This is a genomic window from Methylophaga sp. UBA3603 (genome assembly GCF_002375335.1).
In the GTDB taxonomy this organism is placed as follows: domain Bacteria; phylum Pseudomonadota; class Gammaproteobacteria; order Nitrosococcales; family Methylophagaceae; genus Methylophaga.
Genome location: NZ_DFMC01000010.1, coordinates 230,686 through 287,878, shown reverse-complemented (window position 1 = coordinate 287,878; position 57,193 = coordinate 230,686). Strand labels below are relative to the sequence as shown.

General features: G+C 46.6%; 61 protein-coding genes (2 of these 61 running past the window's edge). 14 read left to right on the top strand and 47 right to left on the bottom strand.

Annotation, left to right across the window (positions count from 1 at the left end; translation table 11 throughout):
* The 7 genes in view from kdsB to B4F66_RS12170 are tightly spaced (at most 51 nt apart) and all read right to left on the bottom strand, a layout consistent with a single transcriptional unit that may run on beyond the window.
* Positions 1-156, bottom strand: partial view of a 3-deoxy-manno-octulosonate cytidylyltransferase gene (gene kdsB / locus B4F66_RS12200; protein ID WP_292353631.1) — the 5' end (the start) only. 603 nt of this gene lie to the left of the window's left edge; the window shows 156 of its 759 coding nt (coding positions 1-156); it begins with the start codon at positions 154-156; its stop codon lies off the left edge, out of view.
* Positions 156-335 carry a Trm112 family protein gene (locus tag B4F66_RS12195; protein WP_292353632.1) on the bottom strand — a complete coding sequence of 60 codons (180 nt, stop codon included), beginning with the start codon at positions 333-335 and terminating at the stop codon, positions 156-158. Before B4F66_RS12195 ends, kdsB begins: the two co-directional genes overlap by 1 nt.
* On the bottom strand, positions 336-1,316 hold the full coding sequence (gene lpxK / locus B4F66_RS12190; protein WP_292353633.1) for a tetraacyldisaccharide 4'-kinase: 981 nt from the start codon (positions 1,314-1,316) through the stop codon (positions 336-338).
* Positions 1,316-3,070 (bottom strand): lipid A export permease/ATP-binding protein MsbA, encoded by a 1,755-nt coding sequence (gene msbA, locus B4F66_RS12185; RefSeq protein WP_292353634.1) that lies wholly within the window; start codon positions 3,068-3,070, stop codon positions 1,316-1,318. The genes lpxK and msbA overlap by 1 nt, the downstream gene beginning before the upstream one ends.
* Positions 3,067-3,492: an ExbD/TolR family protein gene (locus B4F66_RS12180; RefSeq protein WP_292353635.1), complete on the bottom strand. Its 426-nt coding sequence runs from the start codon at positions 3,490-3,492 to the stop codon at positions 3,067-3,069. The genes msbA and B4F66_RS12180 overlap by 4 nt, the downstream gene beginning before the upstream one ends.
* Complete coding sequence (locus tag B4F66_RS12175) at positions 3,489-4,124, bottom strand: MotA/TolQ/ExbB proton channel family protein (protein WP_014708108.1); 636 nt, start codon at positions 4,122-4,124, stop codon at positions 3,489-3,491. Before B4F66_RS12175 ends, B4F66_RS12180 begins: the two co-directional genes overlap by 4 nt.
* A gap of 51 nt (positions 4,125-4,175) precedes the next feature.
* Entirely contained in the window at positions 4,176-6,443 is a 2,268-nt protein-coding gene (locus B4F66_RS12170; RefSeq protein WP_292353636.1) for a DNA internalization-related competence protein ComEC/Rec2, read from the bottom strand.
* Positions 6,444-6,487: 44 nt separating this feature from the next.
* Here B4F66_RS12170 and B4F66_RS12165 point away from each other — a divergent pair, with 44 nt between their 5' ends.
* Positions 6,488-7,024: a DUF2062 domain-containing protein gene (locus tag B4F66_RS12165; RefSeq protein ID WP_292353637.1), complete on the top strand. Its 537-nt coding sequence runs from the start codon at positions 6,488-6,490 to the stop codon at positions 7,022-7,024.
* A 1-nt stretch (position 7,025) separates the two neighbouring features.
* On the opposite strand, the gene lolD is transcribed toward B4F66_RS12165, so the two are convergent.
* The 3 genes from lolD to rpiA are packed head-to-tail and all read right to left on the bottom strand — an operon-like array spanning position 7,026 to position 9,656.
* On the bottom strand, positions 7,026-7,706 hold the full coding sequence (gene lolD, locus B4F66_RS12160) for a lipoprotein-releasing ABC transporter ATP-binding protein LolD (RefSeq protein ID WP_292353638.1): 681 nt from the start codon (positions 7,704-7,706) through the stop codon (positions 7,026-7,028).
* Entirely contained in the window at positions 7,699-8,946 is a 1,248-nt protein-coding gene (locus tag B4F66_RS12155; protein ID WP_292353639.1) for a lipoprotein-releasing ABC transporter permease subunit, read from the bottom strand. Before B4F66_RS12155 ends, lolD begins: the two co-directional genes overlap by 8 nt.
* Positions 8,947-8,993: 47 nt before the next feature.
* Entirely contained in the window at positions 8,994-9,656 is a 663-nt protein-coding gene (rpiA, locus tag B4F66_RS12150) for a ribose-5-phosphate isomerase RpiA (protein WP_292353640.1), read from the bottom strand.
* Between the two features lie 116 nt (positions 9,657-9,772).
* Here rpiA and ilvA point away from each other — a divergent pair, with 116 nt between their 5' ends.
* Positions 9,773-11,287, top strand: coding sequence for a threonine ammonia-lyase, biosynthetic (gene ilvA / locus B4F66_RS12145; protein ID WP_292353641.1), 1,515 nt, complete (start codon positions 9,773-9,775; stop codon positions 11,285-11,287).
* Between the two features lie 84 nt (positions 11,288-11,371).
* On the opposite strand, the gene B4F66_RS12140 is transcribed toward ilvA, so the two are convergent.
* Entirely contained in the window at positions 11,372-12,082 is a 711-nt protein-coding gene (locus B4F66_RS12140) for an SIMPL domain-containing protein (RefSeq protein WP_292353642.1), read from the bottom strand.
* Positions 12,083-12,223: 141 nt separating this feature from the next.
* Between B4F66_RS12140 and pgl the strand changes: the two genes are divergently transcribed.
* Genes pgl through apaG form a run of 3 tightly spaced genes read left to right on the top strand, consistent with a single transcriptional unit; the run spans position 12,224 to position 14,286 of the window.
* Positions 12,224-12,934, top strand: coding sequence for a 6-phosphogluconolactonase (gene pgl / locus B4F66_RS12135; RefSeq protein WP_292353643.1), 711 nt, complete (start codon positions 12,224-12,226; stop codon positions 12,932-12,934).
* 1 nt (position 12,935) lies between these two features.
* The gene (glk, locus tag B4F66_RS12130; RefSeq protein WP_292353644.1) at positions 12,936-13,916 is read left to right on the top strand and encodes a glucokinase; all 981 of its coding nucleotides are present in this window, start codon (positions 12,936-12,938) and stop codon (positions 13,914-13,916) included.
* On the top strand, positions 13,906-14,286 hold the full coding sequence (gene apaG / locus B4F66_RS12125; RefSeq protein WP_014708098.1) for a Co2+/Mg2+ efflux facilitator ApaG/CorD: 381 nt from the start codon (positions 13,906-13,908) through the stop codon (positions 14,284-14,286). Before glk ends, apaG begins: the two co-directional genes overlap by 11 nt.
* A 9-nt stretch (positions 14,287-14,295) precedes the next feature.
* Here apaG and B4F66_RS12120 read toward each other — a convergent pair whose 3' ends face one another.
* The gene (locus B4F66_RS12120; RefSeq protein ID WP_292353645.1) at positions 14,296-15,156 is read right to left on the bottom strand and encodes a pentapeptide repeat-containing protein; all 861 of its coding nucleotides are present in this window, start codon (positions 15,154-15,156) and stop codon (positions 14,296-14,298) included.
* 63 nt (positions 15,157-15,219) lie between these two features.
* On the opposite strand from B4F66_RS12120, the gene B4F66_RS12115 reads away from it, so the two are divergent.
* The 3 genes from B4F66_RS12115 to B4F66_RS12105 all read left to right on the top strand — a co-directional run bounded on the left by B4F66_RS12115 (position 15,220) and on the right by B4F66_RS12105 (position 19,087).
* Complete coding sequence (locus B4F66_RS12115) at positions 15,220-16,788, top strand: flagellar hook-length control protein FliK (protein WP_292353646.1); 1,569 nt, start codon at positions 15,220-15,222, stop codon at positions 16,786-16,788.
* Entirely contained in the window at positions 16,785-17,063 is a 279-nt protein-coding gene (locus B4F66_RS12110; RefSeq protein ID WP_292353647.1) for an EscU/YscU/HrcU family type III secretion system export apparatus switch protein, read from the top strand. The genes B4F66_RS12115 and B4F66_RS12110 overlap by 4 nt, the downstream gene beginning before the upstream one ends.
* A gap of 212 nt (positions 17,064-17,275) precedes the next feature.
* Positions 17,276-19,087, top strand: coding sequence for a putative bifunctional diguanylate cyclase/phosphodiesterase (locus B4F66_RS12105; protein WP_414673322.1), 1,812 nt, complete (start codon positions 17,276-17,278; stop codon positions 19,085-19,087).
* Here B4F66_RS12105 and B4F66_RS12100 read toward each other — a convergent pair.
* The 24 genes from B4F66_RS12100 to B4F66_RS11985 all read right to left on the bottom strand — a co-directional run bounded on the left by B4F66_RS12100 (position 19,084) and on the right by B4F66_RS11985 (position 38,175).
* Positions 19,084-19,470 (bottom strand): DUF2802 domain-containing protein, encoded by a 387-nt coding sequence (locus B4F66_RS12100; protein ID WP_292353648.1) that lies wholly within the window; start codon positions 19,468-19,470, stop codon positions 19,084-19,086. The two genes, B4F66_RS12105 and B4F66_RS12100, sit on opposite strands and share 4 nt — an antisense overlap.
* Before the next feature lie 18 nt (positions 19,471-19,488).
* On the bottom strand, positions 19,489-19,671 hold the full coding sequence (locus tag B4F66_RS12095) for a hypothetical protein (protein WP_292353649.1): 183 nt from the start codon (positions 19,669-19,671) through the stop codon (positions 19,489-19,491).
* Between the two features lie 6 nt (positions 19,672-19,677).
* Positions 19,678-20,157, bottom strand: a complete 480-nt coding sequence (locus B4F66_RS12090) for a chemotaxis protein CheW (RefSeq protein ID WP_292353650.1) — start codon at positions 20,155-20,157, stop codon at positions 19,678-19,680.
* A gap of 101 nt (positions 20,158-20,258) precedes the next feature.
* On the bottom strand, positions 20,259-20,840 hold the full coding sequence (locus B4F66_RS12085) for a chemotaxis protein CheW (protein ID WP_292353651.1): 582 nt from the start codon (positions 20,838-20,840) through the stop codon (positions 20,259-20,261).
* Positions 20,833-21,630 (bottom strand): ParA family protein, encoded by a 798-nt coding sequence (locus B4F66_RS12080; RefSeq protein WP_292353652.1) that lies wholly within the window; start codon positions 21,628-21,630, stop codon positions 20,833-20,835. The genes B4F66_RS12085 and B4F66_RS12080 overlap by 8 nt, the downstream gene beginning before the upstream one ends.
* The gene (motD, locus tag B4F66_RS12075; RefSeq protein WP_292353653.1) at positions 21,627-22,538 is read right to left on the bottom strand and encodes a flagellar motor protein MotD; all 912 of its coding nucleotides are present in this window, start codon (positions 22,536-22,538) and stop codon (positions 21,627-21,629) included. The genes B4F66_RS12080 and motD overlap by 4 nt, the downstream gene beginning before the upstream one ends.
* Before the next feature lie 4 nt (positions 22,539-22,542).
* Positions 22,543-23,283, bottom strand: coding sequence for a flagellar motor protein (locus B4F66_RS12070; protein ID WP_292353654.1), 741 nt, complete (start codon positions 23,281-23,283; stop codon positions 22,543-22,545).
* A gap of 3 nt (positions 23,284-23,286) precedes the next feature.
* A complete protein-coding gene (gene cheB, locus B4F66_RS12065) occupies positions 23,287-24,324 on the bottom strand; it encodes a protein-glutamate methylesterase/protein-glutamine glutaminase (protein ID WP_292353655.1) in 1,038 nt (345 codons plus the stop codon).
* A gap of 8 nt (positions 24,325-24,332) precedes the next feature.
* Positions 24,333-26,321 carry a chemotaxis protein CheA gene (locus B4F66_RS12060; protein WP_292353656.1) on the bottom strand — a complete coding sequence of 663 codons (1,989 nt, stop codon included), beginning with the start codon at positions 26,319-26,321 and terminating at the stop codon, positions 24,333-24,335.
* A gap of 12 nt (positions 26,322-26,333) precedes the next feature.
* A complete protein-coding gene (locus B4F66_RS12055; protein WP_292353657.1) occupies positions 26,334-27,065 on the bottom strand; it encodes a protein phosphatase CheZ in 732 nt (243 codons plus the stop codon).
* Between the two features lie 18 nt (positions 27,066-27,083).
* Entirely contained in the window at positions 27,084-27,461 is a 378-nt protein-coding gene (gene cheY, locus B4F66_RS12050; protein WP_014708084.1) for a chemotaxis response regulator CheY, read from the bottom strand.
* A 28-nt stretch (positions 27,462-27,489) separates the two neighbouring features.
* On the bottom strand, positions 27,490-28,218 hold the full coding sequence (locus B4F66_RS12045) for an RNA polymerase sigma factor FliA (RefSeq protein ID WP_292353658.1): 729 nt from the start codon (positions 28,216-28,218) through the stop codon (positions 27,490-27,492).
* Position 28,219: 1 nt separating this feature from the next.
* Positions 28,220-29,092: a MinD/ParA family protein gene (locus tag B4F66_RS12040; protein ID WP_014708082.1), complete on the bottom strand. Its 873-nt coding sequence runs from the start codon at positions 29,090-29,092 to the stop codon at positions 28,220-28,222.
* Positions 29,085-30,287: a flagellar biosynthesis GTPase FlhF gene (flhF, locus tag B4F66_RS12035; RefSeq protein ID WP_292353659.1), complete on the bottom strand. Its 1,203-nt coding sequence runs from the start codon at positions 30,285-30,287 to the stop codon at positions 29,085-29,087. The genes B4F66_RS12040 and flhF overlap by 8 nt, the downstream gene beginning before the upstream one ends.
* A gap of 15 nt (positions 30,288-30,302) precedes the next feature.
* A complete protein-coding gene (flhA, locus tag B4F66_RS12030; protein ID WP_292353660.1) occupies positions 30,303-32,381 on the bottom strand; it encodes a flagellar biosynthesis protein FlhA in 2,079 nt (692 codons plus the stop codon).
* 3 nt (positions 32,382-32,384) lie between these two features.
* Positions 32,385-33,524 (bottom strand): flagellar biosynthesis protein FlhB, encoded by a 1,140-nt coding sequence (flhB, locus tag B4F66_RS12025; protein ID WP_292353661.1) that lies wholly within the window; start codon positions 33,522-33,524, stop codon positions 32,385-32,387.
* Positions 33,517-34,299 (bottom strand): flagellar biosynthetic protein FliR, encoded by a 783-nt coding sequence (gene fliR / locus B4F66_RS12020; protein ID WP_292353662.1) that lies wholly within the window; start codon positions 34,297-34,299, stop codon positions 33,517-33,519. Before fliR ends, flhB begins: the two co-directional genes overlap by 8 nt.
* 2 nt (positions 34,300-34,301) lie before the next feature.
* On the bottom strand, positions 34,302-34,571 hold the full coding sequence (gene fliQ / locus B4F66_RS12015) for a flagellar biosynthesis protein FliQ (RefSeq protein WP_014708077.1): 270 nt from the start codon (positions 34,569-34,571) through the stop codon (positions 34,302-34,304).
* A gap of 2 nt (positions 34,572-34,573) precedes the next feature.
* Positions 34,574-35,311, bottom strand: a complete 738-nt coding sequence (gene fliP / locus B4F66_RS12010; RefSeq protein WP_292353663.1) for a flagellar type III secretion system pore protein FliP — start codon at positions 35,309-35,311, stop codon at positions 34,574-34,576.
* Entirely contained in the window at positions 35,311-35,664 is a 354-nt protein-coding gene (gene fliO, locus B4F66_RS12005; protein ID WP_292400093.1) for a flagellar biosynthetic protein FliO, read from the bottom strand. Before fliO ends, fliP begins: the two co-directional genes overlap by 1 nt.
* Positions 35,665-35,729: 65 nt before the next feature.
* The gene (gene fliN, locus B4F66_RS12000; protein WP_292353665.1) at positions 35,730-36,188 is read right to left on the bottom strand and encodes a flagellar motor switch protein FliN; all 459 of its coding nucleotides are present in this window, start codon (positions 36,186-36,188) and stop codon (positions 35,730-35,732) included.
* Entirely contained in the window at positions 36,181-37,206 is a 1,026-nt protein-coding gene (gene fliM, locus B4F66_RS11995; protein ID WP_292353666.1) for a flagellar motor switch protein FliM, read from the bottom strand. The genes fliN and fliM overlap by 8 nt, the downstream gene beginning before the upstream one ends.
* 2 nt (positions 37,207-37,208) lie before the next feature.
* Positions 37,209-37,718: a flagellar basal body-associated FliL family protein gene (locus B4F66_RS11990; protein WP_292353667.1), complete on the bottom strand. Its 510-nt coding sequence runs from the start codon at positions 37,716-37,718 to the stop codon at positions 37,209-37,211.
* 49 nt (positions 37,719-37,767) lie between these two features.
* Positions 37,768-38,175 carry a flagellar basal body-associated FliL family protein gene (locus tag B4F66_RS11985; RefSeq protein ID WP_292353668.1) on the bottom strand — a complete coding sequence of 136 codons (408 nt, stop codon included), beginning with the start codon at positions 38,173-38,175 and terminating at the stop codon, positions 37,768-37,770.
* 85 nt (positions 38,176-38,260) lie between these two features.
* Between B4F66_RS11985 and asd the strand changes: the two genes are divergently transcribed.
* Positions 38,261-39,151, top strand: coding sequence for an archaetidylserine decarboxylase (asd, locus tag B4F66_RS11980; RefSeq protein ID WP_292353669.1), 891 nt, complete (start codon positions 38,261-38,263; stop codon positions 39,149-39,151).
* 61 nt (positions 39,152-39,212) lie between these two features.
* Here the strand turns inward: asd and zwf are convergent, their stop codons facing one another.
* Entirely contained in the window at positions 39,213-40,682 is a 1,470-nt protein-coding gene (gene zwf, locus B4F66_RS11975; RefSeq protein WP_292353670.1) for a glucose-6-phosphate dehydrogenase, read from the bottom strand.
* Positions 40,683-40,760: 78 nt separating this feature from the next.
* On the opposite strand from zwf, the gene glgA reads away from it, so the two are divergent.
* A complete protein-coding gene (gene glgA, locus B4F66_RS11970) occupies positions 40,761-42,227 on the top strand; it encodes a glycogen synthase GlgA (RefSeq protein ID WP_292353671.1) in 1,467 nt (488 codons plus the stop codon).
* Entirely contained in the window at positions 42,224-45,067 is a 2,844-nt protein-coding gene (gene ppc, locus B4F66_RS11965; protein ID WP_292353672.1) for a phosphoenolpyruvate carboxylase, read from the top strand. The genes glgA and ppc overlap by 4 nt, the downstream gene beginning before the upstream one ends.
* Here ppc and B4F66_RS11960 read toward each other — a convergent pair.
* The 7 genes from B4F66_RS11960 to trxA all read right to left on the bottom strand — a co-directional run bounded on the left by B4F66_RS11960 (position 45,064) and on the right by trxA (position 51,769).
* A complete protein-coding gene (locus B4F66_RS11960) occupies positions 45,064-46,284 on the bottom strand; it encodes a DEAD/DEAH box helicase (protein ID WP_292353673.1) in 1,221 nt (406 codons plus the stop codon). The two genes, ppc and B4F66_RS11960, sit on opposite strands and share 4 nt — an antisense overlap.
* 106 nt (positions 46,285-46,390) lie before the next feature.
* On the bottom strand, positions 46,391-47,263 hold the full coding sequence (locus B4F66_RS11955; protein ID WP_292353674.1) for an EamA family transporter: 873 nt from the start codon (positions 47,261-47,263) through the stop codon (positions 46,391-46,393).
* Positions 47,263-47,796 (bottom strand): DUF411 domain-containing protein, encoded by a 534-nt coding sequence (locus B4F66_RS11950; protein ID WP_292353675.1) that lies wholly within the window; start codon positions 47,794-47,796, stop codon positions 47,263-47,265. Before B4F66_RS11950 ends, B4F66_RS11955 begins: the two co-directional genes overlap by 1 nt.
* The gene (locus tag B4F66_RS11945) at positions 47,783-48,034 is read right to left on the bottom strand and encodes a hypothetical protein (RefSeq protein ID WP_292353676.1); all 252 of its coding nucleotides are present in this window, start codon (positions 48,032-48,034) and stop codon (positions 47,783-47,785) included. The genes B4F66_RS11950 and B4F66_RS11945 overlap by 14 nt, the downstream gene beginning before the upstream one ends.
* Positions 48,035-48,036: 2 nt before the next feature.
* Complete coding sequence (locus tag B4F66_RS11940; RefSeq protein WP_292353677.1) at positions 48,037-49,134, bottom strand: TRAP transporter substrate-binding protein; 1,098 nt, start codon at positions 49,132-49,134, stop codon at positions 48,037-48,039.
* Between the two features lie 15 nt (positions 49,135-49,149).
* The gene (uvrD, locus tag B4F66_RS11935) at positions 49,150-51,312 is read right to left on the bottom strand and encodes a DNA helicase II (protein WP_292353678.1); all 2,163 of its coding nucleotides are present in this window, start codon (positions 51,310-51,312) and stop codon (positions 49,150-49,152) included.
* A 130-nt stretch (positions 51,313-51,442) separates the two neighbouring features.
* A complete protein-coding gene (trxA, locus tag B4F66_RS11930; protein WP_014708059.1) occupies positions 51,443-51,769 on the bottom strand; it encodes a thioredoxin TrxA in 327 nt (108 codons plus the stop codon).
* A gap of 100 nt (positions 51,770-51,869) precedes the next feature.
* Here trxA and rhlB point away from each other — a divergent pair, with 100 nt between their 5' ends.
* Genes rhlB through B4F66_RS11915 form a run of 3 tightly spaced genes read left to right on the top strand, consistent with a single transcriptional unit; the run spans position 51,870 to position 54,181 of the window.
* Entirely contained in the window at positions 51,870-53,186 is a 1,317-nt protein-coding gene (rhlB, locus tag B4F66_RS11925) for an ATP-dependent RNA helicase RhlB (protein WP_292353679.1), read from the top strand.
* On the top strand, positions 53,173-53,502 hold the full coding sequence (locus tag B4F66_RS11920; RefSeq protein WP_292353680.1) for a hypothetical protein: 330 nt from the start codon (positions 53,173-53,175) through the stop codon (positions 53,500-53,502). Before rhlB ends, B4F66_RS11920 begins: the two co-directional genes overlap by 14 nt.
* Positions 53,489-54,181, top strand: coding sequence for a hypothetical protein (locus B4F66_RS11915; RefSeq protein ID WP_292353681.1), 693 nt, complete (start codon positions 53,489-53,491; stop codon positions 54,179-54,181). The genes B4F66_RS11920 and B4F66_RS11915 overlap by 14 nt, the downstream gene beginning before the upstream one ends.
* 4 nt (positions 54,182-54,185) lie before the next feature.
* Here B4F66_RS11915 and B4F66_RS11910 read toward each other — a convergent pair whose 3' ends face one another.
* The 3 genes in view from B4F66_RS11910 to pepP are tightly spaced (at most 4 nt apart) and all read right to left on the bottom strand, a layout consistent with a single transcriptional unit that may run on beyond the window.
* Positions 54,186-55,358, bottom strand: a complete 1,173-nt coding sequence (locus tag B4F66_RS11910) for a UbiH/UbiF/VisC/COQ6 family ubiquinone biosynthesis hydroxylase (protein ID WP_292353682.1) — start codon at positions 55,356-55,358, stop codon at positions 54,186-54,188.
* Entirely contained in the window at positions 55,355-56,557 is a 1,203-nt protein-coding gene (gene ubiH / locus B4F66_RS11905) for a 2-octaprenyl-6-methoxyphenyl hydroxylase (protein WP_292353683.1), read from the bottom strand. The genes B4F66_RS11910 and ubiH overlap by 4 nt, the downstream gene beginning before the upstream one ends.
* 4 nt (positions 56,558-56,561) lie before the next feature.
* Positions 56,562-57,193: the 3' end of a Xaa-Pro aminopeptidase gene (gene pepP, locus B4F66_RS11900; RefSeq protein ID WP_292353684.1), read on the bottom strand. Its footprint extends 679 nt past the window's final position; the window shows 632 of its 1,311 coding nt (coding positions 680-1,311); its start codon lies beyond the right edge, outside the window — the gene reads right to left on this strand; the stop codon is at positions 56,562-56,564.

Sequence of the window (57,193 nt, the reverse complement as noted above, 5' to 3'; positions counted from 1 at the left end):
CTGATCATCTGTTGCGATAATGACTTCACTGGCTTCACTTTCCAGGGCTCTTTCATAGACATGCTGAATCATCGGTTTTCCGACGATTTGACGTAAAGGCTTACCTGGCAGCCGGCTTGAAGCAAAGCGGGCCGGAATAATGATTTTAAATTGCATCAGTAGGTTTCTTCAGCCGTCAGTTCGCGTGCTTCATCAATTAACATTACCGGAATTTCATCACGAATGGGATACGCCACACGGCAGGCTTTACACACCAGTTCCTGAGATTGTTTCTGATATAAAACACTGCTCTTACAGACGGGGCAGGCGAGTATTTCCAATAAGGTTTTATCCATTTAAAGCTCTCTTAATTTTTTGTCGATTGCTGGACCAAGTGATGGGCTCAGTTTAGCCTCCGCTGGCACATACCACATGTTTTCTGTGGCAAATCCCTGACATTTTACCGCATCTTTTTCAGTCATCAGTATGGGATAGGCCTCTGCAAACCGAAAATCCGCTTCAGTATAGGCATGATGATCAGCAAATGCATGGGGAATGATGGTTAAACCGAGTTGTTGCAACTGGTCAAAAAAACGTTGCGGATGACCGATCCCGGCGACGGCATAAACAGGGGTTTCAGCAAATTCAGTTAATGCTGTGTGGCGGTTATTATTTTTTAACTGGATTGCCTGCTGGAGTTGTAGTTGCATGGTGAGCCGTTGTGAATCTGACTCACCATGAAAAATAGTAAAATCAACGGTTTCAAGGCGGGACAGTGGTTCACGCAATGGTCCCGCTGGTAAACATAATTGATTGCCCAGACCTCGTTTGGCATCAATAATAACGATTTCCATATCACGCTGAAGTCGGTAATGCTGCAGTCCATCGTCGGTGATAATCACATTACAGGAATTTTCCGCTAACAGTTGTTGCCCCGCGGCTACCCGATCCGGAGCCACCACCACTGGACAGTGAGTGCGCTGATAAATTAACAAGGGCTCATCACCGACTTCGGCAGCCGAACTGTTCAGCTGAACACTGCATGGATAATGATCTGCCTTGCCGCCATAACCACGACTGATAATGCCTGGTTGCCAGCCCTGATTCTGTAAGTATTGCGCCAGCCAGATCACAAAAGGGGTTTTACCACTGCCACCAACACTGATATTGCCCACTACAATGACGGGCACTGGAAGTGATAGTTGTTCGAACAGGCCTTTTCGGTATGACTGACATCTTAGACTGATAATGAGTCGATATAACCAGCTGACTGGACGTAACAGCAGTGAGACTAACGAGGGGCGATACCAGTTATTAGTTAGCCAATCCGTCTTCATTATTGTTGTTGAAACTGCAGTCGATGAAGTTCTGCGTAATGATCGCCTTTACTGATCAATTGTTGATGAGTACCGGTTTCAACAATGCGCCCATCATGCATCACCACAATAAGATCGGCTTTTTCGATAGTGGATAGTCGATGCGCTATAACCAATGTGGTTCGGCTTTGCATCAGATTTTCCAATGCTGACTGAATATGTCGTTCGGCTTCCGAGTCCAGTGAGGCGGTGGCTTCATCAAGAATCAGAATGGGCGTGTCACGTAATAACGCCCGGGCAATAGCCAGTCGTTGTCGCTGTCCACCAGACAATAAGACACCATTCTGGCCGACTTCAGTCTGCAAGCCTTCCGGTAGTTTCTGAATGAATTCCCAGGCATGAGCTGCTTTGGCTGCCGCAATAATACGTTCTTCAGCCACAACTTCTTTTTGACCATAGGTAATATTATTGGCAATCGTATCGTTAAACAGAATAACCTGCTGATTAACCAGGGAAATCTGTTGACGTAAATCCAGCAACTTGAGATCGCTGATATCCGTTTCATCAATGAATATCTGACCTTCTGTAGGTGAATAAAATCGAGGTAACAGACTAACCAATGTGGTTTTTCCACTTCCGGAATGTCCTACAAACGCAATGGTTTGACCGGCTTTTACCTCAAAGCTGATATTGTCCAGAACCTTTCGTGAGTTTGGATTGTATTGAAAGCCCACCTGTTGAAAGCGAATATCGCCTCTGGCACGTTCCAGTTGCTTTGTACCAGTGTCTGCTTCCGGTTGTTGGTCCAGCATTGTAAATACACTATCGGCGGCTGCGATACCGGCCTGAAGTTTGGAATTGAGTTTGGTAAGGCGTTTTAGCGGTGTCAGGATCATAAACATCGCCGTGATAAACGAGATAAAGGTGCCCACGGTGATCTGCTCAAGCATTTGCGGCAGGGTGGCCAGATAAATCACCACAGCCAGTCCTAGCACGGCAATTAATTCGATAATGGGCTGGCTGGTCGCTTCGGTAGCGATCTTTTTCATTCGTTGACGACGATTCAGCTGATTGACCTTATCAAAACGTTTGGCTTCATATTGTTGGCTGCCAAACGTTTTCACCTCACGGTGGCCTTCAATCACTTCACTGGAGGTATGGCTGACATCGCCCATTGAATCCTGAATGGTCTTACTGATGCGTCTGAAACGTGAACTGATTTTGTAGACCAGCAGGCCGATAAACGGCACCGTCAGTAAAATAATTAACGAAAGCAAGCCATTCAGATAAATCATCCATGCAAGCAGGCCAACAATCGTCAAGGTGTCCCGAACTAATACCAGAATGGCGTCCGTCGCAGCATCAGCTACCTGCTCAACGTCATACAGTAGTTTGGACATCAGCTGCCCGGAAGTGCTTTTATCATAAAAGCTGGCAGGTAATGTCAGCAAGCGATCAAACATTTCGGATCGCAGAGTCATGATCACATTACGGGCGATCCAGCCTAAACCATAGGTGGTTAGAAAGTTGGCGACACCACGAATCAGAAAAATAGCGATTAACGCAATGGGGATCCATTTAATAATAAACGGATCTTTTTCGACAAAACTGCCGTCCATTAACGGTTTCATCAAAGCAGCCATCGCGGTTTCACTGCCGGCATAAACCAGCATGGACAAAATAACGGCGCCAAACACCAGCCAATAGGGTTTTACATAAGTCAGCAGGCGCTTATACAGTTGGACAGCGCTCATTTCATTGGCTATTTGTTTCATGGAGTCTCAGCAGTTTTTTGGCGTGTTGCCAGTGTCAAACGGGTAAAACCAAGTAATTGCGCGGCATCCATCGCCGTAACGATATGTTGATATTCGGCATTGGCATCAGCGCTGATAATGATATGTGGATCAGCATTATCGCCTGCAGTGGTTTTCAGTAAATCCCTTAAGGCATCGCGGGTGGCAACGGCTATTGGTGTTTCATTAACCAACACTTCTCCATTTGCCCGGATAATAATGTCAATCGGTGTTTCCTCTTCCGTCAGTGCCTGACCGCTGGCTTCAGGTAAATCCACTTTTAAAGAACTTTCCCGAATAAAGCTGGTGGAGACCATAAAAAACAGCAGCAACAGAAACACCACATCAATCATCGGCGTCAGATTGACATCAGGCTCTTCAGAGTTCCGTGGCAATAGTTTCATTGTGAACGCGCCTCATCAGGATCAAACTCACGTTCGCCATGTAACATTTCAATTAATTGCATGGCTTGTTCTTCCATACTGACCACCAGTTGATTGATTTTCCCACGGAAATAACGATAGAAAATCACACTGGGAATGGCCACGACCAAACCGGCTGCAGTGGTCAGTAATGCCTCAGAAATACCGCCGGCCAGTGTTTCCGGGTTTCCGACACCTTCCAGCGTAATGACGGCAAAAACTTTAATCATGCCAATAACGGTACCCAATAAACCGATTAGGGGGGAGATCGCGGCAATAGTGCCTAAGGTATTCAGGTTGCGTTCCAGTAGCTGAGTTACATGGCGACCCGTATCCTCAATACTTTCTTTGGTAATTTCTCGAGAACTGTTGCGATTGATAAGACCTGCAGCGAGAATTTGACCAAGCGGAGAGTTTTTTTGCAGTGAGTTAATGCGATATTGATCAATTTGTTTGAATTGTAACCACTGCCAGATCTGAGTGATTAATTCAGGTGGTGCAATACGACGTTGTTGTAGACTCCAAAACCGCTCTGCAATAATTGCAATGGCAATTATCGAACAGCCAAGTAGCGGTAACATCAGCCAGCCACCTGCTTTAAATAGTTCCAGCATGCTCCATCCGTCCCAGTTAATGAAATGTTGCCATGATACGTGAAAACGCATTTATTCAGTAGCGTTACGCATCCATATTCTACGGTGTTGCTCCCGCCATCCAATGGGCATTAAATCTATGTGTTGGTCGAGTTTGATAGATAATGCACCTTGTTTACCCGTTTGAAATGTTTTGCTGCCAATATTCTGGTAACGGGAAACTACCTCTTCAGAAGGAAAGTTGTAGCGGTTTTGATGACCACTGGCGAATAAAACATAGCGTGGAGAAACCTGCCTGATAAACGTCGTAGAGGATGAGCTGCGGCTGCCATGGTGAGGTGCAATCAGAATATCGGCTTTGAGCTGCTGCTCATATTGTCTTATAAGTTTTATCTCGGCTTTTCGCTCAATATCGCCCGTCAATAAAACCGTACCATATGGACCGCTGATTTTAAGTACGCAGGATAAATCATTACGGCTACCGGTTTGATCTTTATCAGGATGTAAAACGTCAAACCGGACCTGATTCCACTGCCATGACTGGCCATCTCTGCAGAATTCACTGCCAGCTAATTTATCAGGATCACTGCTTAGAATCTGTTTAGTGGGATAGCTTGATAAAACGGCACTTGCTCCGCCAATATGATCGTTATCTGCATGACTTATCATCAGCATATCGAGTTGCTTGATACCTTGATATCGAAGATAAGGCACTACCACTGCAGCACCGGTATCAAAATTACCAAAAGCCGGACCGGTGTCAAAAACCAATGTATGATTTTCAGTTTGCACTACGGCTGACAAGCCTTGTCCCACATCGAGTAACGTAAACCAGATTTCACCGCTTTCTGGTTTATTTGGCAGATAATAAAAAAGTGGCAATAACATAACAGCACCCAGCCAGCGTAAAGGCCAACCCCGTGGGGCAAGTATTATCAGCGTGCCAATGATTGATATGGCGAGCAGCTCAACGGGAAACACAGGTGTTTGCCAGACAGAAAAGGGTGATTGTGCCAGCCACTCCAGATACCACCACAATTTGGATAACAACCATTCTGTAAGTTGCAGCAGCCATTCAGCCAATCGCAGATCAAAGCTTAACAACAGCATGGAAATTAACAACAGCGGAACAACCAGGAAACTGATCACCGGCACCGCAAGCAGGTTAGCTAACGGTGCAATCAACGAGGTTTCCTGAAAAAACAGTAAAAGTAATGGCGTCAGACCTATTGCAATCCATAGATGAATATGCAGCCAGAGCCATTTTCTGGCCGGTTGTCGATATTGTGCTATATACAAAATGCAGGCAACAGCAGCAAATGAAAGCCAGAAACCTGCTGCCAGAACCGCAAATGGATCCAGCATCAGAATCAATATCAAGCTCAGACTCAGCACATGCAGCGGATCAGTACGACGTTTTATAAAGATACTGAGCATCACCACGCTGACCATTACTAATGCACGCTGAGTCGGGATGGATAATCCGGCCAGCAAGGCATAGAACAAAGCCAGTAAAAATCCGCCAACAGCACCGGCCTGCCTGTCGCTTAATGTTAATAAATGACGACTGCGTATTCGCCAGAGCAGTTTGGCAATAAAAAATCCCAGTGCTGCAGCGAGTCCTATATGCAATCCGGAGATTGCCAGTAAATGGCTGGTACCAGTTTGTCGTAAAGTATCCCATTGGCTTGTTTGCATATTGTCACGGTTACCAACAGCCAGTCCTTGAACTAACGCCAGCGAAGGACTTTGCTTTAAGACGTCGGACATTTTATCTATTAACTGCGCACGCCAATGATTAACCGATAGCAAATTTGCTGAATGTAATTTTTGATTATGATCAGATTCCCGTATATATCCGGTAGCCCCGATCTGTTGCTGAAACAACCATGCTTCGTAATCAAACCCACCCGGGTTGGACATACCATGTGGGGCTTTCAAGCGAACAGAGAACTGCCATTTTTCACCGGATTGGGGGAGGTTGGGAGGAGGGAAATACCAACTCAAGCGAATCTTATCGGGCAACTTTAAATCGTTATTTTCAGGTTTGAATTCAAAACGGATTCGTTGATCGTTATGATGTGGTAAGGAAGTAATGAAACCTGACACCACAATATCCTGTCTCTCAAGTGTAAGATCAAGCTGATCATCTATTCTGAGCTGAGCCTGGAAGCTTGCCCATACTACCGCCACAACAAACCACATAACGGTCCATTGAGACCGCCGCCAGACAATAATCATCAAGGGGATTAAAGTGAGCAGCCAATATGGAGAGAGCAGCTGGGGCAACCATGCCACCAGTAAACAGCCCGACAAAAATGCAATGGCAGGTTTAATCATATATCCCTATAATGACCGCCGTTTATCAGCAATACTGAGACGTAATGCCTCGTAAGTTCCTAAAACGAATCATGCCAGATCATGTCACCATGCGCGAGCATAAGCATATGCGGCGTTTTGGCGAAAAGATCATGGCGCCGGAATTGTGGCATCTTAACCGCAGATCAGTATCTGCGGCGGTGGCGATAGGGGTTTTCTTTGCCTTTATACCGATGCCCGGACAAATGCTGGTGGCGGGTCTGCTGGCTATCTGGTTACGGGTAAACCTGCCTATTGCCGTGATGTGTGTATGGATAACCAATCCATTGACCATGGCGCCAATTTACTTTTTCACTTATAAAGTCGGCGCTATCCTGCTGGATGTGCCACTGCGCACGCATGAATTTGCTTTCAGTCTGGAATGGTTGTGGCAGGAGATAGGATTTATCTGGCAACCATTATTACTCGGTTCGGTAATCTGCGGCGCGCTGGCTGCGTTAGCGGGTGTGATTATTGTTCGATTAATCTGGCGTCTGGTCGTGATCAACAGTTGGTTAAAACGCTACCAGCGCCAAAATTCAGCTAAACGAAAAGATAAATAAATCAGTTTTGTAATTTGCCATCAATCAACGTTAACTGCTGATCCATTCTGGCAGCAAGTTGTCTGTCATGCGTTACGATGACCAGTGCTGTACCCAGTTCCGTATTCAATTTCATAATCAAATCAAAAATACCTTCAGCAGTCTGGTGATCCAGATTTCCGGTAGGTTCATCAGCCAACAGGCAGGCAGGTTTTGTAATTAATGCGCGAGCCAGTGCCGCACGCTGACGTTCACCACCCGATAATTCGCTGGGTTTATGATGTGCCCGGTGACCCAGTCCTACCTGTTGTAACAGTTCATTGGCCTGTTGTTTGGCTGCCTTGGGATGCATGCCGCCAATAACCAGTGGCATAGCAACGTTTTCTTCTGCCGTGAACTCAGGTAGTAAATGATGAAACTGGTAAACAAAGCCTAATGATTGATTGCGTAATTTACTGAGATCATTGACTGAAAGTTTGCTGATATCCTGACCCAATACCTCAATTTTTCCGTCAGTTGGACCGTCCAGTCCGCCAAGCAGATGCAATAGCGTACTTTTACCGGAACCTGAACTGCCGACTATCGCAATACGGTCACCAGCAAGCACTTGCAGATTAATATCCTGTAATACCGGGGTTTCCAGATTACCGTCTTTATAGCGCTTTACCAGTTTTTCGCAGCGAATTACCGTGTTATCAGTCATAACGTAAAGCCTCAGCCGGTTTAACCTGAGCGGCACGCCAGGAAGGATAGATAGTCGAAAGAATGGATAAAACAAAGGCAGTAATACCAATCACCGTGACATCGTTCCAATGCAAATCGGAAGGCAGGTCACTGATGTAATACACTTCTGCTGGCAGGAACTGGTAACCTAAAATGGTTTCTATCCAGGCGATAATGTTAGACACATTCAACGCCAGAATGACCCCACCTATCACCCCCAGAATTGTGCCAATGAGACCAATAACAATACCCTGCACCATGAAAATCCCCATGATGCCGCGCGGTGACATGCCCAGCGTCCTCAAAATGGCAATATCTGCATATTTATCGGTTACCATCATTACCAGCGTTGAAACGATGTTAAATGCCGCAACGGCCACAATCAGCATCAGAATGACAAACATCACGGTTTTTTCGGTTTTTAAGGCACGGAAAAAGTTAGCATGCTGGTAAGTCCAGTCAGCTGCGCGATATTCTGCAGGCAGGGTTTGTAAAAGCTCTCGGGTAATTCTTGGAGCCTGATAGACATCGTCCAGTTGCAATCGCAGGCCCGTTACTTTGCCGGGTATGCGGAATAAATTAGCGGCATCCTCAATATTCATGATGGCTAACGCACTGTCATATTCATACATGCCGATTTCAAAAACACCTGATACGGTCAAACGTTTCAGTCTGGGAATAACCCCGGCAGGGGTTGGGGTAACGTGTGGTGTGATCACCGTGATTTTATCGCCGGTGCCCACGCCCATGGCAATGGCTAAATCCTTACCCAGAATAATGCCGTAACTGCCCGGTTGCAGTGAGTCAAAGCGACCCTGAATGATTTTGTCACCAATACTGGAAACCTTAGGCTCCAAAGCGGGATCAACCCCACGGATTTGGGTGCCTCGAACCCGGCTACCCTGATTCAGCATTGCCTGGCCTTCAACAAAAGGAGCAGTATTTATAACTCTTGGGAAGCCTTCGATAAGTACCTCGGCCTTTTCCCAGTCAGCCAGTGTGCCATCCGAGCCGGTGACAAAAGCATGTGATGTCATACCGAGAATGCGTTCGCGTAATTCCTTTTCAAAACCATTCATTACCGATAACACGGTAATCAATGCGGCCACACCGAGCGCGACGCCCAGCATAGAGGTCATCGAGATGAATGAAATAAAATGATTACGCCGTTTAGCCCGGGTATAACGGGCGCCGATATAGACACTTAGAGGTCTGAACATATATTCGCTCTGGCAAAAAGCCCGCTATTACAGCGGGCTAGTGCATATTATTTTGGGTTGACGGTTTGGGTACCGTTTTCGGTGCCTAGTAACAACACGTCCGCAGGACGCATTGCAAACAAGCCGTTAGTCACTACGCCAACGATATCGTTCAGTGTTTTTTCCAGTTTGATAGGTTCCATAATATCCAGACCATGCACATCCAGAATGACATTATGGTTATCGGTGATCACGCCTTCACGATAAACTGGCTGACCGCCCAGTTTAACGATTTCACGGGCGACATAGCTACGCGCCATCGGGATCACTTCAACCGGTAACGGGAATTTGCCCAGCACATCAACCAGTTTGGTTGCGTCAGCAATACAGACAAATTTATCAGCCACTGCTGCAATAATTTTTTCGCGGGTTAATGCACCGCCACCACCTTTAACCAGTTGCAGATTGTGGTTTGATTCATCTGCACCATCTACATATACCGCGACTTCTTTAACCTCGTTTAAATCAAAAACATGAATGCCGTAATCCTTGAGCCGTTGGGTGGAAGCATTTGAACTGGATACAGCACCTTCAATACGACCTTTAATGGTAGCTAACGCATCAATAAAGTGATTAACGGTAGAGCCGGTGCCAACACCTACGACACCATCAGTGGTAATGTATTCCAAAGCCGACCACGCAGCTTGTTTCTTCATTTCATCAGCAGTCATTGCGATTCCTTGTTAATTTGAATGGCTTGATTTTATCCGGCTAATTATAGAGATAAATGATGGTCAATGGTAACGTAGTCATCTTTGTTAACCTAACAGACTGAATCTGGAACACCATGCTCACAGGCTATGTAGAAAAAATCCTTAAAGCGCGCGTCTACGATGTCGCTATCGAAACCCCTTTGGATTTGATGCCAAGATTATCCAAGCGGCTGAATAATCAGATTCTGATTAAACGCGAAGACTTGCAGTCGGTTTTTTCCTTTAAATTGCGTGGTGCCTATAACAGGATGAGCCACTTAACCGATGCTGAGCGAAAGCAGGGGGTGGTCGCCGCTTCAGCAGGTAATCATGCGCAAGGTGTTGCGCTGGCCGCCAGCAAAATGGGTATTTCCGCCATCATTGTTATGCCGATAACTACGCCACCAATCAAAGTGGAAGCGGTACGTATGTTGGGTGCTGACATTACTTTGCATGGTAATAGTTACGATGAAGCGTTTGATTATGCCAAGCAAGTTTCTGCTGATGAGGGACGGGTGTTTATCCATCCTTATGATGATCCTCTGGTGATAGCCGGACAGGGCACCATTGCGATGGAAATCATGCGCCAGCATCCCGATCCAGTTTATGCAGTATTTATTCCGGTAGGTGGCGGCGGTTTGCTAGGCGGAATGGCGGCTTATATAAAAGCCATCTGGCCTGAAATCAAAATTATTGCAGTTGAACCTGCCGATGCTGCGAGTCTCAAAGCCGCTCTGGATGCCGGTGAAAGAGTCAAACTGGATCAGGTAGGGTTGTTTGCCGATGGAACTGCGGTCAGACAGGTTGGTGAAGAGCCATTCCGGATTGCACAAAAAACGGTTGATCATGTGGTGACGGTGGAGACCGATGAAATCTGTGCTGCGATAATGGATGTGTTTGATGATACCCGCTCAATTGCCGAGCCTTCAGGGGCGTTATCGATTGCCGGTGCCAAAAAATATATTCAGCAAAATGGTTTGTATGACAAAACCATGGTGGTTATCAACAGCGGCGCAAATATGAATTTTGATCGGCTCCGGCATGTGGCAGAACGGGCTGAAATTGGGGAACGCCGGGAAGTATTGTTTGCCGCAACCATTGACGAGCAGCCGGGTAGTTTCCAACGCTTCTGCAAGACTTTGGCGGAACGCGGAATAACCGAGTTTAATTATCGATATGCTGATAAACAGCAGGCACAGGTGTTTGTTGGGGTGCGGATGTCTGGTCGTGAAGAAGAACGACAGATTCTCTTTGAAAACCTGACTCAAGCGGGCTACCAGTGGATCGATTTTAGCGATAATGAAATGGCGAAATTACATGTTCGTTATATGGTTGGTGGCCATGCACCTCAAGCTGAAAATGAACGTCTGATTCGTTTTGAATTTCCGGAACGACCGGGGGCCTTGTTACGTTTTCTGACACATATCGGTCAGCGCTGGAATATCAGCCTGTTTCATTATCGTAATCATGGAGCAGCGTATGGCCGGGTGCTGGTTGGGATTCAAGTAGCACCTGAATTCAATGAAGAATTTCAGGCGTTCCTGGATAATCTTGGCTATGTCCACTGGTTGGAAACCGACAACCCGGCCTACGATTTGTTTTTAAAGTAAGCCTAGGGCTTGTTTATCTTTCAGAGCAACTACTGCTGGAGACGCATTTCGTCAAACGAAGCGGAAATGAAAGAACTATAAGTCTTAATCCGTTAGTGTGGTGGTATCACTGATCAATTGAATTTGGCCATGGACATCAACTGAGACTTTATTGCTGCCAGCTTCAAGTGCTACAGGTGCACTTTTGCTGCTCATATCGGCGGACATCATCATGCTGCTTTCCATGCGATGAACCGGCGCATAGCCGCTGGTATTGACTGACATATTAACCAGGCGATAACCCGGTTCATCAAATTGCTGCTGAATTAACGATGCTTTATTACGAAACTTGCTGATAGCCTGTTGCATCAGGTCGTTTTGAGTTGATTCGATTAATTCGTCGGATAATGAAAATTCCATGGATTGTACTGTGCCAAGAGATTGAATTTCACCCAATAATTCGCTCATCTGATTGAAATCGTGACTGTCTAAGCGAATTTGCTGGCTTACCTGCCAGGAGACGATTTGACTGTCTTTATACATCGGGCGGGTTTGGTAGCCGGTGGTTTGAGATTTGACCGCATCAAAATCTTTGATTTTCGCCAGTAACTGATTGCTGCGTTGATTGACCTGCTGACCCAATTTAGCCGGATCTGTGCCATTAAGCATTACCTGAATCACACTGCTTACCTTGTCATTTGCCACTTCGGTGGCGGCTGTTGCATTGAGATTGATTAGGTTAAAGTTTATTTCTGTTTCAGCTGCAGCAGACGCGGAATAAAACAACATGGCAACAATAAAAAAAGTGTTTTTCATAAAGTGATGGTTCCTGTGAGAAGTGGATTGAAGTGTTATTTGGCTTGCTGTCGGTGCAGCTTGATTGCTAAATTAGCAGGATTTGACTGACACTGTCAGCTGATTACCGCACAAAAATTATTTTTAATATTGAGGATAGACATGAAAGCTGAACAAAAAATTCTGCCTGATTCTGATACGTTGATCGAGGCTGCTGCCGAACATTTTGTGGTGACCGCCCGTTCAGCCATTGCCAAAAGAGGAGTATTTTATGTTGCGCTTGCCGGTGGTTCGACACCAAAAGGACTGTATCAGAAACTGGCGACTTCACCTTATATCGAACAGATAGATTGGGCAAGAGTGCAGATATTTTTTGGTGATGAGCGCTGTGTGCCGGCCACTCACGATGACAGCAACTTTAAAATGGCCAGACTGGCAATGCTGGATCATTTACCTATCCCGGCTGAGAATGTGCATCGCATGCCTACCGAAAGTGGCGATGCTGCTGAGGTTGCAACTCGTTATGCCAGTACCATCAAAATGGTGATGGAAGATAATCCTTTTGATCTGGTGCTCCTCGGGTTAGGGCCTGATGGTCATATTGCTTCACTGTTTCCAGATACTCCCGCACTGGACGTTACCGATACGCTGACAACCAGTCTGTTTGTGGAGAAATTTCAATCCTGGCGCGTAACATTGACCTATCCGGTAATCAACTCAGCCAGACAGGTGATTGTGTTTATCGCCGGTGAAGCGAAAGCAGATATTGTCAGAGATATTACCAGTGAGGCGGTATCCGGCTTACCGGTTCAGCGGCTCGCGCCGACAGGTGATTATTACTGGTTTATGGACCAGGCTGCTGCGGCACAATAATATGCAAACCCTGTTAGCTGCAGATATCGGCGGTACCAAAACCTTGTTGCAACTCAGTCACCTCGAAGGTGAAATTATTCTGCAACAACGTTTGGAAAATGATGATTATGCTGATTTTGAAAGTCTGCTGACAGCGTTTTTATCTACTGTAGCCGTCGATTTTCTGCCAGTCAGTAGCGCATGTTTTGCCGTGGCAGCACCGTTAAGTGGACGCCGAGTGCAACTGACGAATCGACCCTGGATCATCGATAGCGATAAGCTGAAGCAGCAATTTCCACTTGCTGAGCTTTGCCTGGTCAATGATTTTGCCGCGGTGGGTCATGGTATCGGTGAACTTGAAGAGAATGATCTCATTGTGCTGCAGCAAGGTAAGCCGGAAGCCAAATCATTACGAGCAGTCATTGGTGCAGGTACCGGGTTGGGGCAGGCTATTCTGTCACCTCTCCATAAAAGCTGGCGGGTATGGCCAACAGAAGGCGGCCATACCGACTTTGCTGCTCAGGACACCCAACAGCACGCTTTATTGAATAAACTGTTTGAACAATTTGAGCATGTCTCCTACGAGCGGGTATTATCAGGCTCCGGCCTGGTTATGCTGTACCATTTTATTGCCGAACAGCAAGGTGACAACACGACATTGAATTTAACGGCAGAACAGATAAGTCAGTCTGCTCTGCAAGAAACAGATCCTGCGGCAGTAAAAGCCATGCAGTTATTTATGCAGATTTACGGAGCTCAGGCGGGTAATCTGGCGCTAATGACCTTGCCCAGAGCCGGAATTTTTGTCGCTGGAGGTATTGCGGTAAAGAATCTGGCCTTATTTGAACAGGGCTTTTTCATGCAGTCGTTTCTGGCGAAAGGCAGGATGCGTGGGGTGCTGGAGCAGATACCGGTGTATTTGATCAACAATCCTGATGTGGGACTCCGTGGAGCACGTTTGTTGGCTCGAAAAGCGTTGTATAATGTTGACCATGACCGATAAAAAAAACCACATTATGGTGAACGTTGAAACCACTTACCTGGATCATGAATCTGATCCGGCCAGAGCAAGATATCTTTTTGCCTATACCATTACCATTACCAATGAGGGCGATACGCCAGCGCGGTTATTATCACGTTACTGGAAAATCACTGGTGGCGATGGTCATGAACAGGAAGTGGAAGGTGATGGCGTGGTTGGTCAGCATCCTTATCTGGCGCCAACAGAAACATTTACCTACACCAGTGCGGCGATGCTGGATACCCCAGTCGGTATGATGCAGGGCCATTACAATATGATGGATGACAGTGGCAGCCGCTTTGCGGTCGATATCCCGGCATTCACATTGGCTGCTCCGCAAAAGCTGCATTAATAACCCGGCTTATAAACAGTTTCCAATCGAACCTGCCGCACATATCCGGCCATCTATCCAGATAGCTTTGTCCAATTTTGCATTTTGCAAATCACTGCCCCCCAGTTTGGCATCACGTAAATTGGCAAAACTCAAATCACTGTCGGATAAATTACTGTAAGACAAATCAGCCTGCTGCAGGTTGGCTCCTTTCAAATTGGCCCCCTGTAAATTGGTATAACTCAGGTTACTAAGTGGTAAATCTGCATAGCTTAAGTCAGTCCCAACCAAATCAGCATTCATCATATTTGACATGGCGAGTCCGCTGTTGCGAAGGTTGGCTCCCGTTAACGTGGCTGAAGGGATGTCCAAGCCGGGTTTCAGACAGTTTTCCCAATTCACCAACGGGGCTGGAGCAGTGTCGCAATCTGCTTCAGAAATATTCGAAGGGGTTGGGAATAAAATCGCACCTACAAATACACTGGTTAAAATCACACTGATAGTAAATATCGGCCAAAAACGGGCAGGACGTTCAGGTTTGAGTCTTTTTAATAATTCACTGCGCTGTTGGCGCTGCTGAATTAAAAAGTCCGGTTCCTGTTTGCGTCGCTGTTGCCGACGCATTTCACGTTCGGCTTCGGTAAGAGGCTGTTCATTGCGCCTATCAAAACCATCACGTTCATCAATGGGTAAGGGAGGGGGGATGACCGGGTCAACAGTGTCCAGGGCGATGATATCGCCCAGCGGTTGCCAATATTTCTGATCAGTGCTGACTTCCGTTTGAGCATTAATTCTGCCCAATTGCAGGTTACTTTTCAGCAGGGCCTTTGTGAAAGGGCCACTGATGGTCTTATCCTGGCGTGTATACCATTTTGTACTGAATTTATTCATTGACCGGTCTTTGGCAACAAGTTGGTTGCTATACTAGCATTGTGTTTAATGCTGGGTGAATTCATGCAAATACCTCAGAGCTCACAGGCTGCTCAGGTCATTGTTACGGAAACTGCAAGTCGCACGCTGCCGCTTACTCCTGGTCAGGTTGCGCAGGCGGTGGTGGTCTCAGCAGGTAAAGCCGGTGAAAATGTTGATATTCAATTGGCGGGAAAAATCGTCACCATTCAGGCTGGTGTGGATTTGCAACGTGGTCAGACTATCGAACTACAGCGGTCCGATAGCGCTGATAAAGTGGCGTTTAAACTGATTTCAGTCGCAGCCGTTTCTTCCGTTTCGACCGATCTGCGTCCGGGGCAAACGCTATTGGCTGAGGTCATTAAGTTGCTGCCCCAGCAATCCATCTTGCTGGCGCTGCAGCAAACAGGAAAGGTATCTGTTCCCCTGGAATTGGATATCAGCAGACTAAGTTCCAGCTTTAGACCCGGTCAGCAACTTTTAGTGCAAATTCTCAGTAACTCACCGTTAAGTGTGGCTTTACAAACTCCCAATCAAACTTCCTCAGAAACCATGGTTTCCCACCAACGTCGTTTAATGCCAATGGTTTTAGCTCAGCCACCACAATTGCAAAATGTTATCAATGCATTACCTGAATTGAAAAACATGCTGCCGGTGCAAAATGCCGTGAGCCAACTTTGGCAAAATATTCGCGAATTACAGACTGTCCAGCAACCTACCAATTTACAGCAGGCCATTCAGCAGTCAGGCGTATTCCTGGAACGACAGTTACTGCAGCCCAATCCGAGTTTAACTGGAGACTTTAAAGCCAATTTGCTGAAACTGGCTGCTGCGTTGGAAGGGCAGATCCGACAGACAGCAAATGGACAAATCAATGCTCAGAATCTTCCGCCGGAGATTCGAACTGCACTGATAAATCTGCTCAATCAGCCAGCGGCTTTACAGCAATTGCCATCTCATATAACCAGTGCTTTACTGGCTGGCGGGCAGACGCCAGCGCAGTTGCTTACCACGCTTCTGGCAGGACAAGGTTCTGTTGGCGGGACTGTCACAACTAATCAACCGATGAGTTCTCCGAATGCACCTGTTCAACAAATTGCTCAGAATGCCCAATTTCAGGCTGGCGTTACCGAGTTGGCCAGATTGCAGGTGTTATTGCGTGAAGTGGAAACCGCGCTTGCCAGAGTGCAGATGAACCAACTGAACATGGTAAGGGAGGCGGATAGCCCCACCCAACAGCAGGTCTGGTTAATGGATGTGCCGCTAAGGGACAAACAACAGTTACAGTGGATGCAGCTACAGTTTCAGCAGGGGAACAAGCAGAACCAGCAAGATGAAGAGCAATGGCAGGTCACACTGAACCTGGAAACGCAAAACCTTGGCAAGCTGCGGGCTTCGATCGGCTTACAATCAAGTGTTGTCAGTGTGGCATTAACGGCAGAAGATCCCAAAGCGGTGGCATTGCTGGAGGAAAATATCGATTTATTACGCGAAAAATTAGCGGCACTTGATTTACAGGTGCAAAAATTAAGTTGTCACTGTGCCCCGGTGGAATGGTTAACGCCGCTGACGCAGACAGCTACCTCTGATGCATTACTGGATATTTCGGTATGAAACAGCAGTCACAGCCATTACGAGCAATTGCACTACATTATGATGGTGATAATGCACCGACAGTGACCGCCAGTGGTGAAGGTGATATTGCCGCTGAAATTATCCGCATTGCCAAACAGCACAATATTCCGCTTCGTGAAGATGCAGCGTTAGCGGACATGCTTAAAGATATGCAGCTGGGTGAAGCGATACCCGAAGCTTTATATCGGGTAATCGCTGAAGTGATAGCCTATGCCTATATTGTTTCAGGAAAGTTTCCCAAAGAAAAAGGTTAAATTCCTTTAGCAATTCATCTATATCGAACCATTATCATTGAGCTCATATAGGCTAAATTTCTTCAATACTTTATAAATCGCATTATAAAAATCACATTAAGTATTGATTTTAAAATATAAAACCGCTATTTTCATCTGCATGTATCTCTAAAACCGGTCAAAAGTAACCGCATACAGAACAGATGAATAAACTGCTAACAATTGAGTCACAGGTGTCAAAGACATCCGAGCAGAGCCTGACGGCGCCAGTATCTGCTGCGGAAGTTAATGATTTACTGGCGGCACGAATTCTGATTAGCGGGACACGCGTTTCTGATCTGGCTTTTCTGCAAACCATGTTGTCACTTAGTGGATTTACTAACATCACCAGTGCAAATGGCCAAGAAAAGCTGATGCAAGTACTGCGCAAGAATATTAATGATGATCAATGTGATATTGATTTAATTATTCTGGATTGTCGCCTGGGTGAATGTAATGCCCGTGAACTGCGACTGAAACTGGATCAGTTTGATGAATGGCGGCGCATTCCGGTTATTGCCCTGACCGAAAAATCCCAATGGAACCATAACCAGTTATTAACGGATTTGGGGCATGGGGTGACGTCGCTTTTATATCGGCCGCTTACTGCTGAATCATTGCCGCCTGCAGTTATGACCACGCTGGCTACCAAGCGCGAACGTGATCATTACTATCTCCGCCAACAACAGATTGAAGACGAAAATGCCCAGCTAAGGGTGATGGAAGCTCGACTGCAATTTTCAGTAAATCATGATGATTTGACTGGTCTGGCAAACCGGCGTCGGCTTGAACAGGCACTTGAAATTACTTTAACGCAGGTGCGGAATTTCCATACCAGTAGTGCGGTGTTTTATATTGATCTGGATAGCTTCAAAGTTCTTAACGACGCTGAGGGTCATGAGGCGGGTGATAGCTTACTGGTACAGGTTGCGAATTCGTTGCGGGGATTTTTTAAAGTCCGCGACACACTGGTTCGAATCGGTTCTGATGAGTTTGCGGTATTAGTCGATACCATCGATCCGGAAACCGCCGTAGCGCGGGCAGAAGGTTTGCGAGACCTGTTTGATGGCTACAGTTTTACTTTCCATGATCATCAATATCATTTATCTGCCAGTATCGGTGTTAAATGTATTTCCGAAGCGGATGCCTCGACAGTAGGTGAAATTCTGTCGCATGCCAATCAGGCCTGTTATACCGCCAAAAAACGTGGACGCAATCGTGTACATGTATACAGCCCGGCAGATCGTGAAATGTATGCATTAAGACACAGTGTCAAATGGGCGCCCAGAATTCGTGCGGCATTGAAACAAGAAAAATTTGTTCTGGAATTTCAGCCCATCTACTCGCTCAAAGAGAGGAAAATCAACCATTACGAATGTTTGATTCGAATGCGTGGACAGGGCGACAAACTCTATTACCCACAGGATTTTATTCCCGTTGCTGAGGCTATGGGGTTAATTCACCAGATTGATTTGTGGGTGGTTAATCATGCATTTGAATTGCTAACACACATACCGAGTGATACAGCACTGGCGGTTAATTTGTCGGGCAATATTTTCCTCGATCAGAACTTATATCCTCTGGTGGAACGCAAACTGCTGGAAACCGGTGCCGATCCTTCGCGTCTGGTATTTGAAATTACTGAGACGTCAGCCATATCCAATTTTGAACAAACCAAACAGATGGTGGATCGTCTGCGACATTTAGGGTGTCGCTTCGCACTGGATGACTTTGGTGCCGGTTTCAACTCTTACAGCTATTTAAAACATTTCCCGGTAGATATATTGAAAATTGATGGTGGGTTTATCACCAATTTACATAATGATCCGGTAGATCAATTATTGGTGAAATCAATGATTGATATCTCACACAGTCTCGGCAAAAAAACGGTAGCTGAGTTTGTTGAAGACAGGGAAACACTGAAGATGTTGCAGGAATTCGGTGTGGACTTTGTCCAAGGTTATTTAATTGGTAAGCCTCAACGCGCGTTGCCTAATAAATCCTAGTGTAAATCGGTTACGGACTGACGCTGCATCCCATGCAGACGGGTAATCAACAATGCTTCTTCCTCACTCAGGTTGCAATTATCAATAAGCTGATTGATATCAACACCTTTTCTTGCCAAGCGAATGGCATGCTCGTAACTTTGTTGTTGAGGCTGTCCCAAATCCATACTGTTTTGCTGCTCACGTATTTTCATCAGGGTTTGTTCAAAGCGAACAATTCGTTCATCCGAACCCACTGCAGCACTGCATAAAGCAGATAACTGTTGCTGCAGAGCACTGATTTGGGTGGCCTGAGAGCGGCTCAATCGAAAGAAACGGTAGCTGGTGACCAGTAGCACAATCCCCAGCAATCCCACCAAACTGTATAAGCCGTATAACATCATGATATATCTCCTGAGATATCACACATATTCATCAATAATGCCGGTTTTAGGTGGCCGCTTTGGCTGTTTATTTTCTTTTTCATTATCTTCGACATGATTATCGTCCTGCTCGTTCTGTTTATGGCGACGTTTTTCATCTGCAGGAACATCCACTCTTGTTGTAGGAACAAGTGGTTGAGCAGGATGAATTTCGTCAGCCATGTCACATCAGAAACTGGCGATATCAGCGATTTCATCATCATTCAGCAGTTTATTGACGTCAACCAGAATCAATAACGTTTTATCTCGGTTACATACGCCCTGAATAAAACGAGAACTGTCATCACTGCTGACATTAGGCGCAGTGTCAATTTCTGATTGATGTAAATAAACCACCTCAGCGACGCTGTCGACTAACATGCCAATAACGTTACCACTGACTTCGGCAATAATAATTCGCGAATCTTCGTCAGCTTCACGGGAGGGCAGACCAAACCGCTTGCGAGTATCAATGACGGTTACCACATTACCGCGTAGATTGATGATACCCAGCACATAATCAGGTGCTCCAGGTACTGGAGCTATTTCAGTTGGGCGTAATACTTCCTGCACCTGCATCACATTGATGCCATAGACTTCCTGTTCCAAATGGTAGGTAACCCATTGTAGAATCGGATCACTGCCGGCCTGATTATCTTGCTCGCTCATGGTTTTTTCCTTATTCAAAAAATTGACCAACCTTAATCTGCCAATTTTATGACGCTATTTATATATATTCATCAAAGCACAGTTTGTGCCAATTTTATTTGCTAACGTATTATTTTTAACAGCTCGGGTAACGAAATAATACTACTCAGAGGAGACATTAACATACCCGCCAGCCAGGGTCTCTGACCTGGTTCTCGCCGCCAACGCACATTATCACCCTCGAGCTTGACCACATGACGTATCGCTGAGACCGCCAATCCCAATTGTTTATTGTCTACTAATAATATGTATCGGTTGTTATCTGAATTACTTGATTGATTGGTGATCAATGTTGTCAAATCGATTACTTGGGTATGCTGTTGAGGCCGACTTAAGGTTCCAACAACATAGCTTGGATGCCCTGGAATTTGCGACAACCCATCGTCTGGCCAGTTTTCAATGCCATCCAGTTCATCCAGACTCAATGCAAGCTGCATTCCCGCCACCTCGAATAATAATGCCTGCGTATGTTTGTCAGGCGAATTTTCGATGTCGGCGAAGCTTTCGGGTTCGGCGACAGGAAGTGTCTGGTCTATCTCAGCAGCTACCTGTTCAAGCGTTTCCGGTTCACTGTCCAGCAATAACTCCTGCAGATAAGCTGCTAACGCCTGTTTTGGTTCTTTTATTTGTGTTGGCTTAGACATTCTTATCTGACTTTGCCACTGCTGCGGCTTTGGTGAGTTTCTTCATTAGACGTTCATACGCCATGCTGCCCCGACTTTCAGGATTGAGTGCTGGCAGGGGAATGCCTGATTTGCTGGCATCACGAAATTGCGTATCTATTGGAATCGCATCCTGCCAAAGGTTATCTTCATAGTCTTTTTGCATTTTTTGCAATGTCTGGGTGCCAGCCCGAGTACGACGATCATACATGGTCGGCACAATCAGATACGGCAGCTTGTGCTGACGGGAATGGTTGATCAAGTGTAGCGTGTGCAACATGCGTTCTAGCCCTTTTAAGGCCAGAAATTCAGTCTGGACCGGTATTAACAGCTCATCACATGCAGCCAGAGCATTCACCATCAACACTCCCAGCATTGGCGGGCAGTCAATCAGTACATATTCAAAACGGTCTTTGAGTTGCTGTAGGGTTTTTTGTATCACTAAACCTTTGCCACTTTGAATGCCCAGCTGGCGATCCAGTGTCGCCATCGCAGTTGCAGCCGGTAATATGTACATATTTTCCTGACTGGTTTTCTTCAATGTTTTGAATATGGCGTTCAGTGGTTGCTGTTCAGCATGTTGGAATAGGGTATAGATACTGTTTTCGATATTGTCCGGATCAAAACCAAAATAAGTGGTTAATGAACCATGTGGATCCATATCCAGCAACAGCGTTGAATGGCCCTTCAACGCCAGATGGCTGGCAAGACTCACCACCGTAGTGGTCTTGCCTACGCCACCTTTCTGATTGGCGATCGCCCAGACCGTCATGGAGATGCTTCACCATTATTGGCGGGCATCATCAACGGCGATGACAAGGTGTCAGTAATGGGAGTACTTGAGTTTTCTGGCTCTGTTGCAGAGCGATTAAATTGATCAAACACTTCAAGTGTCCTCCGGCTTTCCGAGCTGCCCAGAATAACCAGAACAACCCGACGGTTTTTTTGGCGGCCCAATTCCGTTTCATTATCAGCTATCGGTTTGAATTCTCCATACCCAATAGCTGACATTCGTCCCGGCTCAATGCCAAAACGATCCAGTAAATTTACAACACTGGCAGCTCTGGCTGCTGACAACTCCCAGTTTGACGGAAATCTTGGCGTATTGATCGGTTGATCATCGGTAAACCCTTCAACCTGCAGAGGATTGGCAACGGGTGCCAGTACATCCGCAATCTGACCAATCACTGGCACAGCCTCACGTGCTAAACGCGCATCGCCGCTGGCAAACAGAAAATTGGAATTGATTTCTACCTCCAGCCAGTCTTCAGTTTGTTTGATACTGACATCTTCATTAGTAATCAAATCGGCCAGTGCACTGCTGAGTTGCTGCGAAATATCATTAATCGTCCGTATGCTCTGCTCGGAAACGGGGGGGCGTTCTTTGGGAAGTTCGGGTAATTCAATTTCAAAATCCGGAAGTTCTGGTTTACCCGGTGAAGCTACTCGTTCGCCTTGTCCGCGGCTGACTTCGCCAATCTGAATGGGGTCCTCACTGCGGGTTGATTGTGAGAACACGCTTTCCAGTGTCTCTGATAGCACCCTATATTTACCTTCATTAACAGAAGAAATGGAATACATCACCACAAAAAACGCAAACAGCAGGGTGATAAAATCAGCATAGGAAACCAGCCAGCGTTCATGGTTTTCGTGTTCTTCATGACGCTTTCTCCGGGCCATAGGATTAACCCAGATATGCCTGCAGACGGCTTTCGATATTGCGTGGATTGTCACCATCAGCCACACTGATCAAGCCATCAATTAACATCATTTGTAATTGGGTGCGGCGCTGTACCAACGTCTTGAGTTTATTTCCGATTGGTAAAAACAATAGGTTAGCCAGCCCGACACCGTAAATGGTGGCAACAAAAGCCACGGCAATGCCTGATCCAAGTGAGGAAGGATCTGCCAGATTTCCCATGACGTGAATTAACCCTAATACCGCGCCAATGATACCGATGGTGGGTGAATAACCTCCCATGGCTTCATAGACTTTAGCGGCCTGCAGATCATTGTTTTCCATGATATCGAGATCGGCCTCCAGAATTTCACGAATGATTTCCGGCTCGGCACCATCAGCAATGAGTTGCAGACCTTTTTGGGTAAAGATATCGGTTTCTTCCATAGCCATAGCCTCAAGGCGAAGTAACCCCTCACGTCGGGCGATTTGATTCCAGTCAAGAATCTTTTCCAGTAAACGTTTGGCCGATTGCTGAGGGGGCTTGAATATCCATACGGTCATTTTCAATGCACGCAAAAATGTATTCATCGGCGTCTGTAGCATTACGGCACCCAGTGTACCGCCCAATACAATTAATAAGGCCACCGCATTAAGAATGGTATCGAGATGCCCACCTTCCAGATACTGACCGACAATAATGGCACCAAAACCAATCAGTAAGCCCAGGATGCTAAGGATATCCATAGCTTATTTAAGCGCCGTCAGTAGTTTACCGATTTCAGCCAGGCTGAGAATTTTATCAGCCACGCCTGCCTTGGCGACGGCCATTGGCATACCATAGATAGTACTGGACTGTTGATCCTGAGCCCACACGGTTGAGCCTTTCTGATGCATTTTTATCGCCCCATCACAACCATCAGCCCCCATACCGGTAAGGATTATCGTCAAGGTCTGTGCTGGACAAATCTGGGCAACAGATTCCAGTGTGACATCAATACAGGGGCGATATGTTGCATTTTCGGGGCCAGCATCGACCTGCAGATAAAGCTGTCCTCGACGGCCTTTCAACATCAATTGTTGTCCACCCGGAGCAAGGTAAGCCACTCCTGGTTTTAAGGAATCATTCTGCTGAGCTTCTTTGATTTTGATATGACACTGGGAATTCAGTCGTTCAGCAAAAGAGGGGGTAAACGTTGCAGGCATGTGCTGCAATAGAATAATCGGAAACGGAAATTCCGCTGGCAACTGGGACAATACACTTTGCAAAGCAACAGGCCCACCGGTTGAGGTGCCGATAACCACCAGTTCAATTTTTTTCTTTTCAAGTGGCGTTATGGTGGCCGGTGATTCTGACGTTTTGATGGCTGTGGTATGTTTTTCAGGCTTTGAGTGTGTTGCCAGAAAATTGATACGGTCACATAATTTTTGCCGGGCGCTGGCTTTGTCCTGCGCAAGATCTTCAAAACGTTTTGGCAGAAAGTCCATCGCCCCGGCATCTAATGCCTCTAGTGTTGCTTTGGCGCCATCCGTGGTCCAGGTGGAAAGCATAAGCACCGGGGTAGGGCGACGGCGCATGATTTTTTTTACTGCCCCAATGCCATCCAATACAGGCATTTCCAAATCCATGGTAATAACATCGGGTCTGTAGCGAGATACCAGTTCGACGGCTTCCATACCATCAGCGGCACTGGCGATAACTTCAAGCCGAGGATCGGCATTAATGATTTCAGTCAGTCGCCGGCGAAAAAAAGCTGAATCATCAACAATCAGTACCTTAACAGTCACAAATATCCTTAATAATTTCGATGTGCGTAGGTATTCATTAACTCTGGGAAATCAAGAATCAGAGCAATACGTCCATCGCCAGTAATGGTCGCTCCTGCAAAGCCTTTGGTGCCATGCAGCAGGGCTCCCAGAGGCTTGATAACCACTTCTTCTTGTCCAATCAACTGGTCAACAACAAAACCCACTTTTCGTGTGCCGACATTGACGATAACAACATGTTCGGTTGTTGCTTTACGCTCTGTGACATTGTTTTTATTCAGCCATTTACGCAAATAAAATAAGGGCAGAGCTTTGTTTCTAACAATAACAGTTTGCTGACCATCAACGGTATTGGTTTTATTCAAATCCAGATTAAAAATTTCATTCACACTGACCAATGGGAAGGCAAATATCTGATTACCCAACATCACCATTAATGTGGGCATGATCGCCAGAGTTAACGGGACTTTGATAGAAAGTGTAGTGCCTTTGCCTATTTCCGATTGAATATCAATGACACCATTGAGTTTGGAGATGCTGGTCTTGACCACGTCCATACCGACACCGCGACCGGAGATATCAGAAATATCCTGTTTCATCGAAAATCCTGGTGCAAATATCAATGCAAAACATTCCGATTCGGTCAGACGTGAGGCAGCTTCCTCATCCATCATGCCTTTTTCAACGGCTTTGCGGCGTAATACTTCAGGGTTCATTCCGGCGCCATCATCTGAAATAGTCAGCAGAATATGGTCACCTTCCTGAGCTGCAGCGAGCACGATTTGCCCTTGTTTCGGTTTGCCTGCCGCTTCACGGACATCGGGCATTTCAACGCCATGATCGACTGCATTACGAACCAGATGCACCAACGGATCTGCCAGGGCTTCTACCAGATTTTTATCCAAATCGGTTTCTTCGCCACGTAACTCAAGATTTATGTCTTTTTTCAGGCTGCGAGCCAAATCACGTACCACTCGAGGGAAGCGACCGAATACCTTTTTGATCGGTTGCATCCGCGTTTTCATGACGGCGGTTTGCAGGTCTCCAGTAACCACGGCAAGATTATTGACGGCTTTGGCCATTTCCTCGTTTTCAAAGGCCGCTTCCAGCGTGTTAATACGATTTCGCACCAGAACCAGTTCGCCTACCATATTCATGATGTCGTCCAGTCGGGACGTATCGACGCGTACACTGGTTTCTGCTGGCGCTTTCGCTGCTTGCGGTGCAGCTGCAGCAGCTGGTTTTACCGCTGTTACCACATCCTCATCGTCAGCCGTTTTCGGTGAAGATGCAGGTTCTGCTGGACTGACAGGTTTAGCTGCTTCGGCAGCAGGTTTAGCTGCGGGCGGAGGAGTGGTTTTAGCTGCTGGTTTCTTTCCCTGTAATTCATCCAGAAGCGCTTCAAATTCTTCTTCGGAGATTTCATCATCTCCAGTCGATTTGGCTGGTTCGGCTTTAGGAGGATCTGCAGGTGGAGTAATGCCAGGCGCAGCATTGCCATGCAACTGGTCCAGTAGCGCTTCAAATTCATCATCTGTTATGTCATCGCCAGCTACATTGTTTTCAGCTGCCGGTGGGCTCACTTCTGGTTCAGGCTCTGGTTCAGGTTCTGCAGCAGCGGGCGGCGCTTCACCAGATAAATAAGCCGCCAGTTGATCGATTATGACCGGATCAGCTGCCGTTGGATAAGAGCCGGCTTTGACCTCAGCAAACATACTGTTAAGAATATCCAGTACCTTGAGAAAGGTATCCATCATGTCTGCATCAACCAGGCGTTCACCCTGACGCAACAGGTTAAATACATCCTCGCCTTTATGACACAGGTTTACCATCGCTTCGAGACTTAAAAATCCAGCGCCACCTTTAATGGTGTGAAAGCCCCGAAAAATGGAGTTAAGTAAATCTTTATCCTGTGGCTGTGTTTCCAGAGCAACCAATTGCTCATTCAAGCCATCCAGTATTTCTTCTGCCTCAACCAGAAAATCCTGCAGAATTTCATCATCTGTATCTAAGGCCATGCTCCTGTCCTTCTAAAAACCAAGACTGGATAACAAATCATCCACATCGTCCTGGTTGTTGACCACATTCGGTTTATTTTTAGCATTTATCTGCGGTCCTTCTGCTTTTAATGGATCGACCTGTTTTGTCTCTCCACTTTGCTGAGATTGTCCTGCCACCTTAACCAGTTTTACCAGATTGTTTTCAACTTCTTCTACCAGTCCAATGACCTGGCGTAAAACTTGTCCGGTTAAGTCCTGAAAGCCCTGTGCCAGCGTCATTTCAGATAAGTTATTGTGGATCTCCCCAGCATGCGTATTCACCACAGGTAAGTAAGCTTCAATTTCCCGGCTCAAATCACGGAATTCTGTTGCTGACATCTCCCGATTTCGAAAGCGTTGCCAGCTTTCATTGAGCTTAGCGGCAGTTTGTTTCAATTCATTAGCCAAAGGCAGGGTTTTATCGATATAACCTAACGTTTTGTGTGCAGCTTCTTCAGTGGTTTGAATAACGTAGTTCAGACGATCCCGGGTATCCGGCATATCGTTGTGTGTCAGATCAACCAATCGGGCATCAACTTTGAAGTTATTTAATGCTTCGTGAAGTTCACGGGTCAATTTGCCTATTTGCTGAAATAATGCACTTTCGCGAGCATTGGTAAGCGCCATTAATTCAGTTTTAATACGATCTTCGTCATCCTGCTCAATCGCATTAATAAGGGCCTGGGCGGCTTCAAGTTGTTCTGCTTTATTCAGAGCTTCCATAAATTCCTTTCCAGCGGATTATTGTGCGTTGATACGTTCGAATATTTTTTCGATTTTTTCTTTTAATGTTGCGGCCGTAAATGGTTTGACAATATAGCCATTGACGCCAGCCTGAGCGGCCTCAATGATTTGCTCCCGTTTTGTCTCGGCAGTAACCATTAACACGGGCAAGGTAGCTAATTTGGGATCGGCACGCACAGTTTTAAGCAAGTCTATTCCTTGCATGCCGGGCATATTCCAGTCGGTTACCAGGAAATCGATACCACCTGCATTTAAGATGGGCAGGGCAGTTAAACCATCATCTGCTTCAATAGTATTATTGAAGCCAAGATCACGTAATAGATTTTTGATAATCCGTCGCATTGTAGAAAAGTCATCCACAATGAGGATTTTCATATTTTTATCCAAGGTATACCTCCCAAAATTACTGCATCCAATCGCGAAGCTTACTACGCAATCTCACCACAGTTTGTGTGTGGATCTGACTGACACGTGACTCACTGACGCCGAGTACTTCACCAATTTCTTTTAAGTTTAATTCTTCATTATAGTACAGGCTCATTAATAACCGCTCACGATCCGGCAGACCGTCTATCGCTTCTGCAAGAGCGCGTTCAAAATTGTTATTCTCGGTGATTTCAGCGGGACCGACATCATCACTACCGAAAGAGTCACCATCAGTCAGTTGATTATCAGTCATATCATCCAGACTGAATACCTGGTGCCCTGAGGCATCCTGTAATTGCTGGTGGTACTGATCAAGTGTCATTTCCAGTGCATCCGCCACCTCTACATCCATTGGTGAACGGCCAAGTTGCTGTTCAAGCTGATGCATGACTTCAGCGATTTCACGGGCTTTGCGGTGTACCGAGCGCGGTGCCCAATCATTGCGCCGAATTTCATCAAGCATCGCTCCACGGATACGAATACCCGCATACGTTTCGAAGCTGGCACCCTGGCTGGCTTTATACTGCTGGGAAGCATCCAGCAGACCAATCATGCCTGCCTGAATTAGATCATTCACTTCAACCGTATGGGGTAAGCGGGCAACCAGATGATAAGCGATACGTTTAACCAGGCCACCATGCTGTTCAATCAGCTGGTGCTGAGTGAGTTCTGATATTTGGCTGGAATACATGCTTAATCCAATCATCCTAACCTGCTTCCAGGCTAGCCTGTATCAGACGTTCAACAAAGAATTCCATATTTCCCCTCGGTTGTTTGGCTACGGGCCAGTAATCGATTTTTTTTGCCAGATGCTGAAATGCCGTGGCAGATTTGCTGCGCGGTAAAAACTCGACCACTGAACGTTGCTTTTTAACTGCCCGACGAAGATCTTCATCAAAAGGAACAATCCCCATAAAATTTAAGGTTACATCCAAAAAGCGATCGCATACCAGTGAGATTTTATCGAATAATTCACGACCTTCCTGAATACTGCGTCCCATATTGGCAATAATATGGAATCGTTCAACTCCATGCTCGCGACTCAGTAATTTGATTAATGCATAGGCATCGGTAATTGAGGCAGGTTCATCACAGACAACAACGATGACTTCCTGCGCCGCTTTGGTAAAACTGACGACACTGTCAGCGATACCTGCTGCACTGTCGATAAGCAGGATATCAATGTGATCATCGAGTTCACTAAAAGCTTGAATCATACCCGCATGTTCAGCAGGGCTGAGTTCAGCCATTTTCTTAACACCGGAAGCCGCTGGGATAATCTGTAGCCCGGATGGGCCATCAACCATAATTTCTTTCAGGCTTTTATCTCCCTCAAGAACATGCAGCAGATTGAATTGCGGATGTAAGCCAAGCATCACATCGATATTGGCCAAACCCAGGTCAGCATCGAGTAGAACGACTTTTTTCCCTTGAGTAGCAAGTGCCACACCAATATTCACCGTGACATTGGTTTTACCCACACCACCTTTACCACTGGCAATAGCGATTACTTTTACCGGCTTCGGAATGTGGGTCATTTTTCGCAGACCACTTGCCTGGTCCAAGGGTGCATCAGCCATAAGCGGCAAAACCTCCGTAACTGGATACTGTATGAGGATCCAGTGCTTGTTGTTCAGATTGCATCAACTCACTGGCCTGATTCACCAAACTGTTTGGTCGTGCCAGACCGAGATCTTCAGGTACTTGCTGACCATCGCAGATATAGGCCAAAGGCAGTTGATGACGAATTATTGCAGAGACCGCACCTCCCAGACTGCTGCTTTCATCAGTTTTGGTCAGAATGCAGCCGCTTAATTTAAGGTGCGAAAACGCCTTAATGATATCATTCAGAGCAGAGTTTTGGGTGGTTGCAGACAGCGTGAGGAAATGTCGGATTCGGGGAGAATGCTGAGTTAACATAGCTATTTTTTGTGTTAATTGCATATCACGCGGATTCATACCTGCAGTATCGATCAGTATAAAGCGCCGATCAAGCATATCATTCAGTGCTTCACCCAGTTCCTGATGGTTTCGCGCGACTCGTAATGAGACGCCCAATATACGAGCATAACTACGCAGTTGCTCCTGACCTCCGATTCGGTAGCAATCAGTGGTAATCAGGCCTACCTGGCGTGCACCGTGTTTCAATGCGCAACGCGCTGCCAGTTTGGCAATGGTCGTGGTTTTACCAACGCCAGTCGGTCCCACCAGAGCCATGATGCCACCTTTTTCGATAATGTCCTGATCTGATAACGGGATTTGCGCCGCAAGTTTGCCTAATGATTGACGCCAGGCAGTTTCCAGATCATCAATTCCCTGACTGGCTGTAACCAGTTGTTTGGCGAGTTCAACATCCGTTCCCATGCGCATATGGCGTTGCAAAACTTGCATCTGGGTGGGACTTTGTCTTGCCATATCCTTCCAGGTTAAATCAGATAGCTGGTTTTGCAGCATATCCCGCAAACTGGCAATTTCTTTGCGCATCTGAACCAGAGTGGGTTCCTGCGACCAGATATTTTGTTGTGGGGCAACGTAAGCCGGTGCTTGCGGTTGAGCAGGATCAATTTCAATTTTGGGTTCGTCTGCGACAGCTGCGGGACGAGGAACATTATTCTGACGACGGAATTGCGTCTCATCGTAATCTGTAGCCGCCACAATCTCCACGCCACCATCAACGCGAGTATTAGAGAGGATAACGGCATCCGGACCCAGTACTTCACGTACTTCGCGGATTGCCTGACGTACATCTGCCGCCTGGAAACGTTTAATTTTCATCACATCACCTTCTTGTTATCGACCCACATTTGCCACAATGCGTATTTGTTTATCATCAGGTATCTCGTTGTAGGAAAGCACATGTAGTCCTGGAATCGCGTTACGGATAAAACGGGAAATCCAACCTCTTAATCCCGCCTGAACCACCAAAATTGCCGACTCACCCGACATCTCTTGTCGTTGAGCCGCTTCTTGTAGATTTTTGTGCATATTTTCTGCGAGTCCCGGTTCCAGACTTGCGCCACCCTCTCCAGATGCCTGTAATGTTTTTAGCAATATTTGTTCCAGCTCTGGATCCAACGTGATGATAGGCAGGTCAGGTTGGGTGCCATTAATGTGCTGTACGATGGAATGTGCCAGCGCCATTCGTGTTGCGGCAGTGATTGCCTCGGGATCGGGATTGCGTGCTGCCTGTTCGGCAATTGCCTCACTGATGGTGCGGATATCGCGAATCGGAATGTTTTCCTGTAGCAGGTTTTGCAGAACTTTTTGCACCGTACCTAATGGGACGGTATCGGGTACCAGACCTTCCACCAGTTTGGGCGCAGTTTTGGCAAGATTGTCCAGCAGGTGCTGAACTTCTTCGCGTCCCAGTAAATCATGCGCATGATTTTGCAGGATTTTACTTAAATGGGTGGCAACAACTGTGTCAACATCAACCACGGTATAACCCTGGGCCTGGGCATGCTCTCGCTGGCTGGGCTCAATCCAGATTGCATCCAGACCAAAGGCGGGATCCTTGGTACGAATACCCTCTAATTGGGCGAAGACCTGACCGGGATTGATTGCCAGCATCCGATCGGGATAGACCTCGGCTTCACCAAAGGTCACACCAAATAAAGTGACTTGATACGCGGTGGGCGATAAATCCAGATTATCGCGGATATGCACCGGTGGAATTAAGAAGCCCATTTCCTGCGAAATCTTTTTGCGAATACCTTTGATGCGATTCATCAACTGGCCGCCCTGATTTTTGTCTACCAGTGGGATCAAGCGATAACCGACTTCCAGTCCAATTGGATCAACCGGACTTAAATCATCCCAACTCAGCTCCCGTTGATCTCGATTGGCTTCCTGTTGTGGCGGTGGAGCTGCCGCAAGTGTGGCGGCTTTTTGACGCTGTGCTATCAACCAGGCACTGCCAGCACCGGCACCGGCCAAAAGTAAAAATGGGACATTTGGCATGCCGGGAATTAAACCCATTCCGCCGATAATGCCTGAGGTAATGGCCAGGGTTTTGGGTTCTTTCAACAACTGAGAGAAAATCTGCTCACCAATATCCTGATCAGCAGTAGAGCGGGTGACCAGCAAGCCCGCAGCGGCAGCAAGCAGTAATGAAGGTATCTGGGCGACCAGACCATCACCTATCGTCAGCAGGGTATAGTTATGTGCTGCTTCAGAAAAGCTCAGACTATGTTGCAGAACACCAATGACAAATCCACCGATGATATTGATAAACAGGATCAGGATCCCGGCAATAGCATCACCGCGAACAAATTTACTGGCACCATCCATAGAACCGTAAAAATCTGATTCCTGCATGATTTCTTCACGACGACGGCGGGCTTCATCCTGATCAATTAAGCCAGCATTTAAGTCAGCGTCGATCGCCATTTGTTTACCGGGCATCGAATCCAGGGTAAAACGGGCGCTAACTTCAGCAATACGCGTTGCACCTTTGGTGACCACCACAAAGTTGATAATAACCAGAATGGCGAAAACGACCAGACCTACCGCATAGTTACCGCCGATAACAAACTCACCAAATGCTTCGATAACCTGCCCGGCGGCGGCAGTACCGGTGTGTCCCTCAAGCAGAACAATACGGGTAGAAGCGACATTTAAAGCCAGTCTTAGCAGGGTTGCTAATAGCAGTATGGTTGGGAATGCGGCGAACTGTAAGGGTTTTCTCACATAAACACTGGCCAGCACGATGGTCAGTGATAAGGCGATATTAAAGCTGAATAACATATCCAGCATAAATGCAGGAAGGGGAATGACCACCATGGCCAGCAATGCCACCAGGAACATTGGTGTCGCGACATTACCGTTTAACACCCCACCTAAACGGCTTGTCAGGCTTGTATTCTCCATTGACTACTCATCTCGTTTAAATTCATCCGGTATTGGCAAGTCTTCTGTATTGAGATTTGGCTTGTTACCGCCCGTATTTTTATAACGTCTCAATTGGAAGACAAACGCCAATATCTGGGCTACTGCAATATATAGACCAGATGGAATTTCCTGACCGATTTCCGTGCTGTAATAGACGGCTCGGGTCAGTGGAGGAGCAGAGATAATGGGCACTTCGTGGTGATCGGCGACCATTCTGATTTGTTGCGCCATCAGATCGGTGCCTTTAGCCAGGACAATTGGAGCGCCAGATTTAGATTGGTCGTAACGTAAAGCAACCGCGTAGTGTGTTGGGTTGGTAATGATAACGTCGGCTTCGGGCACATCCTGCATCATCCGTTGTTGAGATAACTGGAGTTGCATCCTGCGAATCCGCCCTTTGACTTCCGGGCTACCTTCGGTTTCTTTATTTTCGTCTTTAAGTTCCTGTTTTGTCATGCGTAATTGTTTAGTGTGATTCCATAGCTGGAAAGGCACATCAATCAACGCAATCAAAATCAGGCTGGCACAAATTGCTAAAAATCCCCAGAGGACAATGAACCCCAGCTCTGTCATTGCCACTTCAACTTCCTGCCGTCCCAGTGTCAATAATCGGTCACGCAGACTCCACAGAATTAAGGTGCCTATGCTGCCCACCAGTAAAAACTTGCCTAGCGCTTTGCCAAGTTCAACCAGACCCTGAGGGCCAAAAATACGCTTAAGACCGCGAAGCGGACTCATCTTTTCCGGTTTGACGCCCATGGCCTGCGTGGAGAAATTCCAGCCGCCAATCAATGCCGGAGCTGCTAATGCCGCTATCAGCGTAATTGCCAGAAAACTACCGACATCAACAGCCATGATTTTCAAGGCGACAATCAGCTGCTGCGCCATCATATGCGGGTCCATGATCAACTTGCGGTTCAGCGAAAAGGATTGGGTCATTACCTCGCCGAGACTGCTGACCAGATTTCCACCTACAAACAGCATCGCCACCGCACTGGAAATCAATACCACTACTGTGCTTAATTCCTGGGATCGGGGGACCTGACCCTTCTCCCGTGCTTCATCAAGACGTTTACCCGAGGGGTCTTCGGTGCGTTCCTGACCGCTATCCTGATCAGCCATTGTTCACTACCAGCATTCGTGTCATTTCCAGCATTTGATCCGAAAAGTTAACCAGATGATTGCCGACCGCGGGCAGGGTGATATAAATGATGACAAAGCCCAAGCCGATGGTAAGCGGAAAACCGATCGAAAATGGGCTGATTTGCGGGGCAGCACGAGACAAAATACCAAACGCCAGATTGACCATCATTAAAGAGCCAATTGCAGGTAAGGCAATAATAACACCGGCTGCATACATCCAGCTGGCCAGCCCGGCGATATCACGAAAACTTTCCACTGAAATACCGCCGGCACCCATTGGCAAGGTGATAAAGCTTTCTGCCATCACCTGGATCAATACTAAATGCCCATTAATACTGAGAAACATCAGGGTAATGAAGATCAGATAAAATTGACTGATTACTGGCACCGTAGTGCCATTCTGAGGATCAACCATTGAGGCAAAACCAAGCCCCATCTGCATTGCAATAATCTGACCGGCGACGATGAAGGCATTAATCAATAGTTGCAACATAAATCCCATGCAGATACCAATCATCACTTCTTGAGCAATAAGCAGGATGCCTTCACCACTCAGCGGCGAGAATACCGGGGGGGGAGTATTGATGGTTGGAACCACCACGAAAGTGATGGCCAGAGCAATGATCAGTCTGGTTCGAACATTGACAAAATTGCTACTAAAAATCGGTGCCACCATCAGCATACCGCCAATGCGAAATAGCGGCAGCATATACGCCCCGAGCATCGCACTGATTTCTGCGATAGACAGATTCATCGCTAACCTATCAGGTAGGGAATGTTTTCAAACAGTCGAACCGTGTAATTGGTGACCAGACTGAGCATCCATGGGCCGGCTACCATCAATACCAAAATCGTTACCAGCAATTTGGGAATGAAACTTAACGTCTGTTCGTTGATAGAGGTAGCCGCCTGAAACATGCTCACGATTAAGCCGGCGATTAACGCTGGAATGAGTATCACAATAATCAGCAAAGTAATCACTTCAAGAGTTTGCTGCATAACGGTTAAGACGGTTTCAGGAGTCATCGCTAAATATAAAAGCTGGAAGCCAGCGTTCCCATTAATAATGCCCAGCCATCAATTAAAACAAATAACATCAGTTTAAAGGGCAGAGAGATCAGCATGGGTGACAACATCATCATCCCCATTGCCATCAAAACTGAAGCGACGACAAGATCAATAATCAAAAATGGTACGAAAATCAAAAAGCCAATTTGAAAAGCGGTTTTTAACTCGCTGGTCACAAAAGCTGGCAGCAGCAGGCTGAAAGGTACATCTGCAGGACTTTCAATGGCGGAATAACCACCAATTTCAGCAAATAATTCGATATCACTTTCTCTGGTCTGCGCCAGCATAAATTCGCGAAAGGGTTGACTAACCTGTTCAATCGCTGCGGTTGCTTCGATATCGCCATCCATATATGGCTGAACGCCATTTTCATAGGCTGTACTGAAGACCGGAGACATGATAAAGAAAGTCAGAAACAGCGCCAGACCAATCATAATCTGATTGGAAGGCGTGGACTGCACACCCATTGCCTGCCGCAGAATCGCCAATACAATAATGATCCGGGTAAATGAGGTCATCATTAACAATGCTGCCGGTAACAGCGTCAACACTGTCATTAACGCCAGGATCTGCAAGGTCAGCGAATAACTTTGTGATCCATCTTCGCCAGTCGACAAGGTCAATGCAGGAATACCGGGCTCAGCTAAAACCAAGCCAGGCAACACTAGCAGTAACAAGAACAAACCAACGCTACGCATTATTTATGGCCTCGCTGCTGCATCATCTGTTTCAGCCGATCAGCAAATGACTCGCCCTCAGCGGGTGGGGAAATTTCACGAATGGGAAGTGGTTCGGATAGCGTATGCAAAGTGCTGATATTTTGCGCAGTAACACCAATTAAAAGCTGTTGTTCGCCCACTTGTATCAACACAGCTTTTTCCCGCGTACCTAAAGAGAGGGAGCCTAAAACCTTTAATTGACCATTATGTGCTGCGTGAAAGAATTGACTGCGTTTAAGGATCCAGCCTAAAAACACAATTATCGCCAGCACCACAATCAAGCCAAAGATCGTTTGTAGCAATGTACTGGCATTGACTGGTGTGGAACTCATGGTTTCTGCGTTGACCAATAGTGGGAACAACGCAACAGAGTTCACCAAAATGACTTGCCAATATCTCATCGCAGTTTTTTAATCCGCTCTGCGGCGCTGATAACATCGGTCAGACGTATACCGAATTTGTCGTTAACCACCACTACCTCACCATGGGCAATCAAGGTGTCGTTAACCAATACGTCCATCGGTTCACCCGCCAGCCGATCCAGTTCAACCACTGAACCCTGACTTAATTGCAGTAAATTACGGATGCTGATTCGGGTACGGCCAATTTCCATCGAAATGGTCACCGGAATATCCAGAACCATGTCCATATCTACATCAGTACGTGGTTTACCTTCATCATCCAGTTTATTCAGTGGAGCAGGGCTGGGCCGGGCTGCTGATGACTCGGCATCGGCCTGCTCTTCAAGTGCTGCTGCCCAGTCATCCTGGCCGCTATCGTCATCGACCTGTTCTTCCAGTGCAGCCGCCCATTCGTCAGCCAGATCCTGATCGGATTGTTTTGTATCTTCACTCATGATTTTTAGCCTTTGTCATCTGGTAACTTGGTGTAGTGTCTTTGGGATGTTCAATAATTGAGGTGATTTTCAACGCCGCTTTTTCATTATGCTCACCATAGCTAGCACGGAATATCGGGATATTTTCCACCATTGTGGTCACCGTTTTGGGCATGCTGATAGGGATAATGTCGCCCACTTTTAATGAGCGAACTTGTTCCAGCGTCAGTTTCGTTTGCGCCAGTGTTGCCGAAACGGTGACATCCGCCAACATCAATTCTTCACGCATTGATTTGGCCCAGCGACCATCATCGGCAGAACGATCACTTTGCAGGCCGGTATCCAGTAACTCACGAATCGGTTCCAGCATCGAGTAGGGCAAGGTGATATGTAAATCTCCACCACCCCCATCCAGTTCAATATGGAAGGTGGAAATAACCACTACTTCACTGGGACTGACAATGTTGGCAAACTGAGGATTGACTTCATGGCTGACGAATTCAAATTTTACTGGCATAACCGGTGACCAGGCTTCAGTCAAATCGGTAAAGCACAAATTCAACACCATCCGTATCACCCGTAACTCGGTGGCAGTGAACTCCCGGCCTTCTATACGAGCCTGAAACCGGCCTTCACCACCAAAATAATTATCCAGAATGGTAAACACTAATTTGGGTTCAAAGACGATAAGTCCAGTGCCACGTAATGGTTGTAGCTGAATCAGATTCAGACTGGTCGGAACAAACAATGTATGAACATACTCAGAGAACTTCATCACCTGAACGCCACCCACTGAAATCTCAGCGGAGCGGCGCAGCATATTAAACAGATTAATTCGTAAATAGCGAGCGAAACGTTCGTTGATCATTTCCAGCGTCGGCATCCGACCACGAATAATGCGTTCTTCGTTACCGAAGTCATAACGCCGTGGTTTGCCGAACTCATCCAGTTCAGGTTTATTCTGCTGGATATCGTCACCGCCAAGACCATTTAGCAGTGCATCGACTTCATCCTGTGACAATATATCGTGAACGGCCATATCTATTGCATTACCAAACTGGTGAAATAAACGGCTTCAAGCCCGGTGACATCACTATTCTGCTGTTTAAGGAAACTATTAATGGTTTCCAGCGATGCCTGCTGTAAAGCCTTTGTGCCCTCAGTCGTACTGAGATCGTCATAATTTTGACTGTAAAACAACATCAGCAATTCATGAACCAGTGCGGGTTCATGTAAAGCAAACAGATCAATGGATGCCTGATCGCGCGCCATGACTTTCATTTTGATTTGCAGATAGCGAACCCGATCGTTACTTTGCTCTGAGAAATTGACAATAAAGGGGGCGGTCACTTCATGATAAACCGGAGTGGCTTTCTGTACCTCTACCTCGGCATCCTCTGTCGACTCATCCGAAGCTGCATCTTTAGACAGCCACCAGTAAACACCTGCCCCTATGATAGATAACAGCACGACAATACCAATAATCATGATGATTTTGGTTTTTTTGCTCATGCCTTGTTTGAGTTCGATATCTTTTTGTATTTCAGCCATGTTGTCTATGTCCTATCGATAAATTATTCAAAGCAAATACCGTGCCTGTTCATTGCCAGAGAAAGGTAGTGAAATACACTGCTTCAAGGTTGCTGTTACCTGTCTCTTCTTCAAAAATGGCTTTAATACGCTGATAAGCTTCTTCCTGGAGTTGGGTACGACCTTCCAGACTTTTTACTGAATCCATATTTTGCTCTGCAAATAGAATACGCAGCGTGTCCTGAATCATTGGTAGGTTACTTTCTGCACTGGCCAGGATGGCTGGATCTTCTGACTTTAACGCTACCTTGATTTGCAGATAACGTGCCTGATCATCACTTTGCCGCAAAAAATTAATGGTAAAGGGCTCTTCAATAACGTAATACAATGGTTGATTCGGCTGGCCACCTCCCGCATAACATACATAGCTGGTAAAACTGAGCAATGTGATTATTAATGCGTTCAGCAGATTTTTCATGACTTGGTATACTCCTTTGCGGAATGAGCTGGTGATATCAGCAACTGATTATGACAAGCTTAGGTAATGCGTGAAAGGGGGCAATTTGTCTAATAATGAACTAAAGCAAAATCAGGTGCCGAGAGCGAGCAAAAAAGATTTCTGGCTGACCCTGCCACAATACTGTCTGCCACAACACTTATTATCACTGCTGATGCACCGAATTTGTCGATTAACCACACCCTGGTTTAAGAATCGCATAATCTCAATTATTATTCGCCAGTATAAGGTGGATATGTCGGAAGCGGTAAATCCAGATATTAATTCCTATCAGCATTTCAATGCTTTTTTTACCCGCAAAATTAAACCCCAAACCAGACCAGTCGCATTGGGGAGTGACGTAGTTGTCTCTCCGGTAGATGGTTGTTTAAGCCAGTTGGGCTTTATCCAACAAGGCAGAATTGTACAGGCCAAGGGCCATGATTATTCAACGCTCGAACTATTAGGTGGCGATTCAGCAGTAGCGGAAAAGTTTGATGGGGGACAATTTGCGACAATTTATCTGTCACCACGTGATTACCATAGAATCCATATGCCTGTTTCAGGAAGTCTGACCCGAATGCGCTATATACCGGGGAAATTATTTTCGGTTAACCCACTTACCGTTCGCGGTGTACCGAGATTGTTTGCCCGCAACGAGCGCGTGGTCACAATTTTTCAGACCGACTTTGGACCTGTGGCGCTCATTCTGGTTGGCGCTATTTTTGTTGGCAGTATGGAAACAGTGTGGCATGAAGGCGAGATTACACCGCCATACACCAAAGGTATTCTGGACTGGCACTATACCGATGCCCATATTCGTCTGAATAAAGGTGAGGAGATGGGGCGTTTCAACATGGGGTCGACGGTGGTTTTATTGTTACCACCTGGCGCGCCAACCTGGACAGATAACTGGAAAGCCGAGATGAAGATAAAACTGGGTCAGGCCCTGACCTGAGGTATCTAAATAATCAAACGCAAAAAAAAACCGGACATTGTCCGGTTTTTTTGTTTGCTATCTAGACATTGTTACGCCAGGCGTGACAACTGTTGTCCTTTAATTGCTCCACTTCTTCCGGACCCCAGGTACCCGCTTTATAGGTGTGGATGAAATCTTTTTCTTCAGACCATTTCTCCAGGATCGGATCAACCGCTTTCCAGGCCAGATTGACTTCATCAGCACGCAGGAATAAAGAACGATCACCTTGGATAGCATCCAGGATTAATGCTTCATAAGCATCAAGCTTGTGCTTGTTGTCATCGGACTCCATTGTTTCCAGACCAACGGTATGCGCTTTCATTTCCAACCCGGGTTGTTTGGCCTGTAGTTCAATACGCAACGTATTGTCAGGTTGCAGACCCATGACAATCCAGTTGGCATGACTTTCACCTACTTTGGTGTCTTTGAATAATTCCAAAGGCGGTTTTTTAAAGCGAATGGCAATCATCGCTTTTGATTCAGGCATGCATTTACCTGTACGCAGATAAAAAGGCACACCATGCCAGCGCCAGTTATCAATATAGACTTTCATCGCGGCATACGTTTCGGTCACACTGCCTGCAGGTGCATCATCTTCTTCCAGATAACCTTTGACCGGTTTGCCGTTGATTTCACCTGCCGCATATTGGCCACGGAAAGCATGTTGATCAACGATGTCTTTAGTGATTGGACGAATTGATTTGAGAACTTTTACTTTTTCATCGCGTAATGATTCATCATCCATGTCTGCAGGTGGTTCCATTGCGACCAATGCCATCACTTGCAATAAGTGACTTTGAATCATGTCACGTAAAGCGCCCGAACCATCATAGTAGCCAGCACGGCCACCAACACCTTGTTGTTCGGCATGGGTGATCTGTACGTGATCAATGTATTTGTGATTCCACAAGGGTTCTAACAACAAATTGGCAAAGCGGAAAACAAAGATATTCTGAACCGTGCCTTTACCCAGGTAATGATCGATACGGTAAGTCTGTTCTTCGGTGAAGTTTTTGCGCAGAATGCGTTCCAGTTCAGCGGCACTTTTCTGATCGTAACCAAAGGGTTTTTCGACCACCAGATGACGCCAGCCATCAGTTTCCTGATTCAACCCAACTGCAGAAAGCTGATCGCCCACTACGCTGAATAGAGAAGGACTGATGGAGAGGTAAAAAACGATATTTTGAGAGAAACCATTTTCCGGTGTAGTGATCAGTTTTTTCAATTCGTGATAGCTGAAGGCTTCGTTGATATCACATTTGAAATAATGCACTTTCTTCAGAAAAGTTTGCAGTAAATCGTTATCGATGCCACCACGAACTCTGGGAGTAACGTATTCTGTTACCAGCTCCTGCCACTCTTCCTGGGTGCTTTCTTTGCGTCCCATACAAATGATGCGGGTGTCGTCGGTTAAACGATTTTCCGCTTGTAAATGATACAAGGCGGGCAGCAGTTTTTTCTGGGACAGATCGCCGGTGGCGCCGAAAATAACAATAGTACAAGGTTGCATGGTTTCTCCCGTTACAAGGCTGTGACTATGCCTTTGAGCGTATATAATTGAGTAATTGTACAATTTTGGGAGAGCATAGTGCGAAAAATTCTGTTTGCAAGTAGTGAAGTGCATCCGCTGATAAAAACCGGTGGCTTAGCGGATGTCTCAGCCAGTCTGCCATTGGCCCTTTCACAGATGCAGCAGGATATTCGTATTATCATGCCGGCATATCGTGCCACACTGCAGCAATTAGGCGAATGTCCGCTGATTGCCACAGTAAAACTGGAGGGCTATCATCAGCCTATCCAGCTTCTGCAAGCACAATTACCGGATAGTGATGTTGTCGTGTTGCTGGTGGATTCTCCTGAGCATTTTGATCGGGATGGTGGACCTTATTGCGATACACAAGGGGCAGACTGGGCGGATAATGCGGCACGTTTTGCGTTATTTTGCCGCGCTGTTGTAGCGGTAGCCACCAATCATGCTGGATTAGACTGGCAACCCGATGTAGTGCATTGTAATGACTGGCAGACCGGTCTGATTCCTGCGTTACTCAGCCTGGAAAAGACTCGCCCGGCTACTGTTTTCACCATTCATAACATGGCCTACCAAGGGTTGTTTTCCCGTGAAGTATTTGAGATGCTCGATTTGCCTGATGCGTTATGGCAGATTGAGGGCATTGAATTTTACGGCATGATGTCCTTTATGAAAGGTGGCCTGGTTTATGCCGACCACATCACCAGCGTCAGCCCCACCTATGCGCAGGAAATCTGTCATTACGAATACGGTTATGGCCTGGAAGGTTTACTGGCCTTGCGTTCAGAACAATCACGACTCAGTGGTATCGTGAATGGTATTGATACTCAGGAATGGAATCCGCAAACCGATAAGTTCATCAGTCACCACTACAGTATTAAAAACCTGCGACCCAAATTGCTCAATAAAAAAGCATTGCAGCAGCATTTCTTTCTTCCCGAATCAGCCGACACATTGATGTTTGGCATGATCAGTCGGCTGGTGTCGCAAAAAGGTGTGGATCTCACGATTGATGCGATTCATCGTCTACTGGCAGAAGGCAAAGATGTCCAATTGGTTTGTTTGGGAAGTGGCGAAGCCGGATTTGAACAGGATTTGCGTGTTTTACGTGCCAGATTTCCTGATAAAGTGGGCATCCAATTTGGTTATGATGAAGCATTGGCGCATAAAATCGAGGCGGGTGTTGATTCGTTTTTGATGCCATCACGATTTGAACCCTGTGGTTTGAACCAAATGTATAGTCTGCGCTATGGCACGTTACCTGTCGTCAGAAATACCGGTGGCCTGGCCGACACAGTAGTCGATGCGAACGAAGAAAATCGTAAACAGATGTTGGCAACAGGCTTTAAATTTACCAAGCCCACCGTCGAGGATTTGTACAATACTCTGTTAACGGTGAATGAATTATTTTCACATCCCCGGTTATGGCGACGGATGATGCTGACTGCAATGGTGCAGGATTTTAGTTGGATAAATAGCGCGCAAGCCTATTTGCACCTTTATCAGCAATTAGTGGATAACTCATGACAACACGGCAAGTTGATTTCAGTAGCGCTGTGGCGCTTGATTTACTTATGGACAAAGATTTACGTTCACACGTCCGTTTTTTGGTGAATTTATTGGGCGAAGTTATCGCTGAACAGTCCGGGCCTGAGGTTTATCAGGTGATTGAGCAGTTACGCAAAGGATTTATCCGACTGCGTAAGGAAGATGATGTTGAGCTGCGTCAAACTCTCAAGGATAAAATTGAATCGTTGGATGAACTGACCTTACGTGAAGTTATCCGCGCTTTTAATCTGTATTTCAGTCTGGTCAACACGGCTGAAGAAGCCTATCACCACCATAATCGACAAATTCAACTGCGAAACGGTGGAAATCTCTGGCATGGTTCGTTTCTGGATACACTGACTCAGTTCAAAAATGAAGGTGTATCAATCAAACAGCTACAGGATTTGCTGGAAAAACTGGTTTTTATGCCGGTGTTTACCGCCCATCCAACCGAGTCCAAACGACGCACCGTGATGGAAATCTTACGTCGCGTGTTTTTGCTTGATGAGAAACTTACTGAAGGTCTGATAACACCGTTTGATCAACAGCAGATTCGTAACCAATTGAAACGCCAAATCCAGCTGCTCTGGTCAACTGATGAAGTAAGAGCGGTTAAACCATCAGTTCGCGATGAAATCAAAAACGGATTGTATTATTTCAATGTCAGTCTGTTTGATGCAGTGCCACGCAGTTATCGTAACCTGGAGAATGCTCTTCGTCGGGTTTATGGTGATGAACTGGATCCGGAAACACCAATTGTGGTGCCAGATTATTTACGTTTTGGCTCATGGATTGGTGGGGACCGTGATGGCAATCCCTTTGTCACTGCGCAAACAACGGAAATGGCGATAGCGCTGCAAAAGCGCACGGTAATTCGACGTTATCTGGAAGATGTCACTAAACTCAGTTTTATTCTGACGCAGACGCAGCCACTCTGCGAGATCAATGCTGATTTGGCTACCGATATCGAACTGAGCGAACAACGTTTTGCCGGAGCCTTTTCAACCAATCCGCAACGGTTTATTAATGAGCCTTACCGCCGCAAGCTTTATATGATGCGCTATCGGCTCAAAGATAATCTGGCTGTTCTGGAAGAATTCTTTCGCCCGGATCTGCAAATTGAAAGTCTCGGTGTGGCCTATCATAACGAAGATGAGTTTCTGGCGGATTTGTACCTGATACATAAATCACTGGTGGATAATGGCGATATCGCGATAGCTGCCGCTGAACTCACCGATCTGATTCGGCTGGTCAAAACCTTTGGGTTTTATCTTTATAATCTCGATATTCGTCAGGAATCATCAAAGCATACTGATGCGGTGGGCGAGATATTAGCGCTCACTGGCCTCAATCGCCATTATCTGCAAATGGATGAAGCAGAGCGCCAGACGTTGTTATCGGATTTACTGTCGGCCCCCAGATTGCCAGAAATATACGGCGATTTGCAGCCAGACTCTCTGGAAATTCTCAATGTATTCAGATTAATCGCCCGACTGCGGGTAGAGGTCAGTGAAAAAGCATTTGGTAATTATGTGATTTCCATGACCCATCAGGCCAGTCATATTCTGGAAGTAATGCTGCTGGCCAGATTTGCCGATTTAATTGGTCAGGATGAACATGGCTGGTTTTGCCATATCCGGGTAGCACCATTATTCGAAACCATTGAGGATCTTGAGCATATCGAGCCGGTAATGTCTGCTTTGCTTGAGAACAGTCAGTACCGCACCTTGCTCAGTGCTTCGGGCAATATGCAGGAAGTCATGCTTGGCTATTCGGATTCCTGTAAGGATGGTGGCATTCTGGCATCTGCATGGAATTTATACCAGGCGCAGAAAACGGTCAGTCGACTTTCAGAACAATATGCTATCGGTTGCCGAATGTTTCATGGCCGTGGTGGCACCATCGGCCGTGGTGGTGGCCCGACGCATGATGCCATCTTGGCTCAACCGGTCGATACCGTGCACGGTCAGATCAAGTTTACCGAGCAGGGTGAAGTGCTGTCATTTAAATACGGTAATACTGAAACTGCGGCCTATGAGTTAGGTATGGGGGTCTCTGCATTAATTAAAGCCAGCAGGGGACTGGTAACCGATTCAGCTCAGGAAAAGCCCGAATACCTTTCGATCATGCAGCAACTGGCACAGTTGGGTGAACAGCAATATCGACAATTGACCGAGCAGACTCCCGGCTTTCTCGACTATTTCTATGAAGCCTGCCCAATCAGTGAAATCGGTTTGATGAATATTGGCTCACGGCCTTCACATCGTAAGGTCGGCGATCGATCCAAGTCTTCGGTCAGAGCGATTGGGTGGGTGTTTGCCTGGGCGCAATCAAGACATACCTTGCCAGGCTGGTATGGGATTGGCAGTGCGATTGCCACGTGGATTTCTGAGGATCCTGAAAGACGTCAAATACTGCAAAAAATGTATTTTGAATGGCCGTTTTTCCGGGCAATGGTGAGTAATACACAGATGTCACTTTCCAAGGCCGATATGGATATCGCGGCAGAATATGCTGATTTGTGTATCGATAAACAGCAGGCGCAACAGGTACTCTCTGTTATACGTAATGAATACCAGCAAACAGCCAGTCAATTATTACAACTGACAGGGGCGGAGACGCTAATGGCCGAAAATCCCCAATTAGCCTTGTCTTTACGAAGAAGGCAGGCTTACCTGGATCCGCTGAATCATATCCAGTTACTGTTATTGAAACGTTATCGGCATGGCGATTACAGTGATGCGGAAACAGCCAAATGGCGCGATCCGTTGTTGCGCACTATCAGCGCCATTTCACAGGGAATGCGTAATACCGGTTAATCGTCTTTGGCAGAACGATCCTTCTTGGGAATATAACGCGGTTTATCTTCCTTGCTTTTGGATCGTGCCTTGTTAGCCTTGGCCTTGGGTGCAAGCCCCTTCAATTTGCGGATGGGTAAGCTGTGGCCAAGGTGATATTCAATGCGTTCCAGATTTTTCAGATCGTGCGGTTCAACCAGATTAATCGCCGTGCCATGTTTATCTGCCCGACCGGTACGGCCAATACGATGAATATAGTTATCACCGCGAAACGGCAGATCGTAGTTAATAACATGGGTAATATCTGCCACATCCAGCCCCCTGGCAGCAACATCGGTGGCTACTGTGACCTTGATTTGGCCGGCGCGGAATTTACGAATCCGTTCGCGGCGTACAGATTGATCAAAATCACCATGTAACAGCTGAGCGGAGATATTCTGTGACTGTAACCAGTCGCAAACTTCTTCAGCACGGATTTTTTTATTACAGAATACTAAGGCTCGTTGGCAGGCCGGTGCGTTGATAAATGCTAATAATAAAGCCTGTTTATGTTCACGGTTATCAGCCAGATAAACCTGCTGAGTAACATTCTCTGCCAGTTGATTGGCCGCATTAATATGAATTTCCTGCGGGTCGGTAAGCAGTTCGTCGGCAAAAATTCTGACACCACTGCCTGCCAAGGTTGCCGAGAATAGTCCAGCCTGGAATTTTGATTTAATAGCGGCGAGCGCCATCAGCACATCAGGACCCTGACCCATATCGAGCATGCGATCGGCTTCGTCAATAATGACCAGTTCAACTGCTGATAAATCGACTGATTCATCATTTACCAGACTTAACAGACGACCGGGCGTAGCGATAATAATGTCGCATTGAGCAGTAGCATGTTGCACCTGCGCCCAAGGCGAGGCACCGCCGGTCAACATGGCGATGGTCGGTTTAAAGGCTTTACCGAGTTGATGAAACACATGCTGGATCTGAAATGCCAGTTCGCGGGTTGGAGCGAGGATCAGAATACGAGCCTGATCGTGCTTATGGCGTTCATCATTGAGGCGTTGCAAAATTGGCAGGATAAAGGCCGCCGTTTTCCCGGTACCGGTAGCGGCACAGGCCAATACGTCCTGACCGGCCAATAATGCCGGGATCGCCAGTTGCTGTACCTCAGTCGGTTTTTCAAAACCACTGTCGCGCACAGCGGCAATCAATTCATCATCAAGGAATAGATCGTCAAAAGTCATGGTGTTTATCTTATCAGTCGAAAGCGCCTGTGGGATCACAACAGGCATAGAAGTGGCGGGCAATATAACACAATATTGCTGCTAAGCCTGATGTGGTTGTTTTACTTCAGGTAGTCAAAACCAGCAAACAGCCAGCAATCATGACTGCGCAAGCCGCTAATCGGCGAAGAATATGTTTTTCATGAAAAATGCGGTAGCCGAGAAACACCTGCAATACCATACTGAGTTGGAATAACGCCAGCGAATAGGCCACCAGTAATTGCGAAAAAATCAGCATGGTGGTGTATTGCATCAAAAAAATAAACCCGCCCAGCCAGAGAAAATGACTGCGGTGTTGTCTGGCTGCTTGCCAGTCCATTTGCCAGCGTTTGCCACCAAACCAGTAATACAGACCAATCGATAATGGCAGGCCAAATAAACACCAATAGACTGTGGTTGCCAGTGCACCGCCACTCAATACGGCATTTTTAAGTGGCAGGGTGCCAATTGAAAATAACAGTATGGATAAAAACCGATATTGCACGCCGCGTTGCATGAATAATTGCGATAGTCGGTTTGCAGATGGAGTTGTGGCCGGAGGGAATAACAAAAAACTGCCAAGCAAAATGATTATAACCCCGCTGAGCCCCTGCATACTGGGCACTTCGCCCAGAAAGATCAGCGCAAGAATCATCGAAAATACAACTTTATACGCGTTCAGTGGGCCGAAAACCGATAAATCAGTTTTGGATAAAGACAACACCAGAAATAAAGTGCCCGCCATATCCAGCAGAGCAGCCAGCAGAATATTGATCCAGAAGCGATGATCAATGGCACTGTGTTCCACCAATAGTATTAAAGGCAGACTAATGCAGGCCAGAACGAGATAGGAAAGCATCACGATAAACAGTGAATGCAGACCTTTGTGAGTGAACTGTTTTTGAAAAACGTTAGCCGCGGCGGAGGAAAATATCCTCCCTAGGACAATCAGTAACTCCATTACTCAGCAGAGTTTAATGGCAGATAATTATTTTCAGCATTGGTTTGATAAGCATTAAACATCTGGTAGTTGGCGTCCGGATCAAAACTGAAGACGATAAAATGATCCTTGCGTGAGCCCATTTCCATGCCTGGTGTACCGACCGGCATCTGCGGAACCGACAAACCTTTGATATGAGCAGGTTTATCGATCAGTAATTGTTTAATATCATCAGCCGGCACATGGCCTTCGATCACAAAATCATTAATAACGGCGGTATGACAGGAAGCCATATTGTTGGGCACACCAAGTTTTTGTTTAATTGTCGCCATATCATTACGGATCTTATCAATCACTTCGAATTGATGTTTTTCGAGATGCTCAATCCATTTATGGCAGCACTGACAATTGGCGTCACGATATACAGTAATCGTTTGTGGCTGTTCAAGTTGCAGACGAGCCTGATCCCATTCGCTGGCGTGGAGAGTAGATGCTAAAGCCAGACTCAGCAGTAAAGTCAGGCCGAAATTTACCATTTTATTAAGGGCACTCAATCATAATCTCCTGATCCTGGCTGTTTTTCTCGACATACTCCAAAGCCCACAATGTCGACTTATTATTTTCAACATCAATCATCTGCGGCAACTCGACACAATCGATTCCATGGTTTTTAAAGTGATCGATTTCAGTTTCTGTCAGCAACTGCGGGTTATGCCAGATGGCTGAAATATCATCACTGATTTCAGCCTGAAAAGCTTCCAGACCCTCACGAGTAAAAATAATAAGTACCATGATTATGGGATATCCAAATAGGCTTTTTCAGAGATAGTCGCCCAATCTTCATCCTGTTCACGAAAGTTTTTATAGGCTTGATGAACACGATTGAATTTAGGATTTTCCGCGGCTTCTTCAGCCAGAGTCTGTTCAGTAATTTTTTTGAGCGTATTCAATACATCCGCTGGGAAGGGAACGATATTGATATCATCGCGCTGACGTAACTCTGCCAGTGCAGCCACATTCTTCTGTTCCATTTCGGAGGCCATTAACAAATTTTCTGCTTTGGCTGCATTTTCGATAATAGCTTGTAAATCAGGCGGCAATAAATCCCAGGCACGTTTATTAATACTGAGTTCCAGCACAGCACCTGGTTCCTGCCAGCCCGGATAATAATAAAATCTGGCTGCGCGATGCAGACCCAGACGTTGATCGTGGTAGGGCGCAATCCACTCAGTGGCGTCAATGGTATTGCGTTCCAGTGCGGTATAAACTTCACTGCCAGCAAGCAGAATAGGATTACCGCCGGCTTTGGCGAAAACTTTACCTCCTAAGCCGGGGATACGCATTTTTAAGCCTTGCAAATCGGCCATCGAGTTGATTTCTTTATTAAACCACCCCCCCATTTGAATGCCGGTATTGCCTAACGGAAAAGGCACAATATTGTATGGCTCATAGACTTCACGCCATAAATCCAGGCCACCACCATGATATAACCAGGCATTCATGCCGCGTGGGGTCATGCCAAATGGCACGGTAGAGAAAAACTGCGCTTCTGGTACTTTACCCGCCCAGTAATAGGCACTGCCGTGGCCCATTTCAACGGTTCCCTGAGAAACAGCGTCAAATGTCTGCAAAGCCGGAATCAACTCACCACCGGCAAATACTTTAACCTTGAGGCGGCCATTGGACATGGCTTCAAGGTTGGCGGCAAAGCGTTCAGCCCCTTCCTGCAGTACCGGGAAACCCGGGGGCCAGGCTGTTACCATTTTCCATCGATAGATTTTACTGGTATCAATTTCTTCGTTAAACGGGCCAGTGTCATCAGGACCACAGGCGGAGAGTAAGCAGATGCTTACCAGCAATGCCAAGCGTCGTATAAATACGGATAAATGCATTATCGTTTTCCTGAATTACAAGGTTTCAAGTTTGGCATAGGCCAATACCAGCCATTTACTTCCGGCTTGTTTGAAATTCACATGAACACGAGCGTGACTGCCATTGCCTTCAGTGTCAATAATCACACCCTGACCAAATTTCTGATGCATCACCTGTTGCCCGGTTCTGAACCCGTTATCATCAGCTGATTGTGATCGACTGGCAAGTGCCGTCAGACCAGATGCGGCCATATTTTGTGGAGAACGTACCTGATGAACTCGTTCAGCGGGAATTTCACTCAAAAAGCGCGAAGGGCGAGGATGCATTTCCTGCCCATACAAATAGCGTGATTCGGTATACAACAGATAGAGTGTTTTGCGTGCCCGGGTCATGCCGACATAACAAAGACGGCGCTCTTCGGCCAGTCGCAGCGGGTCATCAGCTGATTTCTGCCCCGGGAACAGGCCTTCTTCCATACCCACCATAAAGACGATGGGAAATTCCAGACCTTTGGCGGAATGCAGGGTCATTAACTGCACACAATCCTGCCATTGATCACCCTGGTTTTCGCCAGCTTCCAAAGCGGCGTGCGCAAGAAAAGCATCCAGTAACGGCATCTCTTCTTCATCGTCAGCGCGCATAAATTCACGACTGGCGTTAATCAGTTCGTCCATGTTTTCAATGCGACCCTGGCCCTTTTCGGTTTTGTCCTTGGCGAAATGGGTACGTAAACCGCTTTCGTCGATCACCAGTGCAGTCAGTTCATGTAATGACATGGTGTCATCTTCAGGTGTGAGTGAATCAATCAGCTCCAGAAAACTCGATAAGGCGTTGGCTGCTCTGGCAGGGAAAACTTTTTGTTGTAAGGTATCCACCGCAGATTGCCACATGGATTGATTGGTTTCCCGGGCATATTGGCGCAGCTGGGTTAACGTGGCTGCACCAATACCTCGGGTGGGCGTATTTACAATACGTTCAAAGGCAGCATCGTCACGACGATTACTGACCAATCGCAGATATGACAATACATCCTTGATTTCAGCGCGTTCAAAAAAGCGCAAACCACCATAAACCCGATAGGGTACAGCCGATTGCATCAAGGCTTCTTCAATGACCCGTGACTGAGCATTGGAACGATACAGCACGGCAACATCACTGCGTTGTCCACCCTGATTCATCCAGTTGCGTACTTCCTGCACCAGATAGGCGGCTTCATCGCGTTCGTTATAAGCGTTATAAAGCTGGATGGGTTCACCATCGGCATCCTCGGTCCACAGTTCCTTGCCAAGACGTTCACTGTTATTCGCGATAACCGCATTGGCTACGGCCAGAATATTGCCGGTGGAACGATAATTCTGCTCCAACCTAACAGTACTGGCGTCGGGATAATCTTTATGAAATTTCTGGATATTCTCAATTTTGGCGCCACGCCAGCCGTAAATTGACTGATCGTCGTCACCGACAATAAACAGATGTCCGGTCTGACCGGCCAGTACTCTTATCCAGGCATACTGAATGGTATTGGTATCCTGAAACTCATCGACCAGGATCTGCGAAAACCGTTGTTGATAATGCGACAGAATATCTGGACGTTTCAGCCACAATTCATGACTGCGCAGCAGTAACTCGCCAAAATCGACTACACCGGCACGTTCACAGGCCTGTTCATAGGCCAGATAAATTGCCAGCATGTTTTGTGAATACGGATCTTCCCCAGCTTGCAAATGCGCGGCACGAAGACCTTCGTCCTTTTGGCCGTTGATATACCATTGAGCCTGCTTGGGCGGCCATTGCGCTTCATCCAGAGACATGCCACGGATAATGCGTTTGATCATGCGCAATTGATCATCGCTGTCGAGGATCTGGAAACCTTGCGGCAGACCAGCCTCCTGCCAGTGCGAACGAAGTAAGCGATGCGCCAGACCATGGAATGTACCAACCCACATACCGCCAATAGGATAGCCGAGCATCTGTTCGATACGACCACGCATTTCTGCGGCAGCTTTATTGGTAAAAGTGACTGCAAGGATGTTTGCCGGTGATAAGGCTTCTGCCTGAATCAGCCAGGCAATTCGATGTACCAGAACACGTGTTTTACCACTTCCGGCACCAGCAAGAATTCGCGTATGCCCCAGCGGTGCAGCAACTGCTTCGCGTTGTGGTTTGTTCAGATCATCAAGTAGTTCAGATACATCCATTAGTTTCGTAACATTTCGGAGTGGTGGCCCGGAAAAGCATCAGCTCGAAATAATATGCGATGCAGTGGGTTAAGGCATCTATAGATACAACTATCCCCACAGATGGTGGGGATAGCATTGCATTATGGATTTAGATGTTGCTGTCGAGAAACGCAGCCAATTGTGATTTGGTCAAAGCGCCGACTTTTGTGGCTTCCACTTCACCATCTTTAAACAGCATCAATGTCGGGATACCACGAATACCATAACGAGGTGGGGTATCTGGATTTTCATCGATGTTCAGTTTGCAAACTTTTAATTTGCCTGCGTATTCAGCGCCAATTTCTTCCAGCACCGGCGCAATCATTTTGCATGGACCGCACCATTCAGCCCAGTAATCAACCAATACAGGCATATCAGACTGTAGAACCAGGCTGTCAAAGTCGCCATCGGTCACATTAGTGACGTTTTCGCTCATGTTTTATCTCCAGTGGTATCTAAAGTATTGGACCGCTATACTCGCAAGCCAACATTGAGTAACATTTTTTCTTATCAGTAAAGGTAATGCAAGTATTTATATGAGTGCTCACCTCACCGACACGGCATTTTCATCGCTGCCACTCCATCCGCTCCTGCAGAAAGGCTTGCAGCAAGCCGGTTTTGAATTTTGCACGCCGATTCAGGCTCAGTCTCTACCTTTATTGCTGGCAAACCACGATGTCGCGGGTCAGGCACAAACAGGCACCGGAAAAACCATCGCCTTTTTATTGGCCACATTTCAACGCTTATTAACGAATCAGGATGCGCAAAAACCTGCTTCAAAGCAACCTCGCGCATTAATATTGGCACCCACTCGGGAATTGGCAATTCAGATTGTAAAAGATGCTGAATTACTAAATAGTCATGCCGGATTGCGCATTGTGATCGCTCATGGCGGTAAAGATTATCAACGTCAGCGTGATGCAATCGATGACGGTTGTGATGTTTTGATTGGTACACCGGGACGTCTGCTGGATTTCCATAAACAACGGGTGTTTAACCTTAACAATATTGAAGCAGTGGTGCTGGACGAAGCCGACAGGATGTTTGATCTGGGCTTTATTAAAGATGTGAGGTTTTTTCTGCGCCGCTTACCCAGTCCTGAAAAGCGTTTAGGTATGCTTTTCTCTGCCACACTTAGTTATAAAGTGACTGAGCTGGCTTACGAACATATGAATAATCCGGAAAAAGTGCAGATCGAACCGGAAAAAATGATGGGTGATCGGATTGAAGAATGGGTTTATTACCCGTCAAATGAAGAAAAAATACCGCTACTGCTGGCGTTGATTAAGCGAATTCAGCCTATCCGCAGCATTGTTTTTGTCAACACAAAACAAGTCGCCGAGCGGGTATGGGGGTTTCTGGAAGGAAATGGCTACAAAGCTGCTTTATTATCTGGCGATGTACCGCAGAAAAAACGTGAAAGCCTGTTAAAACATTTCCAGGATGGTGAGTTTCCGTATCTGGTGGCAACCGATGTGGCCGCGCGTGGGCTACATATTCCTGAAGTCAGTCATGTGTTCAACTTTGATTTACCGCAGGATGCTGAAGACTATGTGCATCGTACGGGTAGAACCGCGCGTGCAGGTGCCAGTGGTATTGCGATAAGTCTGGCCTGTGAAGAATATGCTTTTTCGTTGCCTGATATAGAGCAATATATCAAACATAAATTGCCGGTAGCGCAAAGCACCGATGAGCAGCTTGAAACACCTCAGCCCAGAATTAAAGCTGAACGGAATCCGGACCCACGCCATAAAAATAAAACTCGTGGAGATAATAGCAATAACAATCGTCCGCGCAGCGGCAAGCGCAATAATGGCCCCAAAAAACCGGTAACTTCGGATGCAAATCAATAGTAACTTACCGGTACTTTTTACTCCGACAAGACAACCGGATGAGTCGTCTGTCCGACTCCCGGTGTTGTTGGATAAACAATCTGATTTCAATAATGTAAATCGCCAGCCTGTTATCAGCCGTCCAGTCATTGGGGTAACCAGTGATAATGATAGTCAACAAGCGCGTTATATTCGTAATTTCAGTCTGACCAATCGTGAAACTGAGCGTGAGTATACAGCCCAGAACAGATTGCCAGCACAAGTACAGGCCTACCTGCAGGTAGAGGCCCTTAAGGATGTTCCGACTCAGGAGAGATTATTTGATGCGATGGCTTAAGCTTGTCTTGATGTGCAGTGTTTTCGGTTTATTTTCAGCTTGTGCGGCCAATTCGAGTGATGGTTCACCTAACCTTTCCAGCTTTGCCAAAAGTAACATTGACGATGTTATCGAGCTGCATCAGCAACGGGTTATGCAGGATCTGAAAACGTTAACTATCAAACTTTATCAACGTAATCCCTATCAGCGTCATGACCGCCATATGCGTACACTGGAAGACAGCGTAGCCAGATTATTTATGTATCCGGCGGATGTCGGTTTTGCCAAATGGGATGGATTTGAACCGACCGAGATTATTCGTCTGGCTCTGACGGATGATTATGATGGTGACAGGGTGCTGGCCTTCACCGTGGGCATGCGGCGGATGTTAATGGCTTCGTACAACAATCAGTCAGAATTTTATTATCTGTCATCTATTGATCAACAAAAACTCTATAACAGCGCAAGAAATATCGAAATTGCGGCGTGGATGCTGGCGGAACGACGTGATGCAAAGGGTAAGCGGTTATTACTCAGTGATAGTGTGCAGGATGAATCCCGGAATTTGAGCTTTCAACGGATTATCGGTGGCATGATTGCGACACAGGATAATATTTCCGCCATCATTGCGCAGAAAAACGGCCGGTTGGTCAAAACAGTGGTGGTGCAGGCGGCCTCGATGATGTTCTTACCTATCTGATATCTTATTTTCCGCCAATAGCCTGCAGCATAATACGGTTTTTCAGCCACTGTGATTTATTGACCTGTCTCATACCGATTGTTCTTAACCAGCTGATGGGGCTGGCTGATTGAGTAAACAGTCGATGAAAACCATCCATGGAGAACTGCATCAGCAGATTTTCTGCCAAACGTCGCCGCTGATATTTTTTTAACGTATGCAAGCTGCCAATCTGACGCTGCTGCTGTACTGCCCAGGCAAGCGTTTCTGCCAACGCCATGGCATCCTGCAAGCCAATATTCACGCCTTGCCCGGCTAACGGGTGAATAGTATGTGCTGCGTCACCAAGCAAGGCGAACCCCGGTTTCACATAGTCTCTGGCATGTGCTAATGCCAGCGGGAAACTGGCCCGCTCAGAAACCAGCTCTACTTTGCCCAGTTGATGGTCAAATGCTTCTGCTAGTCTCAATTCAAAACTGTTTTTGTCGAGCGCTTTAAGGTGTTCTGCCTGCTCAGTTGGTAAGGACCAAACGATCGAGCACAAATGCGTATCATTTAACGGTAAAAAGGCGAGAGGTCCACCGGGTAAAAAACGCTGCCAGGCGGTTTTCTGATGGGGCTGTTCAGTGCGTATGGTCGCGACCAGACCATGTTGCTGGTAAGCCCAGCCTCGGCTAGTAATCCCGGCTTGCTCGCGTAATAAGGAATGCGCACCATCTGCAGCCACAATGAGGTCGGCGGTTAAAACGCGGCCATTTTCCAGAGTGATTTGACCTGTTTGATAATGTTGGGGCTTTTCGGGACAAATTAAATCAACTTGCCGATGATTGGCTGCTAAAGCGATTGCTTGATGCTGAATAAGCTGATTTTCAACAATGTGGCCAAGATAATCGACCCCGATTTCAGCTGCCGAGAAATGCAGAACGCTATCGACTGTTTCCCAAACCTGCATTTTTTCAAAGGGACCCAGTCGTGAGGTATACAGATTTTGCCAGACATTTATCTCTGTCAGGATTTGCTGGCTTGAAGGATTAATCGCACTGACACGTTGCGATGGAACATCATCAACCGCCAGTTGTTCTGTTTGATGCGCTTCAACTAAGGCAATTTGTAAATCAGTTTGCTTTGCCAGTAACAGGGCAAAAGTGGTGCCGACCATGCCACCACCGACAATAATCACATCATAGTGGTTTTTCATAATGGCAGTCCCCGACTGAGTCTGGACTGTTTACCGCTAAGTCCCATGCTTGTTTTAGCCAGCTGATTTTTTAATCCAGGCAGTCCATTAAGTAACGCAAGACTCAGCGAACGACCATGTCCAAGCAGAAAATGGTTATTGCTGAAGGTGTTCACCAGAAAATCTGTAGCATTGACCACTTTATCCTGATCCTGTTGCTGCCAGTCGGAATAATCCTGTAACAGACTGGCGTGACCACAGTCTTCAGGATGGGCGGCAATCAACTCTGCCAGAACCGCTGCATCACGTAAGCCAAGATTAAAGCCCTGACCGGCAATGGGATGCAGACTATGGGCTGCGTTGCCAATTAATAGAACTCGATTTTGTACAGGCTGATTGGTTTGCATTAAACCTAATGGGTAGCAGCTACGCTGACCAATTTTTTCAAAATGGCCGAGACGATAGCCAAAGGCTTTCTGCAGCCGTTCAGCAAATTGCTGTTCGTTACTTGCTAACAGGGCACGCTCTTCACCTGTTTTCACCGTCCATACCAAACTGCAACGACCCTCAGACATGGGCAATAAGGCTAACGGTCCATGTTCAGTAAAGCGTTCGTAAGCCCAGTTCTGATGAGCTCGTTCAGGTATCACATTCGCTGTGATGGCGGTTTGCTGATATTCGCGTTGCCAAATGGTTAATCCCAGCAACTCCCGAATGGTGGAAAACTGTCCATCGGCACCGACCAGTAATCTGCTGGTGAGTTGCTGGCCATCAGATAGCGTTACAGTGACTGATGTAGCGGTTTGCTCCAGACTGTCAACCTGAAGTGGTGTCATAATGCTTAACGTTGGGTGTTGCTGTAATGCCTGATTTAATTGAATACCCAGATGTTTTGCGGTCATCACCTGACCCAACGCGGGAACCTTTTCTTTCTGGGCAGTCAGACGCGTTACGCCAAAATGCCCCCGGTCTGAAATATGAATGCCGTGAATCGGAGTGGCTTTATCCTCGAGCTGAGACCAAAGTTGCATGGTTTCAAAAATTCGTTGGGAGCCGTAAGACAAGGCAATGCCACGATCATCAAAGCCGGGTTGATGGTGTTCCAGCAGATCCTGAGCCTCCACCAAAGCAATACGTAAACCGCTATTTTGTAGCGCGAGGGCCAAACTTGACCCTACCATGCCAGCGCCAACAATCAGTAGATCAAAATCGGCTTTCACGATGTTAGCGAGCTCCTGCCATCAGGGCTTCAATGTCGTCAATTTCTTTCGGCGCGTCAGCAGATAATACTTCGTGACCCTCTTTGGTCACCAGCACATCATCTTCAATACGAATTCCAGTGAAATGCCATTTTTTATCAATATGTTCCGGATCGCGGATATACAAACCAGGCTCTACGGTTAACACCATGCCTGGTTCCAGTAAGCGCCAGGTACAATCGATTTTATAATCACCGACATCATGCACATCCATTCCCAGCCAGTGGCCGGTGCGGTGCATATAGAATTCACGATAAGCCTGATCTTCAATTAACTTATCAACATTTCCCTGAAGCAAACCGAGTTTGACCAAACCTTCCGTGAGAACCTGCACAGCCGCTTCATGCGGTTGATTCCAGTGGTTTCCAGGTTTGACTGCCTCAATAGCGGCATATTGCGCATCCAGCACAATTTGATACAACTCACGCTGAGCCGGAGTAAATTTGCCATTCACCGGGAAGGTTCGAGTGATATCTGCGGCATAACATTGATATTCGGCACCGGCATCAATTAATAACAGATCATTGTTTTTCAATTTACTGTTATTTTCGATGTAATGCAGAATACAGCCGTTTTCACCGCCACCGACAATAGAAG

What these genes read in the sequence shown, in the direction of transcription:
- B4F66_RS11955 (WP_292353674.1), bottom strand. Translation starts at nt 47,263, where the DNA reads ATGGAGTTACTGATTGTCCTAGGGAGGATATTTTCCTCCGCCGCGGCT.
- B4F66_RS12175 (WP_014708108.1), bottom strand. Translation starts at nt 4,124, where the DNA reads ATGCTGGAACTATTTAAAGCAGGTGGCTGGCTGATGTTACCGCTACTT.
- B4F66_RS11985 (WP_292353668.1), bottom strand. Translation starts at nt 38,175, where the DNA reads ATGAAAAATCTGCTGAACGCATTAATAATCACATTGCTCAGTTTTACC.
- fliN (WP_292353665.1), bottom strand. Translation starts at nt 36,188, where the DNA reads ATGAGTGAAGATACAAAACAATCCGATCAGGATCTGGCTGACGAATGG.
- B4F66_RS12170 (WP_292353636.1), bottom strand. Translation starts at nt 6,443, where the DNA reads ATGATTAAACCTGCCATTGCATTTTTGTCGGGCTGTTTACTGGTGGCA.
- glk (WP_292353644.1), top strand. Translation starts at nt 12,936, where the DNA reads ATGCAAACCCTGTTAGCTGCAGATATCGGCGGTACCAAAACCTTGTTG.
- fliP (WP_292353663.1), bottom strand. Translation starts at nt 35,311, where the DNA reads ATGCGTAGCGTTGGTTTGTTCTTGTTACTGCTAGTGTTGCCTGGCTTG.
- B4F66_RS12110 (WP_292353647.1), top strand. Translation starts at nt 16,785, where the DNA reads ATGAAACAGCAGTCACAGCCATTACGAGCAATTGCACTACATTATGAT.
- ilvA (WP_292353641.1), top strand. Translation starts at nt 9,773, where the DNA reads ATGCTCACAGGCTATGTAGAAAAAATCCTTAAAGCGCGCGTCTACGAT.
- B4F66_RS12060 (WP_292353656.1), bottom strand. Translation starts at nt 26,321, where the DNA reads ATGGCCTTAGATACAGATGATGAAATTCTGCAGGATTTTCTGGTTGAG.
- zwf (WP_292353670.1), bottom strand. Translation starts at nt 40,682, where the DNA reads ATGCAACCTTGTACTATTGTTATTTTCGGCGCCACCGGCGATCTGTCC.
- B4F66_RS11990 (WP_292353667.1), bottom strand. Translation starts at nt 37,718, where the DNA reads ATGGCTGAAATACAAAAAGATATCGAACTCAAACAAGGCATGAGCAAA.
- B4F66_RS11960 (WP_292353673.1), bottom strand. Translation starts at nt 46,284, where the DNA reads ATGACTTTTGACGATCTATTCCTTGATGATGAATTGATTGCCGCTGTG.
- B4F66_RS11915 (WP_292353681.1), top strand. Translation starts at nt 53,489, where the DNA reads ATGCGATGGCTTAAGCTTGTCTTGATGTGCAGTGTTTTCGGTTTATTT.
- apaG (WP_014708098.1), top strand. Translation starts at nt 13,906, where the DNA reads ATGACCGATAAAAAAAACCACATTATGGTGAACGTTGAAACCACTTAC.
- pgl (WP_292353643.1), top strand. Translation starts at nt 12,224, where the DNA reads ATGAAAGCTGAACAAAAAATTCTGCCTGATTCTGATACGTTGATCGAG.
- flhF (WP_292353659.1), bottom strand. Translation starts at nt 30,287, where the DNA reads ATGAAAATTAAACGTTTCCAGGCGGCAGATGTACGTCAGGCAATCCGC.
- msbA (WP_292353634.1), bottom strand. Translation starts at nt 3,070, where the DNA reads ATGAAACAAATAGCCAATGAAATGAGCGCTGTCCAACTGTATAAGCGC.
- rpiA (WP_292353640.1), bottom strand. Translation starts at nt 9,656, where the DNA reads ATGACTGCTGATGAAATGAAGAAACAAGCTGCGTGGTCGGCTTTGGAA.
- B4F66_RS12115 (WP_292353646.1), top strand. Translation starts at nt 15,220, where the DNA reads ATGCAAATACCTCAGAGCTCACAGGCTGCTCAGGTCATTGTTACGGAA.
- lolD (WP_292353638.1), bottom strand. Translation starts at nt 7,706, where the DNA reads ATGACTGATAACACGGTAATTCGCTGCGAAAAACTGGTAAAGCGCTAT.
- ppc (WP_292353672.1), top strand. Translation starts at nt 42,224, where the DNA reads ATGACAACACGGCAAGTTGATTTCAGTAGCGCTGTGGCGCTTGATTTA.
- B4F66_RS12140 (WP_292353642.1), bottom strand. Translation starts at nt 12,082, where the DNA reads ATGAAAAACACTTTTTTTATTGTTGCCATGTTGTTTTATTCCGCGTCT.
- B4F66_RS12045 (WP_292353658.1), bottom strand. Translation starts at nt 28,218, where the DNA reads ATGATTGGATTAAGCATGTATTCCAGCCAAATATCAGAACTCACTCAG.
- B4F66_RS12055 (WP_292353657.1), bottom strand. Translation starts at nt 27,065, where the DNA reads ATGGAAGCTCTGAATAAAGCAGAACAACTTGAAGCCGCCCAGGCCCTT.
- B4F66_RS12195 (WP_292353632.1), bottom strand. Translation starts at nt 335, where the DNA reads ATGGATAAAACCTTATTGGAAATACTCGCCTGCCCCGTCTGTAAGAGC.
- fliR (WP_292353662.1), bottom strand. Translation starts at nt 34,299, where the DNA reads ATGAATCTGTCTATCGCAGAAATCAGTGCGATGCTCGGGGCGTATATG.
- B4F66_RS12070 (WP_292353654.1), bottom strand. Translation starts at nt 23,283, where the DNA reads ATGGATATCCTTAGCATCCTGGGCTTACTGATTGGTTTTGGTGCCATT.
- B4F66_RS11920 (WP_292353680.1), top strand. Translation starts at nt 53,173, where the DNA reads ATGCAAATCAATAGTAACTTACCGGTACTTTTTACTCCGACAAGACAA.
- B4F66_RS12100 (WP_292353648.1), bottom strand. Translation starts at nt 19,470, where the DNA reads ATGATGTTATACGGCTTATACAGTTTGGTGGGATTGCTGGGGATTGTG.
- B4F66_RS12120 (WP_292353645.1), bottom strand. Translation starts at nt 15,156, where the DNA reads ATGAATAAATTCAGTACAAAATGGTATACACGCCAGGATAAGACCATC.
- B4F66_RS12180 (WP_292353635.1), bottom strand. Translation starts at nt 3,492, where the DNA reads ATGAAACTATTGCCACGGAACTCTGAAGAGCCTGATGTCAATCTGACG.
- B4F66_RS12090 (WP_292353650.1), bottom strand. Translation starts at nt 20,157, where the DNA reads ATGAGCGAGCAAGATAATCAGGCCGGCAGTGATCCGATTCTACAATGG.
- B4F66_RS12155 (WP_292353639.1), bottom strand. Translation starts at nt 8,946, where the DNA reads ATGTTCAGACCTCTAAGTGTCTATATCGGCGCCCGTTATACCCGGGCT.
- B4F66_RS11910 (WP_292353682.1), bottom strand. Translation starts at nt 55,358, where the DNA reads ATGAAAAACCACTATGATGTGATTATTGTCGGTGGTGGCATGGTCGGC.
- flhA (WP_292353660.1), bottom strand. Translation starts at nt 32,381, where the DNA reads ATGGAGAATACAAGCCTGACAAGCCGTTTAGGTGGGGTGTTAAACGGT.
- B4F66_RS12080 (WP_292353652.1), bottom strand. Translation starts at nt 21,630, where the DNA reads ATGACGGTCTGGGCGATCGCCAATCAGAAAGGTGGCGTAGGCAAGACC.
- motD (WP_292353653.1), bottom strand. Translation starts at nt 22,538, where the DNA reads ATGGCCCGGAGAAAGCGTCATGAAGAACACGAAAACCATGAACGCTGG.
- lpxK (WP_292353633.1), bottom strand. Translation starts at nt 1,316, where the DNA reads ATGAAGACGGATTGGCTAACTAATAACTGGTATCGCCCCTCGTTAGTC.
- fliQ (WP_014708077.1), bottom strand. Translation starts at nt 34,571, where the DNA reads ATGACTCCTGAAACCGTCTTAACCGTTATGCAGCAAACTCTTGAAGTG.
- uvrD (WP_292353678.1), bottom strand. Translation starts at nt 51,312, where the DNA reads ATGGATGTATCTGAACTACTTGATGATCTGAACAAACCACAACGCGAA.
- B4F66_RS12040 (WP_014708082.1), bottom strand. Translation starts at nt 29,092, where the DNA reads ATGGCTGATGCACCCTTGGACCAGGCAAGTGGTCTGCGAAAAATGACC.
- B4F66_RS12165 (WP_292353637.1), top strand. Translation starts at nt 6,488, where the DNA reads ATGCCTCGTAAGTTCCTAAAACGAATCATGCCAGATCATGTCACCATG.
- fliM (WP_292353666.1), bottom strand. Translation starts at nt 37,206, where the DNA reads ATGGCCGTTCACGATATATTGTCACAGGATGAAGTCGATGCACTGCTA.
- B4F66_RS12085 (WP_292353651.1), bottom strand. Translation starts at nt 20,840, where the DNA reads ATGTCTAAGCCAACACAAATAAAAGAACCAAAACAGGCGTTAGCAGCT.
- trxA (WP_014708059.1), bottom strand. Translation starts at nt 51,769, where the DNA reads ATGAGCGAAAACGTCACTAATGTGACCGATGGCGACTTTGACAGCCTG.
- rhlB (WP_292353679.1), top strand. Translation starts at nt 51,870, where the DNA reads ATGAGTGCTCACCTCACCGACACGGCATTTTCATCGCTGCCACTCCAT.
- fliO (WP_292400093.1), bottom strand. Translation starts at nt 35,664, where the DNA reads ATGAGTTCCACACCAGTCAATGCCAGTACATTGCTACAAACGATCTTT.
- B4F66_RS12095 (WP_292353649.1), bottom strand. Translation starts at nt 19,671, where the DNA reads ATGGCTGACGAAATTCATCCTGCTCAACCACTTGTTCCTACAACAAGA.
- B4F66_RS11940 (WP_292353677.1), bottom strand. Translation starts at nt 49,134, where the DNA reads ATGCATTTATCCGTATTTATACGACGCTTGGCATTGCTGGTAAGCATC.
- flhB (WP_292353661.1), bottom strand. Translation starts at nt 33,524, where the DNA reads ATGGCTGATCAGGATAGCGGTCAGGAACGCACCGAAGACCCCTCGGGT.
- B4F66_RS11945 (WP_292353676.1), bottom strand. Translation starts at nt 48,034, where the DNA reads ATGGTACTTATTATTTTTACTCGTGAGGGTCTGGAAGCTTTTCAGGCT.
- cheY (WP_014708084.1), bottom strand. Translation starts at nt 27,461, where the DNA reads ATGAAAATCCTCATTGTGGATGACTTTTCTACAATGCGACGGATTATC.